35 protein-coding genes (2 of these 35 cut by a window edge) are annotated in these 57,671 nt (G+C 59.7%); 13 read left to right on the forward strand and 22 right to left on the reverse strand.

The annotated features are described in order from the left end of the window. The 3 genes in view from HMPREF9720_RS08235 to HMPREF9720_RS08245 are tightly spaced (at most 6 nt apart) and all read right to left on the reverse strand, a layout consistent with a single transcriptional unit that may run on beyond the window. Nucleotides 1–736, reverse strand: the 5' portion of a protein-coding gene (locus HMPREF9720_RS08235) for an ABC transporter permease (RefSeq protein WP_009597828.1). It extends 524 nt beyond the left edge of the window; 736 of the gene's 1,260 nt are visible here — the first part of the coding sequence; it begins with the start codon at nt 734–736; its stop codon lies off the left edge, out of view. Nucleotides 737–742: 6 nt separating this feature from the next. Continuing rightward, the gene (locus HMPREF9720_RS08240) at nt 743–1,999 is read right to left on the reverse strand and encodes an ABC transporter permease (protein WP_009597886.1); all 1,257 of its coding nucleotides are present in this window, start codon (nt 1,997–1,999) and stop codon (nt 743–745) included. Further along, on the reverse strand, nt 1,996–2,685 hold the full coding sequence (locus HMPREF9720_RS08245; protein ID WP_009597793.1) for an ABC transporter ATP-binding protein: 690 nt from the start codon (nt 2,683–2,685) through the stop codon (nt 1,996–1,998). The genes HMPREF9720_RS08240 and HMPREF9720_RS08245 overlap by 4 nt, the downstream gene beginning before the upstream one ends. A gap of 440 nt (nt 2,686–3,125) precedes the next feature. Between HMPREF9720_RS08245 and HMPREF9720_RS08250 the strand changes: the two genes are divergently transcribed. The 6 genes from HMPREF9720_RS08250 to HMPREF9720_RS08275 are packed head-to-tail and all read left to right on the forward strand — an operon-like array spanning nt 3,126 to nt 14,532. Beyond that, nucleotides 3,126–5,954, forward strand: coding sequence for a TonB-dependent receptor (locus HMPREF9720_RS08250; RefSeq protein WP_009597766.1), 2,829 nt, complete (start codon nt 3,126–3,128; stop codon nt 5,952–5,954). 5 nt (nt 5,955–5,959) lie between these two features. Continuing rightward, on the forward strand, nt 5,960–7,189 hold the full coding sequence (locus tag HMPREF9720_RS08255; RefSeq protein WP_009597840.1) for a DUF4876 domain-containing protein: 1,230 nt from the start codon (nt 5,960–5,962) through the stop codon (nt 7,187–7,189). A gap of 3 nt (nt 7,190–7,192) precedes the next feature. Next, nucleotides 7,193–8,692, forward strand: a complete 1,500-nt coding sequence (locus HMPREF9720_RS08260; RefSeq protein WP_009597890.1) for a DUF6850 family outer membrane beta-barrel protein — start codon at nt 7,193–7,195, stop codon at nt 8,690–8,692. A gap of 17 nt (nt 8,693–8,709) precedes the next feature. Continuing rightward, entirely contained in the window at nt 8,710–10,308 is a 1,599-nt protein-coding gene (locus HMPREF9720_RS08265) for a fimbrillin family protein (protein ID WP_254654375.1), read from the forward strand. A 43-nt stretch (nt 10,309–10,351) separates the two neighbouring features. Further along, the gene (locus tag HMPREF9720_RS08270) at nt 10,352–12,304 is read left to right on the forward strand and encodes a 4Fe-4S binding protein (RefSeq protein ID WP_009597763.1); all 1,953 of its coding nucleotides are present in this window, start codon (nt 10,352–10,354) and stop codon (nt 12,302–12,304) included. Between the two features lie 56 nt (nt 12,305–12,360). Beyond that, entirely contained in the window at nt 12,361–14,532 is a 2,172-nt protein-coding gene (locus tag HMPREF9720_RS08275) for a S46 family peptidase (RefSeq protein WP_039940257.1), read from the forward strand. A 230-nt stretch (nt 14,533–14,762) separates the two neighbouring features. On the opposite strand, the gene HMPREF9720_RS08280 is transcribed toward HMPREF9720_RS08275, so the two are convergent. From HMPREF9720_RS08280 to HMPREF9720_RS08365, 18 genes are all read right to left on the reverse strand, one after another. Beyond that, nucleotides 14,763–15,410 carry an HAD hydrolase-like protein gene (locus tag HMPREF9720_RS08280; protein WP_009597796.1) on the reverse strand — a complete coding sequence of 216 codons (648 nt, stop codon included), beginning with the start codon at nt 15,408–15,410 and terminating at the stop codon, nt 14,763–14,765. Nucleotides 15,411–15,566: 156 nt separating this feature from the next. Further along, the gene (locus HMPREF9720_RS08285) at nt 15,567–16,859 is read right to left on the reverse strand and encodes an acetyl-CoA hydrolase/transferase family protein (RefSeq protein WP_009597877.1); all 1,293 of its coding nucleotides are present in this window, start codon (nt 16,857–16,859) and stop codon (nt 15,567–15,569) included. Between the two features lie 4 nt (nt 16,860–16,863). Beyond that, nucleotides 16,864–18,177, reverse strand: a complete 1,314-nt coding sequence (locus tag HMPREF9720_RS08290) for an aminotransferase class I/II-fold pyridoxal phosphate-dependent enzyme (RefSeq protein WP_009597865.1) — start codon at nt 18,175–18,177, stop codon at nt 16,864–16,866. Next, nucleotides 18,177–18,761 carry an indolepyruvate oxidoreductase subunit beta gene (locus HMPREF9720_RS08295; protein ID WP_009597810.1) on the reverse strand — a complete coding sequence of 195 codons (585 nt, stop codon included), beginning with the start codon at nt 18,759–18,761 and terminating at the stop codon, nt 18,177–18,179. The genes HMPREF9720_RS08290 and HMPREF9720_RS08295 overlap by 1 nt, the downstream gene beginning before the upstream one ends. 81 nt (nt 18,762–18,842) lie before the next feature. Continuing rightward, a complete protein-coding gene (locus HMPREF9720_RS08300; RefSeq protein ID WP_009597753.1) occupies nt 18,843–20,444 on the reverse strand; it encodes a thiamine pyrophosphate-dependent enzyme in 1,602 nt (533 codons plus the stop codon). A gap of 205 nt (nt 20,445–20,649) precedes the next feature. Further along, nucleotides 20,650–21,657, reverse strand: a complete 1,008-nt coding sequence (locus tag HMPREF9720_RS08305; protein WP_009597761.1) for a nucleoside hydrolase — start codon at nt 21,655–21,657, stop codon at nt 20,650–20,652. Between the two features lie 12 nt (nt 21,658–21,669). After that, nucleotides 21,670–23,094, reverse strand: coding sequence for a sialate O-acetylesterase (locus HMPREF9720_RS08310; protein ID WP_009597881.1), 1,425 nt, complete (start codon nt 23,092–23,094; stop codon nt 21,670–21,672). Continuing rightward, entirely contained in the window at nt 23,091–24,284 is a 1,194-nt protein-coding gene (locus HMPREF9720_RS08315) for an exo-alpha-sialidase (RefSeq protein WP_009597756.1), read from the reverse strand. The genes HMPREF9720_RS08310 and HMPREF9720_RS08315 overlap by 4 nt, the downstream gene beginning before the upstream one ends. Continuing rightward, the gene (locus HMPREF9720_RS14810) at nt 24,281–25,432 is read right to left on the reverse strand and encodes an exo-alpha-sialidase (RefSeq protein WP_009597770.1); all 1,152 of its coding nucleotides are present in this window, start codon (nt 25,430–25,432) and stop codon (nt 24,281–24,283) included. The genes HMPREF9720_RS08315 and HMPREF9720_RS14810 overlap by 4 nt, the downstream gene beginning before the upstream one ends. 12 nt (nt 25,433–25,444) lie before the next feature. After that, nucleotides 25,445–27,418, reverse strand: coding sequence for an SUMF1/EgtB/PvdO family nonheme iron enzyme (locus HMPREF9720_RS08325; RefSeq protein WP_009597836.1), 1,974 nt, complete (start codon nt 27,416–27,418; stop codon nt 25,445–25,447). 12 nt (nt 27,419–27,430) lie between these two features. After that, the gene (locus HMPREF9720_RS08330; protein ID WP_009597769.1) at nt 27,431–27,871 is read right to left on the reverse strand and encodes a DUF5017 domain-containing protein; all 441 of its coding nucleotides are present in this window, start codon (nt 27,869–27,871) and stop codon (nt 27,431–27,433) included. Further along, entirely contained in the window at nt 27,865–29,427 is a 1,563-nt protein-coding gene (locus HMPREF9720_RS08335) for a RagB/SusD family nutrient uptake outer membrane protein (RefSeq protein ID WP_009597815.1), read from the reverse strand. The genes HMPREF9720_RS08330 and HMPREF9720_RS08335 overlap by 7 nt, the downstream gene beginning before the upstream one ends. An 11-nt stretch (nt 29,428–29,438) precedes the next feature. Then, nucleotides 29,439–32,576 carry a SusC/RagA family TonB-linked outer membrane protein gene (locus tag HMPREF9720_RS08340; RefSeq protein ID WP_039940237.1) on the reverse strand — a complete coding sequence of 1,046 codons (3,138 nt, stop codon included), beginning with the start codon at nt 32,574–32,576 and terminating at the stop codon, nt 29,439–29,441. An 82-nt stretch (nt 32,577–32,658) separates the two neighbouring features. Continuing rightward, nucleotides 32,659–34,653, reverse strand: a complete 1,995-nt coding sequence (locus tag HMPREF9720_RS14815; protein ID WP_009597801.1) for a conserved domain protein — start codon at nt 34,651–34,653, stop codon at nt 32,659–32,661. Nucleotides 34,654–34,680: 27 nt separating this feature from the next. Further along, a complete protein-coding gene (locus HMPREF9720_RS08350) occupies nt 34,681–36,456 on the reverse strand; it encodes an L-fucose isomerase (protein ID WP_009597776.1) in 1,776 nt (591 codons plus the stop codon). Between the two features lie 34 nt (nt 36,457–36,490). Further along, nucleotides 36,491–37,975 carry a sodium:solute symporter gene (locus HMPREF9720_RS08355; protein WP_009597873.1) on the reverse strand — a complete coding sequence of 495 codons (1,485 nt, stop codon included), beginning with the start codon at nt 37,973–37,975 and terminating at the stop codon, nt 36,491–36,493. Nucleotides 37,976–37,994: 19 nt separating this feature from the next. Next, nucleotides 37,995–38,912 (reverse strand): dihydrodipicolinate synthase family protein, encoded by a 918-nt coding sequence (locus HMPREF9720_RS08360; RefSeq protein WP_009597781.1) that lies wholly within the window; start codon nt 38,910–38,912, stop codon nt 37,995–37,997. 78 nt (nt 38,913–38,990) lie between these two features. Then, complete coding sequence (locus HMPREF9720_RS08365; RefSeq protein ID WP_039940238.1) at nt 38,991–40,046, reverse strand: LacI family DNA-binding transcriptional regulator; 1,056 nt, start codon at nt 40,044–40,046, stop codon at nt 38,991–38,993. A 94-nt stretch (nt 40,047–40,140) separates the two neighbouring features. Here HMPREF9720_RS08365 and HMPREF9720_RS08370 point away from each other — a divergent pair, with 94 nt between their 5' ends. The 4 genes from HMPREF9720_RS08370 (at nt 40,141) to HMPREF9720_RS08385 (ending at nt 47,335) form a co-directional block, all read left to right on the forward strand. Then, entirely contained in the window at nt 40,141–41,781 is a 1,641-nt protein-coding gene (locus HMPREF9720_RS08370) for a ribulokinase (protein ID WP_009597872.1), read from the forward strand. After that, nucleotides 41,782–44,628: an outer membrane beta-barrel protein gene (locus HMPREF9720_RS08375; protein WP_009597797.1), complete on the forward strand. Its 2,847-nt coding sequence runs from the start codon at nt 41,782–41,784 to the stop codon at nt 44,626–44,628. It begins immediately after the preceding gene. Between the two features lie 102 nt (nt 44,629–44,730). Continuing rightward, nucleotides 44,731–46,332 carry a sulfatase family protein gene (locus HMPREF9720_RS08380; RefSeq protein WP_009597888.1) on the forward strand — a complete coding sequence of 534 codons (1,602 nt, stop codon included), beginning with the start codon at nt 44,731–44,733 and terminating at the stop codon, nt 46,330–46,332. A gap of 271 nt (nt 46,333–46,603) precedes the next feature. After that, nucleotides 46,604–47,335 (forward strand): GntR family transcriptional regulator, encoded by a 732-nt coding sequence (locus HMPREF9720_RS08385; RefSeq protein WP_009597830.1) that lies wholly within the window; start codon nt 46,604–46,606, stop codon nt 47,333–47,335. 442 nt (nt 47,336–47,777) lie between these two features. Here HMPREF9720_RS08385 and HMPREF9720_RS08390 read toward each other — a convergent pair whose 3' ends face one another. Continuing rightward, nucleotides 47,778–50,867: a GH92 family glycosyl hydrolase gene (locus HMPREF9720_RS08390; protein WP_244989942.1), complete on the reverse strand. Its 3,090-nt coding sequence runs from the start codon at nt 50,865–50,867 to the stop codon at nt 47,778–47,780. Between the two features lie 717 nt (nt 50,868–51,584). On the opposite strand from HMPREF9720_RS08390, the gene HMPREF9720_RS08395 reads away from it, so the two are divergent. The 3 genes from HMPREF9720_RS08395 to HMPREF9720_RS08405 form a co-directional block, all read left to right on the forward strand. Further along, nucleotides 51,585–55,079, forward strand: coding sequence for a glycoside hydrolase family 38 C-terminal domain-containing protein (locus tag HMPREF9720_RS08395; RefSeq protein ID WP_009597779.1), 3,495 nt, complete (start codon nt 51,585–51,587; stop codon nt 55,077–55,079). Between the two features lie 12 nt (nt 55,080–55,091). Beyond that, nucleotides 55,092–57,434: a GH92 family glycosyl hydrolase gene (locus HMPREF9720_RS08400; protein WP_009597863.1), complete on the forward strand. Its 2,343-nt coding sequence runs from the start codon at nt 55,092–55,094 to the stop codon at nt 57,432–57,434. Between the two features lie 123 nt (nt 57,435–57,557). Beyond that, a protein-coding gene (locus HMPREF9720_RS08405; protein ID WP_009597733.1) for a SusC/RagA family TonB-linked outer membrane protein crosses the window boundary here: on the forward strand, nt 57,558–57,671 show its beginning. 3,129 nt of this gene lie beyond the right edge of the window; 114 of the gene's 3,243 nt are visible here — the first part of the coding sequence; the start codon lies at nt 57,558–57,560; its stop codon lies off the right edge, out of view.

Raw genomic sequence — 57,671 nt, forward strand, 5'->3', positions numbered from 1 at the left:
GGGCCGCTTTCTCGACCTGTTTGCTCGGAACGTCCTTGTAGCCGGCCAGCGCCAGCAGGTGTATCGTGCGGCCGTAGCCGAACATCTGCTGCGCCAGCGAGATCGGGACGACAACCGTGCGTTCGACGTCGCTGAACGACATGGCCGACGATTCGCGGCGCATGACGCCGATGATGGTGAAGTAGCTTCCTCCGACCTTGATGACTTTGCCCGTCGGGTCGGGTTCGCCCGGAAAGAGGTCTTTCTGCACCTGCGTGCCGATGACGCAGACCTTGCGCTTGTGCACCATGTCTACCTCGTTGATGTAACGGCCTGCGATGATCTTCTGCGGGTTGATCTTCTGGTAGTCGGGCGTGTATCCCATCATCTGATAGTCGCCCTTGCGCTCTTTGTAGCTGCAGTGGAGTTCGTTGCCCCAGATGACGCCTGAGGTGTACTCCACCTCTTCGAGTTTGCTGACGGCTTCCAGATCGTCGTTGTCCATTCTCCACCAGCGTCCCGTGGGCATGCCCTTGTAGGGGACCGAGGTGCGGCTGCTTTGCAGCAGCACCGTGTTGGTGGACATGCCGCCCAGCTGGGCGCGGAAAAGGCGTCCCAGCCCCATGCCGGCTCCCAGCAGTACGATGAGCATGAAGATACCCCAGAATACGCCCAGCGCCGTCATGATGCTGCGCTTGCGGTTCCGGCTGATTGTCTGCCAGATTTCGTTCCAGCGGTCCGTATCGAAAAATCTCATGGCTCCTTATTTATTATAACGCAGGGCGTCGATCGTTTTCAGTTGTGCGGCCCGGTAGGCGGGGACGTATCCTGCGATCAGGCCCGCAATGACCAGTACGACCGTGGCGCTGACGGCCACGCCCAGATCGAGCGTCGGATTGAGGAAGATGCTGCCGCCGAAGTTTCCGGTCTGGGCCGGCGTCTGGTTGATGACATAGTTGACCGCCTCCATGACGGCAACGCCCAGCACCATGCCGATATAGCCGAACATGGCCGTTATCATCACCGATTCGGTCAGGATCAGGCGGATGATCGACACGGGTTTGGCGCCCAGCGCCTTGCGGATGCCGAATTCGGAGGTGCGCTCCGTGACGGTCACCAGCATGATGTTGCTCACGCCGACGATGCCCGCCAGCAGGGTGCCCAGACCGATGATCCATACGAAGAGGTTGATGCCGCCGAAGACGATCATCATGCTCTTGTACTGCTCCATCGTGTTGCGTATCCACAGGGCGCTCTGGTCTTCGGGATCGTAGTGGTGTTCGGCGGCCAGCCGTTTGCGGATGCGCTGTTCGAACGCCTCCATCTGCGCGTCGGTGTCGAGTCCGTGTACGGTGATGATCGCGTTGTCCACGACCGGATCGTTGGCCTTGAAGATCAGCTGGCCGGTCGTCAGCGGGATGTAGCCCATCGAATTGCGCTGCTGGGCGTCGCCTCTGTAGACGCCGGCCACGCGGTAGATGTTGTTGTGGATTTTGACCGGCTTGCCCAGCGGGTCGTCGCCGCGGAAGAGTATTCTTTCGAGCGCCTCGTCGATGACGATCACCTTGCGGTAGTTGTGGATGTCGGCCTGATTGATGAAACGTCCCTTGACGATCTCGACGCCTTCGATCTGCTGGATCTTGGGCAGCGAGCCGCGCAGGCTGATGTCGGCGAAGCGGTCGAGGTAGGTGGCCGTGGAGCCGCGGTACCACGCTTTGGCGGCGACGTCGTCCACTTCGGGGAATTCATTGACCAGAATTTCGAGGTCCCGGTTTTTCAGGTCGATGCTGCGCCATTTGTTGTAGCCGGCGTAGGCCTTCGAGGTCCAGCCGCCGGAGATGGTGATCGAGTTGGTGGCGTAGTTGCCGAAATTCGACAGCACGCCGTTCTTGAGTCCGTTGCCCGATCCCAGCAGGATGACGAGCATGAAGATGCCCCACGCGACTGAAAATCCCGTGAGGAACGTGCGCAGTTTGTTGCGGCGCACCGAAGTCCATATCTCCAGCAGCAGCTCTCTCATCGCGTTGCCAGTCCGGTTTCGGTGATACTGCTGATGACGCCGTCCGTCAGGCGGATGATTTTGTCCGTTTGGTCGGCGATCGACTGTTCGTGGGTGACGCAGATGATGGTCATGCCCATGTCGACGTTCACGCTGCGCAGCAGGTTCATCACCTCCTGCGAGGTGACGCTGTCCAGTGCGCCCGTGGGTTCGTCGGCGAGGATGATCTGCGGTTTGTTGATCAGCGCCCGCGCGATGGCCACGCGCTGTTTCTGACCGCCCGACATCTCGTTGGGCATGTGTTCGGCCCACTCCTTCAGGCCCAGCATGTCGAGGTATTCGAGGGCGAGGGCGTTGCGCTTGCGGCGGGAGACGCCCTGATAGTAGAGCGGCAGGGCGACGTTTTCGACGGCGTTCTTGTAGTTGATCAGGTTGAAGGACTGGAAAATATAGCCGATCATGTTGTTGCGGGCCGCGGCGGCCTGCGTCTCGCTGAGATCCTTGATCAGGCGGCCGGCCAGATAGTAGCTGCCGCTGTCATAGTCGTCGAGGATGCCGAGGATGTTGAGCAGCGTCGATTTGCCCGATCCGGATGCGCCCATGATGGAGACCAGTTCGCCCTTTTCCACCGTGAGGTCGATACCCTTGAGCACATGCAGGGGTGACCCGTTGTCGTAGGTCTTGTTGATGTTTTCCAGCTTTATCATATTCTGTCTGCCGTTGTAAAGCGGTTTTGTAAGGTTGCGTAGTTACGATCTGTAAGCCGAGGGAAACGGCGTCGGGAACAAAGGTATTAAAATATTCTTGAAAAACAATTTATTTTTATCGAAAATCAATAAAAAATTACTAAACACCAATAAGCCGTCGGTTGATAAGCGCAAATATAGGTAAAATATTTATACTTTGTGCGACATAGTACTGTAAAAATAAAATTAATCTTTGGGACCTATGTTTATAAGCCGTCCGTTTTCGCTGTAATGCAGGTATTTCCGTGCGGAACGCATGGGGGATTTGGCGAAACGGTCTTTGCCGAGCCGGACGGAATCGAATCTCCTGCCCGTAAAAATTGTTGAAATGGTTAAAAAAACGCTTGAAAATGCACAAAAAATATTCATTTTAGTTATATTTGTTGCGTTAGGTCAATCATATGAGGAAACTTCTGCTACTGTTATTCACGCTAATTCCGGCCGTAGTTTGGGCGCAGCGTTACGATCTATCGGGGCGGGTGCTGGTCAAGGGCACCGACAAACCGATCGCTCAGGCTGTCGTCGAGCTGCCGCAGGCCGGACTGTGGGCCGTGGCCGACGGCGACGGCAATTTTACCGTGAAGGGCGTGCCCAAAGGCGCGACCCGTTTCGTGGTGTCGTGTCTGGGATATGCGACCACGGAAACCGAACTCGACGTCCGCGCCGGCATGGGGCGTATCTTGCTCTATGCGCCTGAGGACAATCTGAAACTGGAAAGCGTCGTCGTCACGGCCAAGGAGGCGCCCAATGCCATGGCCACCTCGCGGACGATCGGCGGCAACGCCATCGACCACCTGCAAATGGTGAACGCTTCGGATATTTCGTCGCTGCTGCCGGGCGGCAAGACGATAAATCCCGATCTGACCAAAGACAATGTCTTTTCGCTGCGCAGCGGCGGTTCCGCGGCCGGAAACGCCTCGTTCGGCACGGCCGTCGAGGTGGACGGCGTGCGCATCTCGACCAACGCTTCGCTGGGCGAAATGTCGGGCGCGAGCACCCGCAACATCGCTTCGACGAATATCGAGTCGGTCGAGGTGGTGACGGGCGTGCCTTCGGCCGAGTACGGCGATATCTCGTCGGGCGTGGTGAAGATTTCGACCCGCAAGGGCAAGACGCCCTATACGCTGGTGCTCTCGACCAATCCCCGCACCAAACAAATCTCCGCCTCGAAGGGTTTCGATCTGGGTACCGACCGCGGCGTGCTGAACAGCAGCGTGGAGTACACGCGGGCCATGAAGAACCCCACGTCGCCCTACAGTTCCTATTCGCGCACGGGCATTGCGCTCAATTACCAGAACACCTTCGCCAAGGTTCTGCGTTTCAATTTCGGCGTGACGGCCAACATCGGCGGCATGAATACCGAAGACGACCCCGACGCGCAGGTGGGCGAGTGGGAGAAGGTGCGCGACAACGCCCTGCGGGCCAATACGTCGCTCAAATGGCTGCTCAACAAACCGTGGATCACGTGCGTCGATTTCGATGCTTCGCTCAGCTATGCCGACAAGCTCGCACGCAGGCACACCTACCAGTCGTCGGCCACGGAGACCCCGGCCGTCCATGCCGAAAGCGAGGGCTATTATATCGCCGAAATGCTTCCGGCGACTTTCTATACGACGCGCAATATCGACTCCAAGCAGCTCGACTATGCGGCGAATCTGAAGGCCACTTGGGTCCGCAGCTGGGGCGACGTGCATAGCAATGCCAAGATCGGCGCGTCGTGGCGCGCCAACGGCAACGTCGGGGAGGGAGAGTATTATGCGGCCCCCCCCCTTGCACCCGACGGGTACCGCCCCCGCCCCTATACCGATATTCCCTACATGCACAACCTCGCGGCCTACCTCGAAGAGACGCTGACCGTGCCGCTGGGAACGACCTCGCTGCAGCTGATGGCGGGTGTGCGCGCCGAAAAGACCTTTATCAAGAATACGCAGTATGAAAATACGTCGAGTCTTTCGCCGCGCCTGAACCTGAAGTTCCGCATCAACGACCATGTGACCGTCCGCGGCGGCTGGGGTATCACCGAGAAACTGCCGTCCTTCAACGTCCTCTATCCGCTGCCCGAATACCGCGATACGCGGGTGTTCAGCAACACCTACAGCCCGAACCGGAGCGTGTACGTCTATCACACGCAGCCTTACCAGATACTCTACAACGACAACCTCCGCTGGCAGCGCAACCGCAACGCCGAGGTCGGCGTCGATCTGCGTATCGGCGGCACTTCGGTTTCGCTGGTCGGCTATTTCAACCGTACCAAATACCCCTATGAACTGAGCGCCGCCTACGAGCCGTTCTCCTACAAGGTGATGGGGCTGCCCTCGAAGATGCCCGACGGCTCCTCGTTCCAGATGCCGTCGAATCCGCTCTTCAGGGTGGACAGCCAGACGGGTGAGATCTTCGTCCGCGACAAGGACGACCCCTCGGCCGGATGGATCGCCATGGAGACGACTTCCACCAAGCGCACCTTCGTCAAGAATACCTACCAAGACAATGGCTCGCCCGTGGACCGCATGGGTCTGGAGTTCGTCGTTGATTTCCCGCAGATCAATCCTATCCGCACGCAGCTGCGGCTGGACGGCGCCTACGGCTATACCAAATACGTCAATAAAGGCGAGGCGTCCTATTATCCTTCGACCACGACGGGCGGCGAATTCTTCCCCTACGTGGGAATTTACGCCGACAACGGGGGCAGCTCCGTCGTGACCTACAACGGCCGCAAGACCCATGCGCTGGATGCGAACCTCACGGCCACGACCCATGTGCCCGCGATCCGCATGATCGTCACCCTCCGGCTCGAAGCTTCGCTGGTGAAGCGTTCGCAGAACCTTTCGGAGTACGACGGCCGCGAATACGCCTTCAACGTGGACGAGGACCGCAATCCCACGGGCGGCAGCATATACGACGGCAACAGCTATACGGCGATCTGGCCTGTGGCCTACCTCGACCTCGACGGCAACCGCCATCCCTTCACCGACGCCCAGAAAAACGATCCGGCCTTCTCCTCCCTGCTGCTTCGTTCGGGCAATGCCTACTCGTTCAACGGCGACGGGTACGATCCCTATTTTTCGGCCAACCTGAGCATCACCAAGGAGATCGGGGATCATGTATCCATCTCGTTTTATGCCAATAACTTCACCAATTCCCGGCCTTTCGTCGCGTCGTACGCTTCGGGAGTCAAGGTCGTCTTTACGCCCGATTTCTATTACGGCCTGACGGTGCGTCTTAAATTCTGAAAACGATGAAAAAGCTATTTTGCATATTATCCTGTCTGCTGGCCGCCGGCTGCACGTCGTTCGAAGGCAATCCCTACGGCGATACGCTGCGGTCGCTCAGCGTGCAGGTCGTCTACCCCGAAGAGTACGCCTCCTTCCTGCGGGAGGGCGTTCCGGTGAAACTCACCGACCGCAATTCGAGCAACGTCTACACCGCGCTGACCGATGCGCGCGGCGTGGCGGCCTTCGACGTGGCCGCCGGGCATTACCGGCTTTCGGTGCTCGACCGCCCCGATGCGTCGTCGGTCTTCAACGGCGCCGTCGAACAGGTGGACCTCGCCGGCGCGGACCGGAATGTGAGCGTAGAGTTGAAATACGCCAAGCCGGGCACGATCCTCATCAAGGAGATCTATTCGGGCGGCTGTCCGCAGGACCCGCCTGCGACCGGTTCGTATGCCGACGACAAGTATATTGTCCTGCACAACAACAGTTTCGACACCTACTACCTCGACGGCCTTTGTCTGGGTATGGTCGCGCCCTACAACTCGAACGCCAACAATCCGTGGACGAGTACGGACCCTTCGGGCAACATCGTTTTTCGCGACTACGCCGCCATGCCGGACTGTATCTGGATGTTCCCCGGCACGGGCACGGATTTCCCGTTGGAGCCGGGCGAAGAGGCCGTCGTGGCCTATTACGGCGTGGATCACACGCAGACCTACTCCCAGTCGGTGAATCTCAACCGGAAAGGCTACTTCGTGCTTTACGACATGGTGCATTATCCCGGCAACCGGCTGCACCCCACGCCTACTCCGGGCGATCAGATCGACGAGTCGCACTATATGAAAGTGCTGAAAAAAACCGGAACGAATACGGCCGTGGTCTATGTGATATCGCAGAATTCGCCTGCCGTGATCCTTTTCCGGGCGCCCGGCGATTTCGATCTGGACGCCTATCTGGCCAACGATCTCGAATCGGCGATCGCCAGCGGCAGCGTCGTCTATTCGAAAATTCCGTGGGAGTGGATCGTAGACGGCGTCGAGGTCTGCAACCTGTCGGAAGCGACCAGAAACAAGCGTCTGCATACCGATGTGGACGCCGGATACGTCGGATTCTCGGCCAAGGCGCAGGGACACAGCCTCTACCGCAGGCTGGACGAAGAGGCCACTGCGAGCGCCGGATTCGACCGATATGTGGATACCAACAATTCGTCGAACGATTTTTACGAGCGTGAGACACAATCTTTGCGTGAATAGCCTATGAGACGGATTTTAACACTGCTGATGATAATTGCCGTCTCAGGCGCCGCGGCACAGGAGCGTTTCGATTATGTTTTTCGCCGCAATCCGTGGAACGGCGGCCCGAACGCCGCGGGCATCCGGCAGGACAGCCTGAGCCGCTCCTATGCCGAAATCTATTTCACCAAGGAGACCGGCGGGATGACCGGCCATTCGTCGTCGGACGACAGCTGGAACGCCGGCGCGCGGACCGAGTCGGTGCGCCATCTGAAAAAGGTCTCTTTCGCGGGCGGCTTCGGATACGACTATTTCGACGGCCGCAACATGTGCGGTTCGATGTTCTCCCAACCGGGCTATTATCCCGTGGATATTCTCGAATTTACGCCGGGCCGCAAAATCCGCGAGGACTACTCCTTCATGGGCGGCGTTTCGGCCGTGCTGGGGAGACGCTGGACGGGCGGCCTGCGCGTGGAGTTCGAAGCGCAGAACTATGCCAAGCGCAAGGACCTGCGTCACAAGAACACGCGGCTTGACTTCGAATTCTCGCCCGGCGTGATGTACCATGCGGGCCGTTTCGCCGCGGGCGCGGTCTATATCGTGGGCACGAACAGCGAAAAACTCGAAGCCGAGGAGATCGGCTCCACGCCCGAATCGTATCAGGCTTTCTTCGATCGCGGTCTGGGTTACGGCTCGCTGCAGCTCTGGGAGAGCAGCGACATGCACCTCACGACCAGCGGCGTCACGGGATTTCCCGTCCGGGAGAATACGCAGGGCGCGGGCGTGCAGCTGCAATACGGACCGGTCTATGCCGCTGCCGCATATCGCAACCGGCAGGGCGAGACGGGCGAGCGCGGCATGATCTGGCATGAGTTCGGGACGCATCAGGTGACGGCGAACGCCGCCCTTTCGCTCGGAAACCTGCAGCGCAGGCACTTCGTGCGGCTGCACCTCGACTGGAGGTCGCTCCAGACCGACGAGAACATCATCACGACGGAGACCGTCAACGGTGTGACGAAGCCCTACATTCACGGCTCGACGCCCATCTTCGGGCGCAAGGGGCTCGATCTGGGGGGCGAGTACGAATTTGCGAACCGTCATACGGACCTGCGCGCCGGCGTGGCCTATTCGCAGCTCAACCGCGAATCGACGCTGATGTATCCCTATGTCAAGGGGCAGAAGCTGCACTTCACGAAAGTCTATGCCGAGCTGATCCGCGCCTTCGGGTTCTGGGAAGTGACCCTCGCCGCCGACTACCGTCAGGGCGGCTTCGAGGAGTGCGAAAAACAGTTCGAGACCTCCGGCGAGCAGCCGGGCGAGTATCCCGGACAACTGACCGGATATTACAATTATGAAACCGAATACCTGACGGCCAAACGGCTGGGGGCCGGACTGGGCGTGCGGCGCAACATCGAGCGGTTCTACGTCGAACTGTACGCGCGCTACGAACACGGGTTCGATCTGCAATACGTCGCGCAGCCCAACCGGGTGCGGGCGACGGTGAGTGTGGGATATAATTTTTAACTTAAACGGATAGAGCTATGAAAAAGATTTTGATGATTGCGGCAGCCGCGGCAGTGTGCTTTGCCGCCTGCTCGAAGAACGAAGGCGGGGTTCCGGGCGACCGGACGCTGCGTATCACTCCGACGATCGGCAATCCTTCGCTGACGCCGGCAGCCATGACCGCCTCTACGCGCGCCACGGATACCGATTTCGAACTGGGCGACAAGGTCGGCCTGAAGGTTACGATGACCGCCGACGGCAAGGATTTCGTGTCGAACAAGCCGATGACTTTCGACGGCACCGATTTCAAGACCGAGGGATTCCTTTGGTATGAGGACATCAATGCGACCTCGACGCTCTTCGCCTATTATCCTTGGCAGGAGGGCGGGGATATTCCCGCGGAATTCTCGGTCAAGGCCGATCAGAGCGGCGACAACTACACGGCTTCGGACCTGATCGTGGCCGTGAAGGCGGGCGTCAAGCCGACGCTGTCGTCCACGCAGATGACTTTCAAGCACAAGATGTCGCGCATCGTTATCGACGTGACGAACGAATCGGGTTTCGATATTACGAATATCGTCATCAAGGGCGCCGTGGGTACGGGCGTACTCGATCCAGCGACGGGCAACTTTACGGCCAAAGCGGACGCGGAGGCTTCCGACCTGATCGCCAATACGGCGACTGCGAACAAAGTCTACTATGCGCTTCTGGTGCCGCAGAACGGTGTCAAACTGATGGTTACCGTCACCACGGCCGACGGCAAGAAACGCACGCAGACGCTCGGTACGGCCGACTTCAAGTCGGGTGAGAACCGCCGCATGGAGTGCAACGTGCAGCCGGCCGACATCGAGGTGAAGTTCAGCGGTCCGATTACGGGCTGGGTGGACGGCGACGACCTGCTGCCGGACGGCGAAGGCGAGGTCGAGACCCCGACCGTCGAATGGGGCGGCGTGAAGTACGAGATCGTGACCCTGAAGGACGGCCGTACGTGGATGGCCGAAAACCTGCGGTATGTGCCTGCCGGCAAAACCATATCGAGCGACCCGAAGGACGGCAGCGGCGTATGGTATCCGTGCAATCTGTCTAAAGCGGCCGATCCGTCGCTCGTCGAAAGCAACGGTCTGCTGTACAGCTATCCGGTGATGCTGGGGATGACCGGCGACATGACGGGTGACAATTTCGACCAGTATGAAGGGGCACGGGGTATTTGCCCCGAAGGATGGCATATCCCGACGATGGCCGAATGGCTGAAACTGGCGGGTGTCGGCAGCGGCAACCTCACCGATCCGACGTCGCCCTATTTCGAGCAGACGCAGAGCGGCGGTTCGATCGTTAAGCTCAATAAAGACGGGTTTAATATCGCAGGCTGCGGTTATGTCAATGCGGCGAATGTCACGGCGACTCCGGCCTATATGGCGACAGCCTCGGCTGCCGACGCCTCGGCGTTCGGCATGGGGTATTTCCCCAGTTCGACCGGCTATAAGGTTACCTACAATACGGCCGACGACCCGGCCAGCGGCATTAAGAACATTCAGTATTATGCCGGCATGATCACCTACAACAAGAGGTTCAACCGTATAACGGTCGCATACCAAGGCGGTTACTGCGCCGCTCCCGTCCGTTGTATCAAGGACTAGTAATAACCCGCTCCGCACACACAAACACAATACTTAACGATACATGAAACGCAAACCCAATTACCTGAAGCACATCCTGCAGTGGGGCGTACTGGCCGCCATTGCAGGCACGGTGCTCTGGGCCAACTTCAGCGAAAAACCCGTCGATGTCGAGGCTTACTGTCCCTTCGGCGGTCTGCAGGCTTTCGGAACCTATCTGGTGAACAACTCGCTGGCCTGCTCGATGTCTATGCTCCAGATCATGATGGGCCTCGTGCTCGCCGTGGGAGTGATCCTGTTCAGCAAACTTTTCTGCGGCTACCTCTGTCCGCTGGGCACCGTCGGCGAATGGATGGGCCGCGCCGGAAAGAAACTGCATCTGCAGGTCGAGGTTCCGTCGGGCAGCATCGTAGACAAACTGCTGCGCGTGGTGAAATACGTGCTGCTCTTCACGATCCTCTATTTTACGCTTTCGTCGAGCGAGCTGTTCTGCAAGAAACTCGATCCGTTCTATGCCGTGGCTACGGGATTCAAGGGCGAGATCGTGCTCTGGATGTCGCTCACGAGCCTTACGCTGTTGCTGCTGGGCGGCTTCGTGGTGAAGATGTTCTGGTGCAAGTATATCTGCCCGCTGGGGGCGGCCAGCAACATTTTCAAATTCACGCTGCTGTTCGTCATCGCGGCCCTCGGCGGCTGGATTCTCGGCATGCTGGGCGTTGCGAACGCATGGGTCTGGACCATCGGCGGCGCATGTCTGGCCGCATATGTCGTCGAGATCGTCAAGATGCGCAGCTGCGTCTTCCCGCTGATGTACATCGAGCGTGACATCCGCACCTGCAACAACTGCGGTCTCTGCGAGAAAAAGTGCCCCTATCAGCTGCCGATCCACGACTACGTGAAGGTGAAGCACGTCGATTGCACGCTTTGCGGCAACTGTATCGGCTCCTGTACGAAGGACGCCCTGCAGGTCAACGGCCGCCGTTCGCTGCGCTGGGTGCCGGGACTGCTGGCCGTCGTGCTTTTCTTCATCGCCGTGTGGATGGGTTCCACGACGGAGCTGCCCACGATCGACGAGAAATGGGGCGATTACGAGCAGGTCGAGAATCTGCAGACCTTCGAGATGGAGGGATTGCAGACGATCAAGTGCTTCGGCTCTTCGAAGGCCTTCTCGGCCAAGATGCAGACCGTGCCGGGCGTTTACGGCGTGAAGACGTTCGTCCGCCGTCACGGCGTCGAGGTGCTGTTCGACCCCGCCAAGACCGACACGCTGAAGATTCAGGCCGCGATTTTCGCTCCGACGCTGCGTAAATACGCCATGCCGGGCGAGAACGTGCCGATGCTCGACGTGGTGAAACTCGGCGTCGAGGGACTCCACGACCGGATGGATATGATCTACTTCGGCATGGTGCTGCAGAAGATCGAGGGCGTATACGGCTTCACCTCCGAATTCGCCTGCCCCGTGGATGTGACGGTCTACGCCGATCCCGCCGCCGGCATTACCGAAAAGATGTTCGAGGAGGCGATTGACGCCGAAGAGCTGGTGATTCCGGCCAAGGAGGGCGAAAAGGTGATTCCGATGCACACCGTACTCAAGAGCTATGCGGTCGCCGGACAGGTTTCGCGCGAGGAGTTCGCCCAGATCATGTTCCGCGACGTGGAGAAGCAGGCGGGCAGGTTCATTGCCAACATCGAGAAGTGGGGCGACGACGAACAGTTCCCGAAGGCTGTCTACGAGATGGCGTTCCCCGGTATCGAGAAGATGCCGATCCGCAATGCGTTCCCCTATTTCAAGAGCTTCCTTTCGTGCTCCGAGGGCATTGTCTCCGTAGATTTCGTGCTGCGCGACCTGACGCCCGTCATGCGTATTCACTATGTGAAGTCGATGTGGAACGACGAGAAGCTCTGGAAGGAGATTTTCCAAGCCGAGAAGTGGATGCTCCGCATGGCCGACGGGACCTTCAAGGAGGCGGATCCGCGGCTGAAGTTCACCAATCCGGGCAAGACCGTAACCGAATAAAATGACCGGGAGGGGATCGGCTGACGGTTTCCTCCCGTTTTATGAAGATGAAAGATATGAGAAGATGGATAGCCTGTCTGGCCGTCGTGCTGCTCTGCATGCAGACCGCCGTGGCCGACGAAGGCATGTGGCTGATCAACCGGCTGGGGGAGATTTACCCTCAGATGAAGTCCAAGGGGTTGAAGATAAAGGACAAGGAGATTTACAACGAGCAGACTTCGGCGCTCGCCGACGCCGTAGTCGCCGTGGACGGCGGTATGGGAACGGGAAGCATGATTTCCGACGAAGGGCTGATGATAACCAACCACCACGTCGCGTTCAGCGACATCTGCGCCCTTTCGACGCCCGAACACAACTACCTCGAAACGGGTTTCTGGGCCCGTACGCGCGGAGAAGAGATTCCCGTGGCCGGCAAGACCGTGTGGTTCCTGCGCAAGGTGGTCGATGTGACCGAGGAGGTCGAGGCGATCCGCAACGGCATGATGGCCGAAGGAAAATGGGGCATAATGGGCATGCGCCGCGTGTACAAGGAGATCGAGGACCGTTATGCCGCGCAGACTGAACACGAAGTGTCGTGTTACTCGATGTGGGGCGGCAAAATGTACCTGTTGTTCTATTACGACGTCTATAAGGACGTGCGGCTGGTCGGAACTCCGCCCATTACGCTGGGCGCTTTCGGCGGCGATCACGACAACTGGGGCTGGCCCCAGCACAAGGGCGACTTTACGCTCTACCGGGTGTATGCCGACGCGGAGGGACGTCCTGCGGAGTATTCCGCCGGCAATGTGCCGCTCAAGCCCCGCCGCGTGCTGCGTATTGCGACGGGCGGCGTGCACGACGGCGACTTTGCGATGGTGATCGGTTTTCCGGGCCATACGAACCGTTACGCTTCGTCGTTCGCCGTGGCCGAGAAACAGCGTGTCAAGAATCCCGTCGTCGTGGCCAACCGCCACGATCGGATGGATATTCTCAAGCGCCATATGGAGCGCGATCCGAAGGTGCGCATGAAGTATTCCGACTCCTATTTCGGGCTGAGCAACTATGCCGATTACGCCAAGTGGGAAAACAAGTGCCTGCGCCGTTTCGACGTGGTGTCGATCCGTAAGGCCGAAGAGGAGCGTCTGCAACGCTGGATCGAAGCCGATTCGGCGCGCAGGGCCGAGGACGGCGGGCTGCTTGCCGACCTTGAACGCGGCTACGGGGGCCGCCGGGGCGCCGAACGCAGTCTCAACTATTTCCGTGAGGCGTGGCTCGGTCCGAGCGAGGCGCTGCTGGTGGCCAACCGCGTGTCGTCGTACCTCGGCAAGCTGGACCGCCTGAAGCTGGATTCGCTGAAGATCGACTCGAAGGATGCGCAGAGCGTGGTTGCCGGAAGCGGCCGCCTGCGCCGCAACTACGATGTCGAGACCGACCGCGACCTGTTGGCGAAGATGATCGTGAACTTCACGAAGCATGTGCCGCGCGAGATGTGGGGCGAACAGTTGACCGAGATGTACGATGCGGCGGGCGGCGATGCCGACCGGATGGCGCGCGAAGCGTTCGATGCGTCGTTCTGCAGCGATCCCGACCGTTATGACGCCTATTTCGAACGGAACCGCTCGGTCGCCGAGATGCGCCGCGATCCGCTGGTCAGACTCACCGAATCGGTGCGGGTGCAGCGGTTTACGGGCGGGGTGGACAAGGCCGAGAGACGGGTTCGCGCGCAGGTGGGCAAGGCCGAAAGCCGTTATGCCGGCCTGCTTTACGACTTCCGCGCTTCGGAAGGGATTGCGCAGTATCCCAACGCCAATTCGACCATGCGCCTGACTTACGGCAGTGTCGTGCCCCTGAATCCGTCGGACGGCGTGCATTACGATTCGCGCTCGACGATTGCGGGTTATATGGAGAAATACAACCCCGACGAGTATGAATTCCGGGTCGATGACCGCATGAAACGGCTGATTGCCGCTGAGGATTGGGGCCGCTGGGGCGAAAAGGGTACGCTCTACGTCAATTTCCTGACCGACAACGATATTACGGGCGGTAATTCGGGCAGCCCCGTGCTTGACGGCCGCGGACGGCTGATCGGACTGGCCTTCGACGGCAACCGCGAGTCGATGGCCGGCGACGTGTGGTTCCATCCCGATCTGGCCCGTACAGTCTGCGTCGATATCCGCTACGTGATGTGGATTATCGACAAATATGCCGAGGCGGACTGGCTGCTGGACGAAATGAAATTTGAAAAATAGTTCGGAATCGGATCGGCCCCGGCTCTGCCGGGGACTCCGGGTTTTCGGATAGATGAAGACGCCTGCGGTTGTCGCGGGCGTCTTTTGGTGTTGTAATGGCGGCAGGTGGGCGAAGGCGGCGTCGGACGTGTCTGCCGCGACGGGGGCGGTTACGGTGTTTGCGCGACGGGGAGTTTCCCCGGTTAGGGGGGCGCGGCATATGGCCGCGCAGGGAATACGGGGACGGTGCGCTATGCAAGCAGACGCCGCAGTTCCGGGATGTCGGCTGCGAGGTAACCGGGACTGGCCTTTTCCAGCTCTTCGCGGCTGCCGTATCCCCACAATACGCCGATCGACTCTACGCCTGCGGCCGCGGCTCCCTCGATGTCGAAGCGGCGGTCGCCGATCATGACGGCCTGCGACGGATCGTCGATGCGCAGTTGTGCGAGGGTCTCGCGGATTACGCCCGCTTTGGTCGAGCAGGGACCGTAGGCCGTTCCGCCGCAGATGAGCGTGAAACGGTCGCGGAACCCGAAATGCCGGGCGATCCGTTCGGCCAGAAAGTCGGGTTTGGAGGTGGCGATGGCCAGCGTCGCACCCTGCGCCTGCAGGGCGGACAGCAGTTCGGGAATTCCCGCGTAGAGCTTGTTTTCGAAGATTCCCTGACGGCTGAAGTATTCGCCGTATTTTTCGGACGCCTCGTCGGCTTGGGCGGAGGTCATGCCGTAAAATTCGCGGAACGAATCCCGCAGCGGCGGTCCGATAAAGGGACAGAGCGTCGTCAGGTCCTCGACTTCGATCCCGAAGTGCCGCAGGGCGTACTGCACCGAGCGGGTGATGCCCTGCATCGGGTCGGTCAGCGTGCCGTCGAGGTCGAAAAGGAGGTATTTCCAGTGCATAGATTTTCAGGTTTTTTGTGTGGTAACGGGCAAAGTTCGCCTTTTATTTTGTTTTCGCCCGGTTTTCGGGCCGGAAACTGCACGACAGGAGACCGCTGAACACAATACGGGCCGCAGCTGTAAAGTGCGGCCCGTACTGTTGCTGTCTCCGTGCATTTACTTAATCCGCAGGAACGTGTAACCGAAGCGTTCGCAGGCGGCTTTTTCCAGCTCTTCGCGCACCGAGGGGTGGGCGACGGAGATCAGCGCACGGGCGCGCTCGGCGAGGTTGCGGCCTCTCAGGTGCGCTACGCCGTATTCGGTGACCACGTGCTGGACCATGTGGCGGGTCGTGACGACGCCCGCGCCGGGCGTCAGCAGCGCTTTGATCTTCGATTCGCCCTTCGGGGTGGTCGAGGGGATGGCGATGAAGGTTTTGCCGCCCTCCGAGAGCGCACCGCCGTACATGAAGTCGTGCTGACCGCCCACGCCTGAGATAATGCGTTCTCCGACCGAGTCGGCGCACACCTGTCCCGTGAGATCCACCTCGACGGCCGAATTGATCGCCATGACGCGGGGATTTTCGCGGATGCGGAACGGATCGTTGGTCCACGCCACGTCTTTCATCAAGAGGTCTTTGCGGTAATCCATATAATCGTACAGACGGCGCGAGCCGAGGGCCAGCGACGCGACGGTCGTGCCGGGCATGACCTTTTTCAGCGAATTGTCGATTACGCCGCTTTCCAAGAGCGGCAGGACCCCGTCGGTCATCGCTTCGGTGTGCAGGCCGAGGTGCTTGTGGCCCGTGAGAGCCGCCAGTACGGCGTTGGGAATGCCGCCCACGCCGATCTGAAGCGTGGCGCCGTCGGGGATCAGTTCGGCGATGTAGCCGCCGATCCTGCTTTCGATTTCGGAGGGTGTCGCTGAGGGGACCTCGACCAGCGGATCGTCGACCTCGACGGCCGCCGCCACGCGCGAAAGATGAATCACGGCGTCGCCGTAAGAGAACGGCATGGCCGTATTGACCTGTGCGATGACCGTCTTAGCGCACTCCACGGCCGAAACGGCCAGATCGGCCGATACGCCGAACGAGCAGTAACCCTCCTCGTTGGGGCGCGAAAGGTTGAGGATCGCCACGTCGACAGGCAGCGTGCCGTCGCGGAAAAGCCCCGGAATCTCACCCAGAAAAGCCGGGATCGACTGGCCGTAACCTGCGGCCAGCCAGCGGCGGATGTTGTTGGCGACGAAAAGGCTGTTTACGAGGAACGTGTCTTTGTATTCGGGCCTGCAATAGGGGGCATCGGCCCGTCCGACGGCGAATCCGGAGTAGATCTTTACGTCGGTGAGTTCATCGGCACGGTCGGTCATGGCTTGGACCAGCACTTCGGGAATCGAGGTGCTGCCCTGAATGTAGACGCTGCTGTGCGATCGGATGAGCTTTGCGGCTTCGGCGGCTGTCGTGAATTGCATAGGCTTATCGGTGGTTTTGCCCGAAGGCGGTTAGTCTGGCTTCCAAGAGGTCGAACTGTTCGGGGCGGTTGAGCTGCGAGACGCAGACGCGGATGCCCGGCTGGCGGCTGCCGGTCGTGGTGAGCGAAATGGCGCAGATGCCGTAGAGCAGCAGTTCGCTCAGCAGCTCCGAGCTGGTCAGATCGCCGTAGCCGACCGTGTAGAAGAATCCGTCGCTTACCGCCTCGTCCTGATCCTTGTCGTAGACGATGCGGAAACCGTGGCGCAGGAACAGCTCCTTGGTCAGCCGTGCGCGGCGTGCGTATTCCGACGTTTCGGCCACGAAATCCAGCCGGCCGTCGGCCGCGGCGCGGAACATGGCCGCGAGGGCGTACTGGGCTGAATGGCTCGTGCCCGACGATGCCGCATAGAGTATCGTCAGCACATAGGCGTCGCCCAGACGGGCCATGCCGTAACGCTCCCGGAGCGCGGGATACTGGCGGGTGTAGAGCGTGTCGGAGATCGCCGCGACGGCGATGCGCTGTCCGGCGTAGCTGAATATCTTCGACCCGGAGATCATCAGGATATAATTCTGCGTATAACGGGCGACGCTGGACTGATAGGGCGCTTCGAAAGGCCGTCCCAGCGGTTTGCGGAAGTCCATGCAGAGGTAGGCCAGATCCTCGATGACGATGGCGTCGTACCTGCTCGCCAGTTCGCCGACGGTGCGCAGCTCCTCTTCCGTGAGACATATCCATGCCGGATTGTTGGGGTTGGAGTAGACGATGGCCGCCACGTCGCCCTGCGCGAGGTAGCTTTCCAACTTGGGGCCCAGCTTTTCGGCGCGGTACTCGTAGATGTCGAACGAAGCGTGCGGGATATTGAGGATATGCACCTGATTGCGCTGTACGGGGAATCCGGGGTCGATGAAGAGGATTTTGTTCTTTTTCGGGTCCAGTTGCGAGCAGAGCAGGAACAGTGTGAAACTGCCCTGCATCGAGCCGACGGTCGGAATGCAGCCTTGCGGTGCGATGCCGATGTCGAGGAACGCGCGGATGAAACGCGAAGCCTGCTCCTTCAGTTCCGGGATGCCGGACATGCTGGGGTACTGCGACGCCACGCCCTGCCGGAGGGCTTTGCATTCGGCTTCGACGCCGACCTGTTCGGGCGGGAGTCCCGGAACGCCCATTTCGAGGTGCAGGAATTCCGTTCCCGTTTCGTTTTCCAGTATGCGGGCGATGTCGCCCGACTGGCGGATGGTCGCCTGCGCGATGTCGGCGATGTCCATGCGCTCCAGCGCGGAGTCGAGCACGGAGCGGTCGAGTGGAAGCCGTTCCATTATTCGGTCTGTTTTTGTGCGTATTGGTATCCTGCGCGGAACGCCGCGAGGTTCATCTCTACGATCTCTTGACCTTTGCGGGCGAAGATGGCGCGGATGCCGGCTTCGAGCTTCTCGGCGTCGATGCCCAGAAACGGCGCCGCTGCGCCCAGCAGTACGATGTTGGCGGCGCGGGGCGATGCCGCGCTCTTGGCAATGGCGTCCACGTCGAGCGCCACGACGTGCGGCAGTGCGTCGAGCTCGCGCCGGAGGGCTTCCGTATCGGGATAGTTCGGGATATTGATCAGCGGCGCGGTGTTGGTGATTACCCACCCCTCCTTCGAAAGCCACGGCAGGTAGCGCAGGGCCTCCATCGGTTCGAGCGAAATGATGATGTCGGCGACGCCCCGCGCAATGAGGTCCGAAGCGATTTCGCCCGACGCGATGCGCAGGTTCGACTGTACGTCGCCGCCGCGCTGGCTCATGCCGTGGACTTCGGCCTGCTTGATGCTGAGGCCCGCGTCGAGGGCCGCTTTGCCGATGACGGTGGCGATCGAGAGGATGCCCTGTCCTCCCACGCCCGAAAGTATGATGTCCTTTTTCATAAGTGTTCCGTTGTTTGCTGGTTGGTGTTCGTTGCCGCGTTTTTTCCTGTTGCGTGTTTGCCGCCGTCGGTACCGTCGGCCCTATTGTTTCTGTTTGGCGGCGTTGTGGCGTTTGGCGGTCTGGATGCACTCGCGGCGGGGGATGACGACCGAAACCCCGTCGTAGGCGATCTCCTCGCGGAGTATGGCTTTCATCTCTTCCCGGTTTTTGGGAAGGGGCACCACGACGCGGATATGGGCCGGATCGACGCCGATGCCGGCGCATATCTGCTCCAGACGGCCCGTGCCGGCCGAATCCTGTCCGCCGGTCATGCCCGTTGTCAGGTTGTCTGAGATGATGACCGTGATGTTGCTGCGCTCGTTTACGGCGTCCAGCAGTCCCGTCATGCCCGAATGGGTGAAGGTCGAGTCGCCGATGACGGCGATCGACGGATATACGCCCGCGTCGGCGGCTCCTTTGGCCATCGTGATCGAAGCACCCATATCGACGCAGGTGTCGATGGCGTGGAACGGGGCCAGCCAGCCCAGCGTATAACAGCCTATGTCGCTGAATACCTTGGCGTTTTCGTATTCGTCCGCAATCTCCTTCAAAGCCGTGTAGACGTCCCGGTGGCCGCAGCCCTGACAAAGGGCCGGCGGACGCGGCACGACGATTTGGCTGGCCGCGTGCGTGGCGTGCGGCGCGAGTCCCAGTGCGGCGCGCACGCTGTCGGGCGTAAGTTCTCCGGTGCGGGGCAGCTGGCCCGTCATGCGGCCGCGAATATCGAGCGGTGCGGGCAGGATACCGCGCACGGCCTGCTCGACGACGGGTTGTCCCTCTTCGATGATGAGCAGCGAACCACACTCCGACGCCATGCGGCGTACGAGTGAGGCCGGAAGCGGATACTGCGAAATTTTCAGCACGGGATGCGGACAGCCGTCGGGATAATTCTCCGTGAGGTAGTTGTGGGCGATGCCGCAGGCGATGATGCCGACCGATTTGTCGGGGGCGTCCGTATAGCGGTTGAACCGGCTCTCTGCGGCTTCGGTCTCGAACCGGGCGTAGTCGTCGAGCAGCGTGTTGTACCTTACGCGCGAATTGCCCGGCATCAGCACCCACTGGCGCGTTTGGGCGGGGTAGGAGCATTCGTTCTCGGCGCGGACGCCGGCGACTTCGACCACGGCCCGCGAATGGGCCATGCGGGTCGTCAGACGCATCAGTACGGGAATACGGTACTTCTCCGAGAAGTCGAAGGCCGCCTGCACCATGTCGTAGGCCTCTTGCTGGTTCGAAGGTTCGAAGGTCGGCACGAGGGCGAACTGGCCGTAAAAGCGCGAGTCCTGCTCGTTCTGCGACGAGTGCATCGAAGGGTCGTCGGCCGCGACCACGACCAGCCCGCCGTTGGCGCCGGTCATCGCCGAATTGACGAATGCGTCGGCGGCGACGTTCATGCCCACGTGCTTCATGCAGACCAGCGCCCGTTTTCCGGCGAACGACATGCCGAGGGCCTCCTCCATGGCGGTCTTTTCATTGGCCGACCAAGTGCAGTGCACGCCGCGCTCGGCGGTGAGCGGATGACCCTGAATGAATTCGGTTATTTCGGTCGAGGGCGTGCCCGGATAGGCATAGACGCCCGACAGTCCGGCGTGGAGCGCGCCCAGTGCGAGGGCTTCGTCTCCGAGTAGTAGTTCCCGTTGTGCCATAAGATCGTGGTGTTATCCAATTTCTACAAATCTAAGAAAATTTTAATTAAAATACCAGAATTAATAACGAAAAGTTATTTAATCGGCGTTAATTATGTGAAAATATTAGTAAAAACCGACGGTTCCGCCTGCGCCGTAGGCAAACGCACAGCGGCGGCAGAAATTTCTGCCGCCGCTGTCGCCTGAGGTATATCCCGCCGGAAGGTTATTTCCGGTTCGTGTATTTTTCAGGAGTCTGCCCGACGAGTTTCATGATATATTTCTCGGCTTTTTTTCTTTGTCCGGGAGTCGTCTGCAAGATCCGGATGCGTCCGTTGGGCGCGGGGGTGAATTTCGTGCGTCCCTCTTCGTCCACTTCGACTTCTCCGCGGGATGAAAGCCCGAACCATTTCGCCGGCTCTTCGACGCCTGCCATGACGGCGGTCTGGTCCCAACATTCGCGGTCGTAGGGCATGGGAAGATAGCTGGCATAGGCCATTTTGAGCGGATGTTGTGCGGCATAGCCGATCTTGTCGAGCGCCGCGCAGCGATAGAAAATCTGCCCGCCCACTTCCCACGGGCTGACCAGTATGTCGGTCGGCCAACGGCCGAAGACGGCACGGGCTGCGGGAATGTCTATGCGGATGTTGAATTCCCTGCGCCGCTGGCCGTCGAAGCTGCCGCCCATCATGGTCAGCAGCCGGACTTTGCGGGCGACGAGTTCCCGGCCCGGCAGTTCGCTGTATCTGTCCGGGGCCGAATCCAGCAGCCGTTTGAGGTTGGACAGGAGTCCGACGGAGACGATCACGACGCTGCGGTCGGGTTGTGCCGCGAGGACCTGCCGGTATTTTTCCACGGAATCGAATGTCTCCGCCGAAGATGCAGGAAAGACGCCTGAGGCGGCGACGGCTTCGACGTAGCTGGGCTGTTTCTCCTTTTGCCGCGGAAGCAGTTCGGCGGGAGAGCTGGCTACGGGAATTCCGGACCAGCCGTAAAAGTCGTTCATCAGGTGGATGAACGGTGCCGAATAGGCGTTGCCTTTGTTGTTGGAGATCAGAAGAAGCTGGATTTTGCCCGCATCCTGATATTTGTAGAGCATGTCCAGAGCGAGCACGTCGTCCACGTCGTTGCCCATGTCTGTTTCGAAGATGATGCGGACGGGTTCTGCGGCAGCGACGCTTCCGGTGAAGAGCATGGCCGACGCGATCAGGCTGAGAATGGTTTTTGAGAACATATGCTGTGTGTTTTATTCGTTCCAGTCGTCTGTGCGGAACGGGGGTGCGACGATGCCGTAATTATTATAAAGATTTCCGTATGCATAGTTTTTATAGCAGTAGCGTACTGCGATGGGCGCTTTGACCTCGCCGCTGTGTACGATGACCGTGGAGCGGCCTTTAAGCCAAGCTTCGGCTGGGTGGAAAATCCGGTCTTCGCCGGCGATCTCGAATCCTGCGAGCGGCTCTCCGTAGGAGCTGACGCCGTAAGGCGCATGGTCGAACGAGAGGGCGATGTTTTCGCCCTGAATCTCCATCGACTTGTATACGGGGCCGGAACATTCGAAGCCCTTGTAGCCGTAACAACGGGCATAGGCGAGGTAAAGCAAACGCTTGGCGACCGTTTTCTTGTCGGGCGGATGGATGGTGTGGACGGCTCCGATATCGGTCGTGGCTACCATGCCGCTGCGGGGAATGTCTGACATGCACTGCTGCTGCACTTCGCGGAAACGCGCCGCTTGCGTCTGGTCGGGGGACCAGCCCATATTGGTATAGCCGTAGGGGGCGAGCTGGACGTAGAAGAACGGGAACTCCTCACCCCAGCGTGCGCGCCACTCGGCGACCATGGCCGGGAACCGCGTGCGGTAGGCCGCCGGGTCGGTGATGTTGGCTTCGCCCTGATAGAAGATGCACCCTTTGATCGTGTAGCCGCTTATGGGCAGCAGCATGGCGTTGTACAGGGCGGTCGGGGTGACGTTGGCGGTCCGCAGGTCTGCGGATTCGCGGAACCGGACTCCGGCGAATCGCATCAGGTTTTCGCGGCTCATCCATGCTTCGACTTCGGAGCCGCCCCATGCGCATACGATCATGCCGACGGGCACCTTCTCCCGCTGGTGGAGCATGCGGCCGAAGAGGAAGCCGATGGCGCTGAACGTTTCGGCCGATTCGGGCGACGAGACTGTCCAGCTTCCCCGGCAGTCGTGTCGGGGCTGTAGGCTGAAGTCGCGCTTCACACGGAACAGGCGCAGGTCGGGATAAGCCGAATCCAGAATTTCGTCGGCGGCATCGGCGACGGGCTGATTGGCGAGTCCCCGGAAACTGACGTCCATGTTCGACTGTCCGCCGCAGAGCCAGACTTCGCCCAGCAGGACGTTTTTCAGCGTTTTCGTGTCGTTCCCGGCTGTGATGGCAATTTCGTAGGGGCCGCCCGCCGCGATTGTCGGCAGCGTGATTTTCCAGTTGCCGTCGTCGTCGGTCCGGGTCGTGTAGACGCTTTGGCTCCATGATGGTTCGAGCGTGATGTTGCAGCGGGGCGAGGCTTCGCCCCACAACAGGACGTCGGCCTGCTGCTGGAGTACCATGTTGTCCCCGATAACGGCAGGCAGCCGGATTCCGGCCGTCAGCGGAAGCGGGAGGAGGGCAAGCAGCAGTAGCGCTAATAAGTGTTTGGTTTTCATCTTAGATCGGAGATTTTACATTTCAGGGCGTCCATCCGCTCCTTCTGTCGGGAAACTATGACGTAAATCCAGCCTTCGCGGATGTAGGCGAACGGATAGCCGTAATCGCCGCTTTTCCAGCGTCCTTCGTATTGCCGGGTGTAGCGGTCGTCGGAGAGGATGTAGCATTTGTCGTAATTGAACCCGTCTTCGGAGAGGGCCAGCACCAGCGGATAACGGGTGCCCTGACGGGTGTTGTCGGGCGTGCCGATGTAGAGATAGCGTCCGTCGGGAAGGGCGCAGAAAAACGACTTGGTGTTGTTGTCTGAAAAATCGCTGCGTACGGGCATGGTCCAGTTGCGCCCGCCGTCGTAGCTCTGTGCCTGCCAGAGGTAGCCGTCGTAGGGCGTGGACGAATTCCGGAAAAGGCAGTACAGCGTGCCGTCGGCATGCTCGAACAGCTCGCCTTCGCACAATGACGGCCGGATCTGTTCGAAGGTGACATGCCCGGTCTGGTCCTGCGCCGCCGTGCCGCATTTATGCCAACCGCGCAGCCCCGTCGGATCGTCGGAGTAATAGAACGCCCGGTTGCAGGTCATCGCCAGCCGTCCGGTCGAGAGCCGCAGCGGGGCGTGGCTGGGAAATATGGCCAGTCCGAGCGATACCGGCCGTGTCCATGTCCTGCCGTCGGGCGATGTCACGGCGTAGAGCTGCGGATTCAGCCGGGCGTTGCTCGTGCCGTCGTTGTCGTTTTCCGTATAATAGACAGTCAGCCTGCCGTCGCAGACCCGGATGCCGCCCGGAGTGAGGATTTTCTTGGTGCCGTAGTCGCCGTCGGACGGTTCCGCTAGGAGCTGCGGAGCGCTCCAGCGGATGAAGTCCCGGCTGGAGGCGATCATCACCCGCTGCCCCGGCTCGTCTTCGCCTCGCATGCCGTTTGAATAGACGGCATAAAAGGCGCCTTGAAAATAGGTGACCGAGGGGTGGTGGGAATAGCTCCAATCGCCGGCCGGCATGTAAATTACGGCGCGTTCCGGTTCGATGCGCGGCAGGTCAGCGGCGGGATCGTACGCATTTCTGAAAATGGAGATACGGTCTGTTCCCTTTGGTTCGGCTCCCGGTGCGGGCGGAGGGTTTTCGTTCCCGTCTCCGCCGCAGGCCGGCAGAAGCAGGCCGAATAGTCCGGCTATGGCGATAACGGCGTTTCTCATTGCAGGGCGTCGATTTCGATACGGATTATTTCGATGCGTTCCTTGCGGCGCGAGACGATGACGTAGATATGGCCGTCGTGAACCATGGCGTACGGATAGCCGTAATCGCCGCCTTTCCAGCGGCCTTTATACTGCTGGGTATATCTGTCATCGGAGAGGATGAAGGTCTTGCCGAAATTGTAGCCGTCTTCGGATAGTGCCAGCACCAGCGGGTAACGTTCTCCCGGACGGGAAGTGTCCGGGGTTCCGACGTAGAAATAGCGTCCGTCGGGCAGATTGCCGAAAAACGATTTGGTGTTGTTGTCCGTAAAGCGGCTTTTTACGGGCGACGTCCACGAAATTCCGCCGTCGGTACTCTGCATTTGCCACAGGTAGCCGTCATAGGTTTTGCCCGTACTGCGGAGCAGACAGAAAACCTGACCGTCGTTGTGTTCGAATAGTGCGCCTTCGCAGAGCGAAGGGTGTACCTGCTCGAAGGTTACGGCCCCGTCCTGATATTTGGGAACCTCCATCCGGCAGCGGTTCCATTTGCCGGTGCCGGAGGGATCGTCGGTGTAATAGACCAGCGTGTTGCCCGTGAGGATGATCCGGCCGTTGGAGAGCGTCAGCGGCCGGTGGCACGGGAATACGCGGATCGAGAGATTGACCGGCTCGGACCATGTCCGGCCGTCTTCGCTCGTGATGGCGAACAGCGTCGCCTTTATCCGTTTGTTCGAAACGCCGTCGTTGTCGTTTTCCGTGTAGTAGAGCGTCAGCTTGCCGCCGATTACGGTGATGCCGCCCGGCGTGAGTATCTTGGTCTGTCCGAACTCGCCCTCGCCCGGAGAGAGTATGACCCGTGGTTCGCTCCAGTCGGTGAAGTCTTCCGAGGTGGCGAGCATGATCCGCTGGCCGCACTCGTCCTCGCCTTCGGGACCGTTCGAGAAGACGGCGTAAAAGGTGCCTTTGAAAAAGGCGACGGAAGGGTGGTGCGAGTAGGTCCATGTACGGACCGGGTCGTAGATTACGCTCTTCTCCGCATCCAGCTTCGGGATTTCGGCCTTCGGGTCGTAATTGTTGGTGAATAACGTGGGCTGTTGGCCGAATCCTGCCGTGCAGCTCAGCGTCACGGCCGTCAGCAGCAGGCCGCATCGGATCGTCTTATTCATCGTGCAGGTCTTTTAATCGTTTTGTTCCAGCCATTTGAGGTTGAAACGGTAGTGGTTTTTACTGCTCAGCAGGTGTATTATTCCGTCGGGCGACTGCGTCATCGTCAGGTATCCCCGTGGTTCGGCCCGGTCGGCGTCCGTTTCGAAAAAGCCGGTCCACGCCCCGCCGTCCATAAACCGGTATTGTCCGTCGGTGATGAGTTTGCGGACGGGCCACGTCTTGCCTTCGTCATAGGACACGGCGGCGAACATGCCGCTTTTGATCTTCCCGCCCAAACGCATCCGGTCTTCGTCCTTGGGCGGACGCAGGGGGTGGTGGGTGAAGGATACCAACACGATCGGACCCTCCTTCAGCCGGATCATCGTGCAGCGCTGGCCGCCTGAAATCGGCGGGAACGGAGAGGCTTCGTAACGCCATGTTTTGCCCATGTCGCCGGAGATGCTCCGGGTCATTCGGCGGCGTCCCTTTGCATCGGCGACGTCGTTGCCGCGGCCGAACGCCATCAGCGAGCCGTCCCTGAGCTGGACGACGCAGGCGTGGATGCCCGCGATCATGCCGCCGGTGCGTCCCGCTTCGAACTCTTCGGGTTTTTCCCCGCAGGGAGATGTCCAGCTCCGGCCGTCGTCGCGGCTGATCTGAATCACCGAACCTTCGTTGTTGTCCGGGCCTCCGTCGCAGGCATTGATGAGCCAGCCTTCGCTGCTGCGGATCATGCCGGCGATGACCTGATGTCCCGGAGTATGTTCCGGGGAGACGATCTGCGGGCGGCTCCATGTCGCGCCGTTGTCGTCCGAGGTCTGCGCCATGAGCGCCAGATTGCGCCACCAGCCGCCGGCTTCGACGCCGTTGAGCAGATAGATGCGGCCGCTGTCGGGATCGCACCGGAGTGACGAGCCGGTCATGTTGCGGTCGGGAACCTTGCACAAAAGGCTCGCTTCGTCCCACGAGTCGGCTCCGCAGCGCAGGCGGCTGTGCCAGATAGCCATTTCCCGGCCGAATTCGCTGATCGTCGAGAACCAGACGGCGAGCAGGTCGCCGTTACGGCACCACGTGACTGCCGGACAATGGTTGTGGGGATACATCGGTGCTGCGGAGATATGCGGCGGTATGACGTATTCGATGGGGGTGTAATAACGCGGTTGGTCGTTCATATCTACCCAATGTGCGACGTGTTGCGCTACAGGTTCGGCGGCGGTGGAAGCGGGAACCGGCTTCGTGGCCGGATAGGGCGCTTCGATAATGCGGAATCCGGTCAGGAAATGCTTGTCTTCCGGGATCATGGCCATGCGGTTGGCCGAGCGGAGGTATTCGACGGGGGTCGAATGGCTGCCGCCGCGCGTCACCTTGTAAAAGCCGTCGGCATATCCCACCGGATCGGTCTGGTCGCCTCTGAAATAGGGGCCGTACCAGTCGTAACACCACTCTTCGACGTTGCCGTGCATGTCGTACAGTCCGAAGGCATTGGGCGCGCTCTGCGCCACGGTCAGATCGACGGGGATGAACGAGTGATGCTCTTCCTGATTCTTCAGCGCCGCTTTGGGAAGCCGGTCGCCGAAGGAGTAGTGCATGCAGGAGCCGGCCCGGCACGCGTATTCCCATTCGGCTTCGGTCGGAAGCCTGTAGGTGCGGCCCTCCTTTTCGGAGAGCCAGCGGCAAAACGCATCGGCCTGATGCCAGTCCACGAAAATCACGGCTTCGTCGTCCCCGCTCGAAAACCCCTGTTTGCCGCGCAGGGCGCGGTGCGAGGGATCGAACGCTTCGTACTGGGCGTTGGTGATCTCGGTGACGGACATCCGGAACGGTCGGGAGATGACCACTTTGTGGATCGGCGCCTCGTCGTAGTCTGCGCCCGGTCCGCCGGAACCCATGTAGAACCAGCCGGCCGGGATTTCCGCGAACCGGATCGCCGGGCCGGGCTCCCCGGCCGAACAAACGTTTCGGCCGAGGAGGAGCAGCAGGGCGGTAAAAAGTGTTTTTCTGTTCACCGCAGAAGTGTTTTATTCGTTGTCCGCAGGTTCGGCGATCGTTATTTTCAATCGTGCGACGACTTTGCTTTCGCCTTCGAACGTGGCGTTCCGGGCGACGAATACGGCGTCGTATTCCCCTGCGGTTTCGTAAATATATGAATAATTGTCGGCTCTGGCATTCATGGCTTTGACCGGAATGCCGTAATTGGCGGTTCCTTCGCCGTCGATTTTCCCGGCGTATTCGTATTTGTGTCCTGCTTCGCCCGAATAGAAGGTGATGTAGTCGGGGTTGCCGCTGAAGTTGAAGTATACCTCTTTGCCGGCTTCATAGACATTGCCGCTGTCGGGAGTCACCCCGAACGAAACGTCTTCCAGCACCTCCCCGCAGGAGATCAGGCACAACAGAAGGGCCGTAATAAACGTGATGATCAGATTCTTTTTCATCGTATCGGTGATTAAGTCCTTTACCATAAGGGATTTTGTTTGATCGAGAAGTTGGTAGCCAGTTCCTTGCTCGGTATCGGATACCAGTTGTGGCGGTACTCGGTGTAGTCGGCGATTCCGTCCGCATAGCTTTTGTTCGCGTGCCAGCGGGGATCGGCTACCTGCGCCCGGCGCTCTGTGGTCATGGCTTCGACGTAGAGTCCCCAGCGGATCAGGTCCAGACGGCGCAGTCCTTCGAAGCAGAGTTCGCGGCCCCGTTCGTCGATGACGAGCCGGCGGAAATCCTCCTGACCGAGACCTGCGACAGCCGGATAGTCGGAATTGGCCCGTCGGCGCACCTCGTTGATACATTCGTACGCCAGAGTTGTCGGACCGCCGTAGGCTTCGTTTTCGGCTTCCGCCAGCATCAGCAGTACGTCCGAATAGCGCAGCACGGGAAAATTGATCGGCGTGTAGTCCTTGTCCTTCGTGTCGGAAAGTTCGTATTCGCGGCGGAATTTGCCTGCGTTGCAGTAAACGTACTGTTTGTTGTTGAGGTTGCGCCACAGTTTCTCTCCGTTGCGGTAGTAGTATTCGCAGATATTCCACTCCCGGCGCACGTCGTTCGGATCGTCGAACAGGTCGAACAGTTTGAGCGTCACCGATACGTACCCGTAGCCGAATCCGTAGGCGTCGTTCTGGTTGTTGTAAACGCCGTTGTAGCTTCCGACGCAGCCGCCCGTGGTGTGGCCGTCCTGATTGTTGCCCTTGAATTCGATTTCCCAGATGCTTTCGCGGTAGGTGAGATCATAGATATCCTTGCTGAGGTTGGTGAACACCTCTTTGTAGTCGGGGTTCAGCGTGTGGAGTCGGCTGCTGCGGACTTTGCGCGCCCAGTATGCGGCCTTTTCGAAAGCCTCCTTGCCTTTGTAGAGGGGGAAGCCGCCCATTTTCAGATAGACGCGGGCGAGGATGCCTTGGACGGTCGATTTCGAGATGCGGCCCGGACCGTTGAGCTGGTCGGCCGCCCTGACCTGTCCTACGACGTCCTCCATTTCGGTTACGATGAAGTCGAAAACCTCTGCGGCCGGGGTCGAGGGCATCTGAAGCGCCTCCATGTCGGTGTCGCGGGTCGATTTGAGGCGTAAGGGTACGTCGCCCCAAAGGCTCGAAAGCGTGAAGAAATAGTAGGCGCGCAGGAATCGTACTTCACCCATGTACTGGGCGATGAGCGTTTCGTCGATCGGCGAGCCCTGTATATATTCGAGGAACGAGTTGGCGCGGTCGATACCCGTGTAGAGATTCGCCCAGAGGTTGTTCAGCGTCGCGTTCGTATAGGTGTAATTGTTCAGAAACAGTTCCTGTTTGGTATAGTTGCGGTCGTAGTAACTCAGGTCGTCCTGCAGGTTGAAGGCGTAGAACCAGTCCCGGCCGTAGAACGACAGGTCGGACAGCGGTGCGTAAACGCCGACCAGTGCTTTCTGAACGCTCTCCTCGTCCTTGTAGGAGGTTTCCGGCGATACGAAACCCGCAGTCTCGACGTCGAAGAAATTGCAGGAACCCAGCGTTATGCCTGCGATGAATATAAAAAGTAGTTTTTTCATGATCGTTGTTTTTAGAATACGACGTTGATTCCGAAGTTGTAGACGCGTGAGCGCGGGTAGGCCGACCAGTCGTATCCGGGAGTGAGCGCCGTATTTTTGGTCGAAACTTCGGGGTCGTAACCCGAATAGTTGCTCCATGTCACCAGATTCTGCGCCGAGAAGTAGACCCGCAGCTTCTGGACGAAGAATTTCTTGGTGATCTTGGAGGGCAGGGTATAGCCTAACGAGAGGTTTTTCAGGCGCAGGAACGAGCCGTCCTCCACCTCGAAGGTCGAATACTGGGAGGAACCCCAGCCGCCCACGCGCGGAATGTCGCTCATCGGATTTTCGGGAGTCCAGCGTCCGCAGTACTCCTTCCAGCGGTTGTAGCCGACCTCCGATTTGCCGCGTACGAACTGCGTGCGCGCGGCGTTGAGGATGTCATTGCCGTAATTCCATTGGAAAAAGACGTTCAGGTCGAAGCCGAAGAATTCGAAGGTGTTGTTGAAACCTCCCGTGTGCAACGGCTGTCCGCGTCCGATGATCGTACAGTCGTCGGCATTGACCGTGCCGTCGCCGTTGATGTCGCGGAAGCGCGCGTCGCCCGGCTGCACGCCCGAACGGCCGGTGCCGTTGTCGGGAATGTCGGCTTTGAGGACCCATTTGCCGTCGACGTTGTCGAAGTCGTCGTATTTGTAAGTCCCTTCGTAGATATAGCCGTAAAGCATGCCCATCGGCTTGCCGATTTTGGTGATATAGGCGTTGTTGTAGGAGATGACATTGACGATGCTCTCCTGATTGTGCGACAGCGCCAGCACCTTGTTGCGGTTGAAGGCGATGTTGAAATCGGTCGTCCAGCGGAAGTTTTTCGTGTTGAAATTCTCGGTCTGGAGCGTGAATTCCCAGCCCTGATTCCGGACTTTTCCGATATTCATGGTGTTGGTGGAGAAGCCCGACGAAGGCGGAATGTCGGCGGACAGCAGCAGGTCGGAGGTAATCTTGCGGTACCAGTCCACGGCGATCGTAAGCCGGTTGCGGAACAGTCCCAGATCGACTCCCGCATCCCACTGCGTGGTGGTTTCCCATTTGAGATTCCGGTTGCCCAGATTGACGATGATGTTGCCCGTGGTGTTGCTGTTGTCGAACGGGTACTCCGACCCCTCCGTGGCGTACATCTGCGTCCGGTATGCGTATTCCGAAACGCGGTTGTTGCCCGTCTGTCCCCAGCTGGCCCTGAGTTTCAGGTTGGAGACGACCTTGTTCTGACTGAGGAACTTCTCGTTGGAGATGTTCCATGCGGCCGAGGCCGAGGGGAAGTAACCCCAGCGGTTGTTCTTGGCGAACTTCGAAGAGCCGTCGGCACGGAACGTCGCCGTGAAGTAATACCGGTTGTCGTAGTTGTAGTTGATGCGCGACAGGAACGACATCAGGGTCCATTCCGCCGAATTGTAGGTCGAAACCACCGGGGAGCCTTCGCCGAATCCGTTGATGCCCAGATGCTCGTTGGGAATATGCGTGGCCTTCATGTAGGTATTTTTGTAGCGGCTGCCCTGCATGGTCTGTCCCAAGAGAATGTCGAATTTGTGCTTTTCGTCCTTGTCGAAGGCGGTCTTGTAGGTCAGGGTGTTTTCGTTGACCCACTGTTGGGTCGATTTGTTCTGCACCGATGCGTTGACTCCGTCCGAACGGTATTTGTTACCCGTGCGCGAACGCGAACCGTTGAATTGCTCATTCGAATAATCGTCCGTCAGGAATCCGCCCATGACTTTGAGCTTCAAGTCTTTGATGATTTCGTATTCGACATAGGCATTGGCCCTGAAATAGTTGTTGATGCGTTTGCGGTATTCGTCCGAAACGATGTAGATCGGGTTTACCCGGAAATCCTGCGACGGGTTGATCGAGGGATCGACCCACTCGTTGATCAGGTCGTCGTCGCCGACCGACACGAACGGACGGTAGCTCCATACGTTGGGCAGCAGGTTGGCGCTGCCCGTGTAGTTGGTCTGCGAAGGAGAGTCGCCGGTCTGCAGGATACGCGAATAGTTTGCCGTCGCCTGTACGTGCCATTTCTTGGCGAAGCGGTGGTCGATCGTGGCGCGGCCCTGATAGCGGCTGTAATTCGAATTTTTGATGATGCCGTCCTGATCGAGCATGGAAAGCGTCGTGCTGAACCGCGTGGAGCGGTTGCCGCCCGACAGATTGACCGAGTACTTCTGTACGGGAGCCGTCCGGAAGATTTGATCCTGCCAGTCGATGCTCTTTACGTTGCGGTAATCCTCGATCGTGCCCCCTTCGCCCAGATAGGTTTTGTTGAAGTCGGCTTCGGTCATGATCTCCTGCTGGAGCGTAACGAACTCATAGGCGTTCATCAGGTCGATTTTCTTGGATATCTGAGCGAATCCCCAGCTTGCGTCGAAAGTCACCTTCGTCGTTCCGGGAGTGCCCAGTTTGGTGGTGATGATCACCACGCCGTTGGCCGCGCGGGCTCCGTATATCGCGGTTGCTGAAGCGTCTTTGAGAATGCTGATCGAAGCGATGTCCGAGGGGTTGAGGGCACCCATCGAGGTATCTTCCAGCGGGAAACCGTCGATGACGTAGAGCGGCGAGTTGGACTGCGTGATGGAGTTGCTGCCGCGGATGACGATATTCATCTCCTCGCCGGGCATGCCTTCGTTCGAAGTTACCTGCACGCCGGCTACGCGGCCCGCGAAGGCTTCGCCGATGTTGCCGGCGTCGGTTTTGAGCATGTCGCCGACGTTGGCGCGTCCCACGCTGCCCGTCAGGTCCTTGTATTTCACTTCGCTGTAGCCGACGACCACGACTTCGTCGAGACGGGCGTCGGTGGCGGTCAGCACGACGTTTATCTCGGTTTTCTGACCTACGGGAACTTCCTGCGACACCATGCCCAGAAAAGAGAACACGAGACTTGCGGTCGGCGGTACGTTCGAAAGGACGTAACGTCCTTTCGAATCGGATACGGCGCCCCGGTTCACCTCTTTAATGATGACGGTGGCTCCTTGCAGCGGCAGGCTGTCGGGACCCATTACGGTGCCGACGACCTTATGTCCTTTGGTCTGCGCCCCGGCAGGTCCCGCCATCCCCGCGAAGAGTACGGGGAGAATCAGCCAGAGCCGTAAGTTGCGGCGCAGTGCATTATATATACGAATCATCTTGTTTGGTTTTTTAGGTTTTTGCTTTGCCGGTTCGTTCCCTGCGCAGATATCCTGTCTGCGCAGGGAATGCTTCCGGTCGTTATTCCTTGACGCAGCGGATTGTTTGGGCATTTCCGCGCTGGAAGGTGTAGAGCGGATCGACCTCTTTCCAGTCGTTCTTGAATGCCAGACAGCAGCTCTTCGTTCCGGCGGAGGGAGCCGAGGTCCAGTAATAGTAGAACGAACCGCGGTTCAGTGCGCCGGAGCTGTAGTAGCGGCACCCGTTGTAGGGGAACCATGCCTGCTCGCCCGAACCCGTGGCTGCGTAGTAGAGATACCATCCGCGTTTGGTCGGACTTGTGTTTACGACGTTGTGTTGAGCTGGGTCGGTGGTGTTTTCTCCCGTTTTCGTGAAGATCGAGAAGGCATCCTTGCCCGGAATCCTGTAGCCGGGGGGACACGGGTCGTAGATCGACTTTTGATGAGTCGCGGTCAGCCCCTCCTCGCCCTGCGGATTGCCCCAGAGGTAGTTGTTGCGTCCGGCGAAAAGCCAGTCCGCCGCCTTGAGGAAGGTTACGGGATTCTGGATCGCATTGGCGATCGTTCCGGTGGATGCGTCGGAAGCGGCGACGCTCACCTTGGTTACAGATCCGTAGAGGGTCGGTTCGGTCATGTCGTAGAATTTCGACGAGCCGGGGATCGGGTCCTTGCGTCCCCATTGGTAGGACATGCCCAGCGAACCGGTGTCGTCCAGCGCCGATGTGGCGCCCAGACTGCGGTCCATGAAGGTATAGCTGTTGCCGTATTTATTGGCCATGTAAACCTGATCGGCGGGGAGGTCCGTACACCAGATATGCCAGCTCCACATGATGCGGCCCTGCTGGTCCTTGACCGCGATGAGGGCGTTGCCCTTGCCGGCCGAGGTGTTGAACGAGACGATGCCGTCGCTGAGTACCAGTTCCGAGATCAGTCCGTCGGTCGTCTCCCACAGCAGTTCGGCCGAGACGGGGGCGATTGTCGCCGGTGCCGTGAGCGGATTGCCGAGGTAGTCGGTGAAGCTGCCGCCGGGGATAATGCCTTCGCCGCCGTTGCCCATTACGGTCGCATCGAAACTGCACCGCGCCTCCTTGTCGACGATGTAACAGTTGGCCGTTCCCTGTGCGCTGAGGTTGAGCGCCGGGAGTTCGTGGGTGATCTTGACTTCTCCTTCCGCGGGAGTCTCGCTGTCGGTCGCCGTGAACTGATCGAGCGGAAGCGAAACGGAGATGGCGCTTCCTTCCGGACTGGACTGGGCGGGCCGTTTGTTGAAAAGAAACGTGTAGCGGTCCGTGCTGACGAGATAATACATGTTGGCGGCCTGCGTCAGGTCGCAGGGAGCGAGGCCGATGGTAAATTCGATTTTATCGGCCAGCGACGGGGCTTCGTTGAACGTGTAGGTGATGCTGTTGGACGATCCCCGGAGCTGAGCGTCGGGATCGGTCAGGTCGAAGTCGCATGCACCCGCGAAATTTACGCCTTCGGCCGTAATCTTGATGGAATTGACCTTTTCGGAAGCGTATTTTCCTTCGGAGGTGAAGTCGAACGAGAGCTGCGCCGTGGCGGCCTTTTTGCGGAAAACGAACTGCGATTCGCTGGCCGCTTTGACCTCTTCGCACCGGGCGGTCATGATGTTGTTGGCGCCTGCCGTCCGGGCGTTCTGCATGGTGCTGATGACGATCGGAGCAATAAATCCGTTCATGGCACTTACGGCAGGATAGACGGCGTAAAGGGGCGTTTGTTCGAAATCGAGCGAACCATTGAATTTTCCGGTTGCGGTGCCGATGCCGGTTGCGACGTCGAATGTGCCGGCGTGCAGGCCGTCGGTGACGGTAATGGCATCGTCGATGAGCCAGACGGTCGCTCCGGTTTCAGCGACGCCGGTTCGCGTCGTCGAACTTTTATCCGTGACGCCTGCCTCCGGAATGATCGCCGTAAGCCCCGAAAGCCGGTTGCCGAATCCTGTCGTCGGGGGAACCTGCTGCGTTTGCTCCGGGTCGTCCGAACAGCCGAGGAGTGCCGTGCAGACGGTGAGCGTTAGAAGTTTTCTGATGGTCATGGTTGCGGTTTTTAGGTGTGTCGGTCGTTATTTGTAGATCGGTCCGTAGGTCGCGCAGGCGCGATAGTCAGAACCTTCCGGGTCGGAGCCGAAGGCGCCCCATGCCGAGGGGCGGAAGAGCCGGTCGGCGTCGAGGTTGTGCATGGCTACCGGAATGCGGAGCATCGCGGCCAGCGTGGCGAGGTCGGCGCCGACGTGTCCGAAACTGATGGCGCCGTGGTTGGCTCCCCAGTTGTTCATCACCGAATAGACGTCGCGGAAAGCGCCGTGGCCTGTCAGGCGGGGGGCGAACCATGTCGTCGGCCACGTGCGGTCGGTGCGCTTGTTGATGATCTCGAAAGTCTCGTTATCGACGTTGACGGCCCAGCCTTCGGCGATCTGCAATACGGGGCCGAGTCCTTTCACGAGATTCAGACGGCACATGGTCATCGGCATTTCGCCGCGGGTGAGGAAGTGCGACGAGAATCCGCCGCCGCGCATGTATTCGCGTCCTGCCGGGTACCATGTCGTGGCTTGGAGACATGCTTCCGCCTCTTTGTCGGATATCTCCCAGAATGGCTTCATTGCGGGATTGCCCGCCGCATCGGACTGCTGTCCTGTCGCGTCGAGCGTGCAGGAACCCGAATTGATGAGGTGGATGATGCCTCCTGCGGCGCGGCCCGTGAGCCGGCGGCCCGTGACGCGCTCGACGGCTTCGGGGGACCAGAACGTGCGTACGTCGGCGAAGAGCTGCGCCCGGTTGGTCAGCAGGTGCAGCAGGAGCATCGAAGCGCCGTTGAGCGTGTCGTTTTCCGTAGCGAAGGTGATGGCTTCGCGGATGCCGTTCCAGTCGAACGACGAGTTGAGGATCGCTTCCGGGAAGTCGCCGTCGGGTCGGAAGTCGGTCCACTGGCGCTGCCCTTGGAATCCGCCTGCAATGGCGTTGTGTCCCATGGCCTCCTCTTCGAATCCCATTTCGGCCAGCTTCGGATTGCCGTGCATCAGGTCACGGAAGATGAGTGTCATCTTTACGACATATTCCCAGACGACGTCTTTCTGTTCGCGCGAATAGACCAGATGTGCGGGGTTGCAGTCGCTGCCTTCGTTGGGCTTGCAGTATTTCTCGACCCACTCCATGGCGCGGGCGAATTCCTCCTTGTCGTAGATGCCCAGTTCGATGCGGCGTTCGATCTCCGAGCAGTCTACCGCTTCATTGCGCATGCCGAGGTACTCCTGAAAGAAATCGGGGTCGGGCATAGAACCTGCGATACCCATCGACACCGAGCCGATCGAGAGATAGGATTTGCCCCGCATCTGCATGACCGCGACGGCGGCGCGGCCGAAACGCAAGAGTTTTTCGCGTACGTCGGCGGGAATCGTATCGTCGTCCATATCCTGTACGTCGCGGCCGTAGATGCCGAAGGCGGGCAATCCCTTTTGGTTGTGCCCGGCCAGTGCCGAAGCCAGATAAACGGCGCCCGGACGCTCCGTGCCGTTGAAACCCCAGATGGCTTTGGGGGTGAGCGGGTCCATGTCGATGGTTTCGGCGCCGTAGCACCAGCAAGGGGTGACCGAAAGGACGGCGCCTACATTGCTGTCGCGGAATTTGTCGGTGCAGGCCGCGGCTTCGGCGACCCCGCCGATCGTGGTGTCGGCGATGACGCATTCGACGGGCGAACCGTCCGAATAACGGAGTTCTTCGCTGTAGAGACGCGCTACGCGCTGTGCCATGCCCATGGTCATTGCTTCGAGCGATTCGCGGATTCCGCCGCGGCGGCCGTCGATGATCGGACGGATGCCGATTTTAGGGTGTGAAGTGGTCATATTCTGTGTTTTTCAGATTGTTTGTTCGTGTCGGCTATTCGGCTTCTCGGCGGCGGTTCAGGGTCGTGAGCAGGAAGCCGGTGAGGAAGATGACCGTCGTGCCGAAGACGATCGTCAGGTAGGTGTGCAGCGGACTGTGGAAACGGTAGAAGGGCGAACCTTCGTTGATCAGCGGCGAGAGACTCATCCACGCGATGGTCAGCAGTCCGAGGATCACGGCGACGACCGCGTGGACCCGGCGCACGGTCTTGCAGACCACGCCCAGCAGGAACAGTCCGAGCATGCCGCCGCTGAAGATCGACGCCAGCTTCCACCATGCGTCCAGCACGCCGTCGATGCGCATCATCAGCAGCCCGACGACGATGCCGAGCGTGCCGACGACGAACGAGGTGGCGTAGAGCGTACCCATATTCTGCTTTTCGGTAAGCTCCTTTTTCGAGAGCCGTTTGGCGAAGTCGGTCAGTACGATGGTCGCCGAGGAGTTGATGCTCGTGGCGACGGTAGACATGCCGGCCGAGAAGAGCGATGCGACGACCAGTCCGGTCAGTCCGGTGGGCAGTCCGTGGACGATGAACCACGGGAAGACCTGATCGGACGGCGTGCCGGCGGGAAGCAGTTCGGGCCGGGCCGTATAGTAGGAAAAGAGCGCCGTGCCGATGTAGACGAAGACGAGCGAGACGGGGATGTAGAGCAGACCGCCGAAGAGTGTCGATTTCACGGCTTCGGCCGTCGATTTGGTGGTCATATAGCGCTGTACGTAGTTCTGGTCGATGCCGTAGTTCTGCATATTGACGAAAAGGCCGTAGATCAGCACTACCCAGAAGGTCGGTTCGGTCAGCGACAGCGAGAAACTGCCGAGGCTGAATTTGCCGTGTGCTGCGGCGATTTCGAACAGCTGTCCGGGGCCTTCGGGCATGGTGAAGGTAAGGATCGCGGCGCAGGCGAGGGCACCCACGATCAGGATGATGCCCTGTATGGCGTCGGTCCAGACCACGGCGGCGATACCGCCCAGCAGCGTGTAGATCAGGGTGGCGATTCCCGTGCAGATGATGATGGTCTGGATGTCCCAGCCGAACATCGTGTTGAGGGGCAGGGCCAGCAGCAGCAGGATCGAGCCGATGCGCGCCAGCTGCGTCAGCAGGTAGCAGACCGCCACGTAGCAGCGCGCCCAGTAGCCGAAACGCATTTCGAGGTAGTGGTAGGCCGAGACGCTGTTTACGCTGCGGTAGAGGGGAATGAATACCTTGGCGGCCAGCCATGTGGCGATAGGAATCGAGAGACTGAATACAAAGGGATTCCAGTTGCCTTTGTAGGCGTCGCCGGGCAGGCCGAGAAAACTGATGCTGCTGACGAACGTGGCGAAAATCGACATGCCCACGACCCATGTCGGCAGCGATCCTTCGGCGGCGGTGAATGCGGCCGCGCCTTTGCGGCTGCGGAAGTAGAAGCTGCAGCCGAAGAGGGCGACGCCGCCGACGAAGATGAAAAATACGAGGTAATCGAGTAAGGTTATCTCCATGAGGGTTGGTTGTTATGGGTTATACGTTGCAGTTGGCGCCCAGCGCTTCGAGTGCCTGACGAATCCGGGCGCGCTCCTCGGTGCGGAATTTCCGGTAGGGGTACGAGAGGTAGTCGTCGCAGACGCCCAGCAGCGAAAGTGCGCATTTGACGCCTTTCAGGTAACTCGATCCGTATTTTCCGACGGTATAGACCGATGTGCTGATCTGCATGATGCGGCGCTGGATTTCGCGGACGCGGGCGATGTCGTGGGCGCATGCGGCGTCGTACATGGCAACGTAGAGTTCGGGAAAGATGTTTGCGCCGCCGTTCACGCCGCCGTCGGCGCCGAGCAGGACGCATTCGCCCGTCAGTTCTTCGGGCCCGACATAAAGTGAAAAGTCGGGATTGTCCCCCAAGTGGTAGAGGAGTGTCTGGAAGTAGGTCATGTTGGCCGAGCTGTCTTTCAGTCCGACAATGTTCGGATGGTTGGCCAGCGTCTTGACGGTCGCCGGTTCGAGGAAGACCTTGACGTGCGACGGCATGTTGTAGAGGTAGAGCGGTAGAGGCAGGGCGTCGGCAAGCGCCGTGTAGTATTCGATCAGCTCCTGCTGCGAGGGGGCGAAATAGTAGGGCGGGGCGGCCACGACGCCGACGGCGCCGCATTTGGCGGCATGTTCCGCGAGCCGGATGCTTTCGATGAAGGCGGTGTCGGTGACGCCGACCAGCACGGGTACGCGTCCTGCGACCTGACGGCATACCAGTTCGACGAATTCATAACGCAGCCGGTAGGTCAGGCTCTGGGCTTCGCCCGTCGTGCCGAGCAGGAAAATGGCGTGGGCTCCGCCGGCGACGAGGTGTTCTGTAAGGCGTACGGCGCCTTCGCGGTCGAGTTCGTCGTCGCCCTTGAGCGGGGTAATCATCGGGGGAATGATGCCCTGAAGTTTGGTAGGGTGCATGGTGAAGGGGTTTAGCGATTTTTAGTTGATTCGTATATTTTATTGTAAATCGTTTTAGCCAATCGGCAAAAAGAGGGGTCATTCCTCGATAAGTTGCGAAATTTCCGTTTCCCGGCCGGGTATGCCGCTCTCGACGATTTCGGGCGTCAGTACGATGCGGATGCTGTTGATCGGCTGGTCTTTCTGTTCGATATTCTTGATCAGCAGGTCGAGGGCTTCCGTGCCGAACTGTTCGATCGGCTGCCGCACGTAGGCGACGGCCGTTTTGTAGATGTCGAAGGCTTCGTTGCTGTCGAAACAGGCCATGGCGAAGTCCTGCGGAACGCGCCAGCCGTTGCGGAAAATGGCTGTCAGTCCGTTGGCGGCCAATGTGTTGGTGGCGAATACGAACGCTTCGACATTGCGCATCTTCGCATCGCGGACGATCTCGTCGATTTTGCCGAGTTTGTCGTGACGCAGGTGATGGATGTTGATCCGGTCGCTCAGGCCGGCTTCCGTCATGCAGAAGCGGTAGCCCTCTTCGCGCTCCCTGATGTTGGACAGGTTCATCGAATAGGAGATCATTTCGATCCGCGTGAAACCCTGACGGATCAGCGCCTGAGTGGTTTCGACGCCGGCGCGCCGGTTGTTGAGTACGACGCTGCTCAGTTCGGTGTCCGGCACTTCGCGGTCGAGCAGTACGACGGGGATATTCTGCAGGGCGACATTGCGGATAATTTCATCGGCACCTTCGCAGGGGACGATGATCAGTCCGTCGATGCCCTTGTTGCGGAAAACCTCGATCAGGTTTTCGAGTTTCTGCGGATTTTCGTCCGTACTGCCGAACAATACGGTATACTTATGTTTATATGCGCGGTCTTCGATGCAGCGGGCGATGTCGGCGAAAAACTTGTTGGAGATGTCCGATACGATTACCCCGATGGTGTTCGTCTTGCCGCTGCGAAGCGTGCGTGCCGCATTGTTGGGCTGGTAGTTAAGCTTTTCGGCGACCTCCAGAATCCGTTGCGCCGTCTCTTTGTTGACGCGGTAGGTGCCCTTGCCGTCGGCTTTGTTGTTCATGACGAATGACACCAGTGCGATCGAAACGCCCGCTTCGGTGGCTATGTCCTTTATGGTTACTTTGCGTGTCCGCATATTTTTTGCGATTTTTTGTGATATCCCGGAAATTCTCTTACCTTTGCAAAGGTAATTAAAACGTTTTAACAAACAAATTTTTTGCGATTTTTTTATGCTGCGACGTGATATGCAAACTCAGACCAAGTATGTAATAGGAGTCGATTTCGGCAGCGATTCGGTGCGCTGCCTGATTGTCGGCACGGCCGACGGGGCGGAAATCGCATCGGCGGTGGCGGCGTATCCCCGCTGGAAAGAGCGGCTTTACTGCGATCCCTCCCTGAATCGCTACCGTCAGCATCCGCTGGACTATATCGAATCTTTGGAGCAGTGCGTGCGCAGTGCGTTGGAAAAGTGCGGCAAAGAGGTGGCGGACAATATCTGCGGCATCTCTTTCGACACGACCGCTTCGACGCCGGCGCTGACCGACGAGCGGGGCGTTCCGCTGGCCCTGCTGCCCGAATACGCCGAAAATCCCGATGCGATGTTCGTGCTTTGGAAAGACCATACGGCATTGGCCGAAGCGGATGAGATAAACGATCTGGCGAAACGCTGGGAGGTCGATTATACCCGTTACAGCGGTGGCGCCTACTCCTGCGAATGGGTGTGGGCGAAGATGCTGCACTGCCTGCGCAGCGATCCCGCATTGCGTGCGAAAACCTGTTCGTGGGTCGAGCACTGCGATTGGATATGTGCACTGCTGACGGGCGACACGAAGCCCGAAACCATTGCCCGAAGCCGTTGTGCGGCAGGGCACAAGGCGATGTGGCATGAGTCGTGGGGCGGTCTCCCGTCGCCCGAATTCCTCTCGGCGGTCGATCCGCTGCTGGATATTTTCCGCGGGCATCTCTATACCCGGACCGTTACCGGTGACGAATGTATCGGCGGGTTATGCCCCGAATGGGCCGCACGGTTGGGACTGCGGCCGGGGATTGCAGTCGGCGTGGGAGCTATCGACTGTCATGTGGGCGCTGTCGGGGCGGGAATCGTTCCCGGAACCTTGGTAAAGGTGATGGGGACTTCGACTTGCGACATCGTGGTCGGTACCTACGGCGAAGTCGGGGACCGTGTCGTACGGGGCATCTGCGGTCAGGTCGACGGCTCGGTACTGCCCGGATATGTCGGATTCGAAGCCGGACAGGCTGCTTTCGGCGACATCTATGCTTGGTTTCGGCGGATCATGGCGTGGCCCTTGAGCCGGATCGCGCAGGGGGACGAAACTCTTGAGGAGCGGATACTCGGCGAGCTGACGGCCGAGGCCGAATCGCTGCCGCTGACGACCGGAGATCCGGTCGCGCTCGACTGGCACAACGGACGCCGGACACCGGATGCGGACCCCCGCGTGCACGGAGCGATCGACGGCCTGACGCTGGCGACCTCCGCTCCGGCTGTCTTCAAGGCGTTGGTCGAAGCGACGGCTTTCGGTTCCCGCGCCATCAACGAGCGGATGCTCGAAGAGGGGGTGCCGATCGACAACATCATCGCTATCGGAGGCATCGCGCGCAAATCTTCTTTCGTGATGCGCACGATGGCCGACGTGATGGGCATGCCGATCCGGGTGCTGGACAGCGATCAGGCCTGTGCGCTGGGGGCTGCGATGTTCGCGGCCGTTGCGGCGGGCATTCATGGGTCGGTTGCCGAAGCGCAGCAGGCTATGCGCCCCGGTTTTTCGGCCGAATATCGTCCCGATATGGAACGGCATGCAATTTATGATTATCTTTATGCGCGTTATCTGAAACTCGGAGCAGCGCGTTAAATGACGAAGCGGTTTTTCCTGCTGGCGGCCCTCGCGGGCGTGTGGAGCGTGTCGGCGCAGAACGGCACGCTGCACCTGCGTCTGGTCGATCGCGTTACGCGGGAACCGGTCGTCGGGGCCGTGGCCGAACTGCGCTCGCAGGCCGATACCGCCCGGACTCCGTTTTATGCGGCTTCCGACATTGACGGGGCGGCGCTGTTGCAGCGTGTGCCGGCCGGGGCGTGGCGGCTGCGCGTGACTTCGCTCGGATACGAGGCTTTGGAGCGCGAGCTGCGGACTTCGGGCGGGAAAACCGATCTCGGAACGCTGGAGATGTCGCCCGGCGCCGAAGCGATCGAGAGCGTGGTGCTGGAGGTGCCGGCACTGAGGTCGTCGATTCGCGGCGATACGCTGAGCTACCGGGCCTCGGCCTACAAAGTCACGTTCGGAGCCGACGCCGGGGCGCTGATCGGCAAGATGCCGGGGCTGGAGGTGGCCGACGGCGTTATCGAAGCGCAGGGCCGGACCGTGCAGCGGGTGTTCGTGGACGGGCGCGAATTTTTCGGCAACGACGTGATGTCGGCAGTCCGCAACATTCCGGCCGATATGGTCGAAAGCATCGACGTCTACAATTCGCAGGGCGACCAGTCGGAATTTACGGGCGTGGACATCGGCGACGGCTATACGGCCATCAATATCGTGACGCAGCCCGACAAGCGGCGCGGCGCTTTCGGCCGCCTGTTCGCCGGGTACGGAATCCCCGACAAATATATCGGCGGCGGCAATATCAATATCTTCGACCGGGCGCGGCGGCTGTCGGTCATCGCGCTGGTGAACAATGTCAATATGCAGAATTTCTCGTCCGAGGATATTCTGGGGACGACGGAGCAGGGGCAGGCCAACGCCCGCAGCGGCAGCGGCAACTTCATGGTGCGGCCGCTCGACGGCGTCTCGACGGTGCAGGCCGTGGGGGCGAACTACAGCGACGAGTGGGGCGAAAAGGCCAAGATTACGGCCAGCTATTTCTTCAACCGGGCCGACAACCGCAACGAAAGCCTGACCGACCGGCAGACCTTCACCTCTTCGGAAAAGCTGGTGCTGTACGACGGCGCGACCGATGCGCGGATCGAAAATGTCAACCACCGCTTCAATTCGCGTTTCGACTACAAATTCAACAACCGCCATTCGCTGATGATGCGCACGGCGTTCAGCGTGCAGGATTACCTGCTCGACAACGAGACCTTTAGCCGTACCGACAACAAATTCGCGGACGACGACATCCGCTTCGTGAACCGCCGCCGCAACTTCGCGCACAACGACAATTTCGGGTACAACGTCTCCAACAACCTGATTTACCGTTACCGGCTGCCGGGCAGCAAGCTGCGCAGCCTGACTTTCGGCGTCGGCGGCCGATACAGCGGCGGGGAGCAGTTCAGCCTGCCGCGGCAGTATACCTTCCGCGATCCGGACGACATCGAAGCCGATACGACCGATTACGACGCCCGCAATATTTCGCGTACGAACCGGGAACAGCCCGGCTATTACGTCAGCGGAAACGCGGCCTACACCCATGCGTTCGGCCGGCGTTCGCGCATGAGCGCCGATTACCGCGTGACTTACGCCGCCAACCGGGTGAACCGCCGGACGGTGCTTTTCGACAATAAAACCGGGATGTTCGGCCCGGAACCCGATCCGCGCCAGTCTACGGATTACGATTACGACTACCTGACCCAGCGTGCGGGGCTTTCCTACCAGTATCTTTTTAAGAAGACCAAGGTCGCGGCGTCGGTCTATTACCAGCATGTCGATTTCGGGGGCGACTACACGCTGCCCGTGCCGGACAGGACTTCGGCGTCGTTCGACAACATAACCTACAACGTGGTGGGCAACATCCACTTCGATCGCAGCAACCTGCTCAAGATCGATGCGTCGTCGCGCACGCGGAATCCCCGTGCCGCCGATCTCCAGAGCATCGTCAATACCACCAACCGGCAGCATGTCTTTGCCGGAAATCCGGGGTTGAAGCCCGTCTATACGCATGATCTTTCGGCGCAGTATATCCGTTCGAACGCCGCCAAGGGCCGCACCTTCACGTTTGCCGTGCGGTTTTCGGCCAGCCCCAATACAATTGCCGATTCGCTGGTGATCGACTCGCCGCATTTCGTCATCGTCATCGACGGCGACGGCACGGAGCTGGGGGAGGGCAACCAGTTCGTGCGGCCGGTCAATCTGCCGGGATACTGGAACCTGCGCACGACGCTCAGCTACGGTTTCCCGGTGCGGTGGCTGCGCAGCAACCTCAACGTCAGGGCCGGAGTTACGACCGGGCGTATTCCGAGCGTCATCAACGGAACGCGCAACCGCCTGAACGGGGATTCGTACGACGCCGGGCTGACGCTGGGGAGCAACATCTCGGAGAGCGTCGATTTCAAAATCGGCTATACGGGCTATTACAACGTGAGCCGCAACAGTTCGCAGATACGGACCGTGGACAACGTCTATGTCAGCCAATACCTCACGGCCGACCTGAACTTCGTGGTGCGGCAGCGGATCGTGCTGCGCGGCAGCGCCGACTACAACTATTACAAGGGAATCACCGACACGTTCCGCGAGGAGCGGCTGATCTGCAACCTGCAGGTCGGATGCAAACTCTTCCGCAGGCGGCTGGGCGAGGTGACCGTCGGCGTCAATGATCTCTTCGACCAGAACGACACGACTTTCCGCCGCACGGTGACGGGCACCTACATCCGCAACGTCTCGAACCTCGGTCTGGGCCGCTATTTCCTCGCCCAGTTCTCGTACAACCTGCGCCTGTTCCCGCGTCAGGGAGCCGCCGTGACCCGCATCTTGCAGCAGGGGGTGGAATAAACACGCCGATCAGAGTTTTTCGACCGAAAAACCGGATGCCGGAGTCGTATTTCCGGATTTTATCGCTATATTTGTTCATACATTTAAATAAAGTAAGAATAAATGAGGCAGAATCATCTCTCTCCGGCCCTCCTCTGCGGAGTTGCGGCCGCCGTTCCCGCGGCATGCGCCGCGCAGCAGGGGGCGGGCGGCAGGGAATCCGGGCGGCCCAATATCGTCTATATCATGACCGACGACCATGCTTATCAGACCGTCGGCGCCTACGGGCATCCGATTTCGCGGCTGGCTCCGACGCCCAATATCGACCGGCTGGCGCGCGAAGGGATGCTTTTCCGCGAGGCGTTCGTCGAAAACTCGATCTCGGCGCCTTCGCGGGCGACCCTGCTGACCGGCGTGTACAGCCATCGTCACGGGCAGACCACGCTCAGCTACGGCATTATGGATACGACGCTGGTGCATTTCCCCGAACTGCTCCGGGCCGAGGGCTACCTGACGGCGATCTTCGGCAAATGGCACCTGAGCGTCGAACCCAAGGGCTTCGATCATTACGACCTGCTGTGGGATCAGGGGGAGTATTACAATCCGGTGATGCGCACGCCCGAAACCGGCGGCAGGTACGTCCGTCAGGAGGGATACGCCACCGACATCATTACCGACCACGCTTTGGCGTGGCTCGACGCGCGCCGGGACGACGACGCGCCTTTCTGCCTGATGATCCACCACAAGGCCCCGCACCGGAACTGGATGGCCGACCTGAAGTACCTCGATCTGTACGAGGATGTCGAGTTCCCGGAGCCGGAAACCCTTTTCGACGATTACGCCACGCGCGGCGACCAGATGCGCCAGCAGCAGCTGACGATCGACCGCCACATGGGATATGCCTTCGATTTCAAGGTGGAGGAGCTGAAGGACGAGCCGACTCTGCAATACATTCACGACAGCTGGGATATCGCCATGAGCACGCTGACGCCCGAACAGCGCCGCGTGTGGGACGACTCCTACGGTCGTAAGAACCGGGACTTTCTGGCCGACCGTCCCGAAGGGAAGGAGCTGCTGCGCTGGAAGTACCAGCGTTACATACACGATTACTGCCGCACGATCCGTTCGGTGGACGACCAGATCGGCCGGGTGCTCGACTATCTGGAGGAAAACGGCCTGATGGACAACACGCTGATCGTCTACACCTCCGATCAGGGATTCCTGCTGGGCGAACACGGTCTCTACGACAAGCGTTTCATGTACGAGGAGTCGTTCCGCACGCCGCTGATCATGGCGTGGCGCGGGCATATCCGTCCCGGTACGGTCTGCCGGGAGCTGGTGCAGAATATCGACTATGCCCCGACGCTGCTCGACGCCGCCGGCGTCGGGGTCCCGGACGGAATGGACGGCGTTTCGCTGCAACCCCTGTTCCGCAGCGGAAAGGCGCGCGGCTGGCGGACGTCGCTCTATTACCAGTATTACGATTACCCAGCCGTCGGCAGCGTACGGGCGCATTACGGCATCCGGACCGATCGTTACAAGCTGATCCATTGGTTCGGTCCGGGGGCGGACGGCGATCCCGATATCGACTTCTGGGAGCTGTACGACCTGCGGAAAGACCCCTGCGAGGTGCATAATGTTTACGAGGAGCGCGGATACCTCCCTATCCGCCGGGAGCTGGCGCGGCTGTTGGCCGAAAAACGCGGCGAGTTGGGAATCAGATAGTTGGTTTGCATGTCGGTTGATAAGGACATCCGGAAAATCCTTTCCGGATGTCCTTGCTTCATGTCCGGTCGTAAAATACGTTTCCATGTATATGTTGTCTGTCGTTCCGGTCGCTGTATTTATGTGAGTACATTGAAACGCTCCTATTTTGCTATCGGTCCCCGATTTGCGGTCGTATTGCGGAATGGACGCTGCCGGAAAATATCGCATGTGCATACTATGTATAATCAAATAAATGTCGTATATTTGTATTACGATAATAAATAGCGCAATGAAACTTCGACTCGACCCGAACTCTACCCAGCCGCTGCATCAGCAGGCGGAGGAGCTGCTGCGCACAATGATTCAGCAGGAGGAGTATAAAAAAGGCAAGCTGATGCCCAATGAGGTGGAACTCTCCAAAGAACTGAACATATCCCGCAATACGCTTCGGCAGGCCATCAACCGGCTGGTTTTCGAAGGGTTGCTTATCCGCAAGAAGGGTTACGGCACGACTGTTGCGCCGCAGAACGTGATGAGCAACGCCCGCAACTGGATGAGTTTTTCGCAGGAGATGCACGCGCAGGGAATGGTGGTGCAGAATTTCGAACTGCATATCAGCCGCAAACACCCTTCGCAGGAGGCGGCTGCGTTTCTGAACGCTCCCGAAGGAACGAAACTGCTCTGTCTGGAGCGTTTGCGCGGACGTCCGGGACTGCCGTTCGTCTATTTCATCTCCTATTTCAATCCGGCGATTCCGATGACGGGCGAGGAGGATATGGCCATGCCGCTGTATGAGAACCTGCAGAAGAATTACGGCATCGTCGTCAAGACTTCGCGCGAGCAGATCTATGCCCGTGCGGCGAGTCCCGATCTGGCCGACAAGCTCGACATCAGCGAAGGCGCGCCGATTCTCGTGCGCAAGCGCTTCGTGCTCGACGTAAACGACAAACCCGTCGAATACAACATCGGCTATTACCGGGCCGACAGCTTTACCTATTCGATCGAGTTCACCAACGATTGACGGCGCGGCGGCTGAACCCGGCGGTGCGCAACTGAGACGGCAGGATGCAGGTCTGCGGTGCGCGGCTGAAATGGCGGCGCGGCCGAGACAGCGGGATCGGTGTCGGATGCGGCCGAAACGGCAGTGTGGCTGCAACGGCGGGGCGGTGTCCGGTATGGCTGAATCCGGCGGTGCAGAGACAGACCGGGCGCAGGGTTGGTCTGTAAGACGGTCCGGAGTGTCGGACTCGGTCTTTGCGGCGGGGCGTTCCGTAGGGAGGTTATGGACTGCGGAGCAGGCCGGTAGACAATACGAATAAAGGCGGAACATAGTTCCGCCTTTATTCTTGTCCGTATCTCCGGGGTTATTTCAGACCCCAGCTCTTGTTGGGTTCGGGTCCCATTTCGAGAACCAGCTCCCCGCCCTGCAGCAGCTCCGAAGCCGGGAAGTGGAACGTGTCGAGCTATCTGCCGTTCAGGCGGGCGCTCTGCACGTAGATGTTTTTGCGCGAAGCGTTGTGGGCCTTGACGGTAAACTTTTTGCCGCGGCCGTAACGTTCGCCGAGGTCGATCGTCACTTCTTCGAAAATCGGGCTGGCGATTTCGTAAACCGGATCCACGCGGCATCCGCCGTCGGTCTGGAACAGACCGATCGAGGTCATGATCGCCCATGCGCTCATCTGTCCCTGATCCTCGTCGCCGAGGTAGGCGTTGGCGATGCCGTAACCGTAGTAGCGGTCGAGGATCGAGCGGCTCCAGCGCTGGGTGTTCCACGGCGTGTCGGCGTAGTTGAACAGGAATGCGAAGTGCATCGACTGCTGGTTGCCCTGCACGACGGGGTGGTCCCAATACTGGTCGTTCGGGGCGTTGTAACGCCACGCCTCGTCCTGATTGAAGCCCCAGAGCAGGCGGTCGGTGAAGCGCTGCTTGCCGATCTTCTCGACCAGCGCCGGGACGTCCTGCGGCACGAAGAAGGTGAGCTGCCATGCGTTGCCTTCGACGTAGTGCTGGTTGGCGCCGCTGCGGAAGGGATCGAAGTTTTCGAGCCATTGGCCCTTGCTGTCGCGCATGTGGCAGTATCCCTCGTCGCTGATGACGTTGCGCCACCAGTAGCCGCGGTCGTTGAACGTGCGGTAGGTCTCTTCGTCGCCGAGCGCCTTGGCCAGCTGGCCTACGGTCCAGTCGTCGTAGGAGTATTCCATCGTATTCGAGAAGCGGCCCTTGTCGTAGGGGACGTAGTGGTGTTCCATGTAGGCGGTCAGGTCGCGGTTGCCGGCGAAGCCCTTGAATACCTTCTGCGCCGGGGTGGTCTGCATCTTGACCGAGGCTTCGAGCGCTTTCTTGGCGTCGAAGTCGCGGATGCCCATCTGCCATGCGCTGACGATCAGCGGAATTTCGTGTTCGCCGACCATGACGGGAATGTAGTTCATGCCTGCGGGGCCTTTGGCCAGCCAGCCGTTGGCGTCGTACATCGCCAGCTGCGAATTGACCCAGCGGTTGCTCCATTCGGGCGTCACGAGGTTCCAGAACTGGTTGAGGTTCCAGAACGTGTTCCAGAATGCGTCGCAGCCCAGCATGACGTCTTCCGAGGGATCGGCCACGGTGTGCACTTTGCCGTCGGTCGAAACCCACTGGCCGTTTACGTCGCTCCACGTATTGCGGCTGCAGATCGCACGGTACATGTTGTTGTAGAAACGGACCTTTTCGAGCCGGTCGTTGGTCTTCACAGTCAGGCGGCTGAACAGGTCGTTCCATGTGTCCACCTGATTCCGGCGTACGGCTTCGAAATCCCAGCCGAACGGTTCGGTGACTTCGGCGGCGAGGTTCTGCGCGGCGTTTTCGACGCTGACGAGCGAGATGCCCGAACGAACCTGCACGACGGGATTCCGCACGGGATCGAACTCCACGAACAGGCCTGCGTATTTGCAGGGGCCGCTGCTGAGCTCCCGGATGTCGTTGGCGACGACGTCGTCCTTCCAGCTGCCCACGCGGAGGATCGGACGGTCGAATTCGACGACGAAGTGCAGTACGTAGTCCTGATCGGCGTCGTGGCTCCATACGCCCGGCGAGAACTGGTGGCACGAACCCTCGATGCGGCGCTCTCCGACCCGCTTCACCGAGACGTTTTTGAGCTGGATGCCGTACTCGGTTTCGGGATGCAGCTCGATCAGGATACGGCCCGTGCCGCGGTCTGCGGGGAAGGTGAAACGCTCGAAGCCGCAGCGCGTCGTGGCCGTCACTTCGGCCTTGATGCCGTAGTCGGTCAGGTCGGCGCTGTAGTAGCCGATATCGGCCCGCTCGGTGCGTTTGTCGATGCGCGAGCGGTAGCCTTCGTCGGGCTTCTGTTCGTCGCCGACGCGGGTTTTCAGCTCGCCGTTTGCGGCCATGATGCCCAGTCCTCCGAGCGTCCACTCGTGGATATGGCTGAAACAGCCGATATTCTCGAACGAGGGCTGGTAGCCGGCCTGCCATCCCGTATTCTGGTTGTCGGGGCTCATCTTGACCATGCTGAACGGCATCCACGGTCCCGGCGCGATCATCCAGCGCGAGTGGGCCGTGCCGATGCGCGTATCCACGTAATCGGCCGGCGTCTGGAGCGTTTGCGGCGTGCGTACGACGCTGCCCCGTGCTATTTCACGGCCGTCGCAAAGAATCCGGTAAGCGCTCTTTTTGGCTTTCTTCACCTGCGGCATCGGGGCTTCGAGCTGGTAACGGCCCGTTTCGATGCGTTGGTTCAGTATCTCTTTGTCGTCGAGTTCGACGCTGAGCGCGGGTGCGCCTTCGAGCCATTCGAGATCGACCAGCAGGGGCTGGACGCGTCGTTTGCCGTCGGCCAGTTCATAGGGAGCGGCCTCGATGTTGCGGATGAAGAGCTGCTGCGGCTGTTCCACGTTCGTGCCGGCAGGGCCTTCGAGGCTCACACGGTCGAAAAGTATCCACGAGCCTTCCAGCACGGTGATCGTCACCTCGTTGCCGCCGGCCTTGAGTACGCCGGGACGGATCGGGATTTCGAGCCGGCGGGGCGTCGCTTTGGCGAGGTTGCCCGTGATCGACAGCGTATCGACGATCTTCTCCATCTGGTTGGGCTTGCGCTGGTCGGCGACGCTGAGTCCCGGAGCGTCGAGCTGGAACTTGGCGTCCTGCGTATTGACCGAAACCTTGACCAGCGGTAGGAAGTTTTTGGCGTAATCGAGCAGATCGACGACGAGCGTGCAGGTTCCGTCGGAGGGAATCTCTTTCAGTCCGAAGAGGATATTGATCTGATGTGTGCGCCAGCCCGACGTGGGCCATGTGCCGCCCCACGTGTCGGCAGGTCCGGGCAGGACGTAGGGGAAATCGGCGGCGGGAACGGAGTGCCCGACGAGGAAATATTTGTCTTCATAGCCGAAATCGTTGGCGAGGAAGTCGCGGAAGCGGTCCGGAGCCAGTGCGAATTCGGACGCCGACCGGTCGGCCTGTCCCACCGTCCATATAACCGAAGGAGATTGCTCCGCAGCCGTTGCCGCCGTGGCGAGAAGGCATGCTGCAATTCCCGAAAACAATGTTTTTCTCATGGTTTGGGTTTGTTGGTTGATTAAATGTTCATACAATTTTGGCGTAAAATAAACAAAATTTTCGTGCAAATGCAAATTTCAGCTCTTTTTTGCCCGAAAAAGTTGAATTTGCCGCTGCTTTATGGTTTTTATTGTAGGTACATATGCGCTTTCCCTGCCGTCTGAAACAGTCGCCTGCCCGGTGTTTACCTATTATTATATACGGAAAAGGCGGTTGTTGTCCGGGCTTCGCTCTCGGAATGCGAATATTTTGTCCCTGTCGGACAGGCTGCCGCACGGCTGTTTTGCGCGTGACGGCGGTCGGCGTTGTGGTTTCCGACATCGGACATGCCCGATTGTCCGTCGGTGCAAAACCCGGTCGTGTCCAAGGCGTTAAGCCTCCCGCCGGAATCTTTGGCCGCAGAGGGTGCGGTATGTTTCCGGTATGTATTTTATTGTTTGCACAATAATATATCTGGCATGTCCGGTCTTTCGGAGCAGAGCGTACTTGATACGTTTATTTGTATTTAATATATTGAAATGTAGTGCTTTGCGTCTCTTGTTTGGTTGCGTGGTATGGAGTGTATGAAAAAATATTTGAAATTTTTTCGCTTGAAACAGACAGAATACGGAAAATATTTTTACATTTGCGATGTGGTAATGTATGGACATATGTGAAAACAACCTGACATATGTCTTTCCGGCCCGCCGGATACGTATAACGACTAACCTGTAGAAATGAAGAAGTTACTCCTTTTATGGCTCCTGACGCTGGCGACGACCGTCGCCGTGCATGCGCAGCGTGTCGAAATCTATCGTCAGTTACCCTCCGATCAAATTACGGCATCGGCCAGTTCGACGCTCAGGGGCTCGTCCGCCACGGCTGCGGTCGACGGCGCCGGCATGCGGGGCGACCTGCACGAAGCCAACAATCTGGGGCATGGCATGTGGGTGTCGCAGGCTTCGGCCGAAACGGTGCGTTACAGCCCCTCGACGCGCGAAGGGGTAGTGTGGTTCCTCTGTCAGGTGGGCGATAAGAATTCCCCCCCCCGTCAAATCGACCAGATCCGCATATGGAATCATAACCAGAACGAACACACCCGCCGCGGGCTGAACAAAGTATATATCGAGTATTCGGCCGACGGCCAAACGTGGCAGTTGCTGCCCGACGGACGGCTCGACTACCATGTCATTCCGGAGTCGGTGGGGCGCAATCCCGAACCGGCCGACCTTATCCTGAACACACCGGGCCTGAAAGCCCGCTATATCTGTTTTACGGCAGCTGCCGGCGGCGAGGGCAACCACTACGACCGCAACGATCCGGTCGTCATGCGCGAAGCGGCCGACATGCACCAGAATCCCGATTATTACGGGCTGGCCGAAATCCGTTTCTATACGAAGGAGCGCGCCGACGTACGCACGCTGGCTCCCGTTTCGGAGCTGTCATTCGCGGCTTCGCAGGGCTATCTGAAAACGCCCGAAGGGCCGTCGCGCGAATTCACCCTGCGCTTCGACAATCCGATATATGCCGGGGCCGACCTCGCGTTCGAATGCGGCGGCCGTACGTGGAGCGCCGAAATCGCACCTTCGGGCGTCGGCGTCGTGCGTTACGACGGCCTTTTCCCGGCGGGATACATGGAGGAGACGGCGAAGCTCGTCGTGCGTCTGACGAGCCGTCAGGGAACCGTCGAAAAGCGTTTCGAAGTGCCTGCCGCCCGTAAATGGACCGTCAATTTCCTCTCCCATTCGCATCAGGACATCGGCTACACGCACCGTCAGATGGACGTGATGAAGTTCCAGTGGCGCAATCTGGAGCGTGCGATGGACCTCGCCGAGCGGACGAAGGATTATCCCGAAGGCGCCCGTTACCGCTGGAATACCGAAGCGACGTGGGCGATCGCCGGGTATCTCGAAGCCTATGCCGGAACCGACAAGGCCGCACGGCTGATTCAGGCCGTACGCGACGGCGTAATCAACATCGACGCCCCGCTGGGCAGTATCCTGACGGGCATCTGCCGGCAGGAGGAGCTGATGCACATGTTCGACGACGCGCACCGGCTTGCCCGTGAAATCGGCGTGGAGGTGAATACGGCGATGATGAGCGACGTTCCCGGACAGGTCTGGGGACTTGCCACCGCCATGTCCAAAAACGGCGTGAAGTACTACTCGCCGGGTCCCAATTACGTGCCTTTCTACGGAAAGATCGGCAACGACCGTGCCGCGGCCCTGCACGTCGAATGGGGCGACCGGCCCTTCTACTGGCTGTCGCAGTCGGGAACCGACAAGGTGCTGGTGTGGCAGGCCGGACGCGGCTATTCGTGGTTCCACGGCTGGCTGGCCGGACGCCTTTCGGTGTGCGGGGTGGAGCCGATCTGGAACTACCTGCAGGAGCTGGAGACCGACGAATTTCCCTATAACACCTGTTACCTGCGCTACACGGTCCACGGCGACAACGGACCTCCCGACGAGCTGATGCCCGACGTGATCCGCGCGTGGAACGAGCGTTACGATTCGCCGCAGTTCCGCATCACGACGACCAAGGAATTCTTTACGGCATTCGAAGAGCAGTACGGCGAATACCTGCCCACCTACGGGGGCGACATGACCCCGACGTGGGAGGACGGCGCCTCCTCGACGGCCCGCGAAACGGCGATGAACCGCGAGAGCGCCGCCCGTCTGACCCGTACCGGAATTCTCTGGAGCATGCTTTCTCCCGAAAGCGACTATCCTGCCCGTGAACTCGCCGAGGCATGGAAGAACGTGCTGCTCTTTTCCGAACATACGTGGGGCGCGTCGGCCAGCGGTCCCGATCCCTACTCGCAGTTTACGAAAGACTTGTGGGCCGGCAAGAAGATGTACGCTGACAGTGCCGACGTGCAGTCGCGCCGTCTCTGCGACGAGGCGATGGCCGGCATAACGGCCGGCGAGGGATATGTTCAGGTGCTCAATACGAACCTCTGGCCCCGTACGGACGTTGTGACCGTGGCGGCCGACCTCACAGGCAAACGGCTGCTCGCTCCTTCGGGAGAGCCGGTCGCCGTTCAGCGCCTGCACGACGGCGGCTGGATCTTCCTTGCCGAAGAGGAGCCCGCGCTTTCGTCGTCCGTTTACCGGATCGTTCCGGCCAAAACTTCCGCGAAGGCGAAGAAGAGCCTTGAAGCTCCGGTTTCGATGATCGGCGGCAACGTGCTCGACAACGGGCTGGTGCGTGTCGCGGTCGATCCGGCGAAGGGTACGATCCGCTCGCTGAAGGCTGCGGGCGCCGATTACGAATATGCCGCAGGCGAAGGACTCAACGATTATATCTATTCGGGCCGCATTGCCGCCGATCCGCGGGGCATCGACCGGGTGACGCGCGTCGAAGTGCTCGACGACGGCCCCGTCGCTGCGACCCTGCGCATCGTCTCCGACGCTCCGGGCTGCAATGCCCTCTGGCGCGACGTGACGGTTTACAGGGGACTCGGCCGCGTCGATATCCGCAATACGGTCGACAAGCAGGATATTTTGGAGCACGAAAGCGTGCGTTTCGTCTTCCCGTTCAACTTCGCGCATCCCGAAATCACGATGGACCTCGCCATGAGCGAGATGCACCCCGAACGCGAACAGCTCGCGGGCGTCAACAAGCACTACTATTCGCTGCTGAACGGCATGGCCGTCGGCGATCTGGAACACGCCGTATGCCTGACTACCCTCGACGCGCCGTTCGTCGAGCTGGGCACGCCTTCGGGCGAAGATTACCGGCTCAATCCCCGCCACGGCTACGGCTGGTGGCCCTCGGCGCAGATTTCGCCCGTGGTCTATTCGTGGGTGATGAACAATACATGGCGGACGAACTACAAGGCGTCGCAGGGCGGCGTGGCCAGCTTCCGCTATTCGTTGCAGATCAGCGATCCGTTCGATCTGAAACTCAAACAGCGCGGCGCCGAACGCGAACAGCCCCTGATCGCCGTCGAGAGCGGCAGGCCCGAACCTGTCGGCCGGCTGTTCCGGCTCGAAGGCCGCAACCGGATCGCCGTGTCGGGCATCGCGCCTTCGGCGGACGGGACGGGCTATATCGTGCGTCTGCAGAACATGGGCGATCAAAGCGTGCATTCCGCATTCGTCTGGGGCCGGATGAAGGCCCGCCGGGTGAGCGTCTGCGACTACCGCGAACAGCCTCTCGCACCGTTCGACGACCGCTCGTTCTGGATGAAGCCCTTCGAGTACCTGATGCTCAAAGTCGAAACCGAATAACTCAAACTACCTATGAATAGACTCTTTTTATCCCTGATTTCCTTGGCGGCCTGCATGAGCTCCTGCACGTCGCCCGAACCGCTGACCGACTATGTCGATCCCCGTATCGGAACGGCCCATTCGCGCTGGTTCTTCTTCACGCCCGCGGCGGTGCCGTTCGGCATGGCGAAACTGGCGCCGACCACCGACGGCCACCTCGGAAATCCCGGCGGCTGGCAGGCCGTGGGCTACGATGCCCGCCATACTTCGATCGAAGGTTTCGCCAATTTCCACGAATTTCAGGTGGGCGGCGTGGTGATCGCCCCGACCGTCGGCGCGCTGCAGACCGTTCCCGGTCCCCTCGACGATCCGGAGGCGGGTTACCGTTCGCGCTTCGACAAGAAAGACGAGGTGGCCCGGCCGGGCTATTACTCCGTACTGCTGAAAGACTACGGCGTGAAAGCCGAACTGACGGCTACCGAGCGCGTCGGTTTCCACCGCTATACCTTCCCCGCTTCGGAGGAGGCCAACCTGATCTTCAACATCGGCACGAAGATGGGCGAAAGCGGTCCTGCGCGCGACGCTTCGGTGACCTTTACCGAGGACGGCCGTATCGAGGGCTGGGTGGTGACCGAACCCGTCTATGTGGACATCTATCAGAAGGGCGCCGTCGTGAAGATGTATTTCAGCGCCGTCGTGGATGCCGAACCTGCGTCGTGGGGCGCCTTCTGCGGCGAGGAGGTTTTTGCCGGTGAGCGGAGCCGTACGGGCGTGGGCGCCGGCGTGTACCTGCGTTTCGATACCCGTGCGCGTCGGGACGTCGGCGTGAAGATCGGCCTGTCGTATACTTCGGTCGAGAACGCCCGCCTGAACATGCAGGCCGAAGCCGCCGATCTGGATTTCGACGGGGCGCTCTTGGCCGCAAACGAAGCATGGGAAGAGGCGCTCGGACGCATCCGCGTCGAGGGCGGCAAACGGGAGGACCGGGTCAAATTCTATACGGGGCTGTTCCATGCCGTGCTGGGACGCGGTCTGGCCAGCGACGTGAACGGGGCCTATCCCGCGAACGACGGAACCGTCGGGCAGATTCCGCTCGACCCCGCCGGCAACCCGTTGCATAACCACTATAATACCGATGCCATTTGGGGCGGATTCTGGAACCTGACCCAGTTGTGGAGCATCGCCTATCCCGAATATTACGCCGACTGGATTTCGAGCCAGCTGCTGGTTTACAAGGACGCCGGCTGGCTGGGCGACGGCATCGCATGCAGCAAGTATGTTTCGGGCGTGGGCACCAACTTTACGGGCCTCGCCATCGCGGCGGCCTACAACTGCGGCATCCGCAATTTCGACGTGGCGCTCGGCTACGAAGCCGCTCGCAAGAACGAGCTGGGCAGCGAAGGCCGTCCCGCGGGAGCCGGCAAGCTGGATGTGGGGCAGTTCGTCGAGCGCGGCTATTCGCCCTATTCGACGGAGCTGCACATGCAGACCACGCCCCGCGGTTCGGGTTTCTCGGCTTCGCATACGCTCGAATATTCGTTCAGCGCCTATGCCGTGGCCCAGATGGCCCGCCAGCTGGGACATGAAGCCGATTACGAACGGCTTTCGAAGCTCTCCGAAGGGTGGAAACTGCTCTTCGACCCCGAAACCAAACTGATGCGTCCGCGCGACGAGCAGGGCCGGTTTATCGCCGACTTCGATCCTTATGCGCCGTGGGTGGGCTTTCAGGAGGGCAACGCCGTACAGTACACCTATTATGTTCCCCACGATATCGACCGTCTGGTGGAGATGGTCGGCCGCGAGGAGTTCAACAACCGGCTTGACAGCACGTTCCTTATTTCGCGCGAAAATATCTTCGGCGGCGGCAAGACCATCGACGCCTTCGCGGGACTGCATACCTACTACAACCACGGCAACCAGCCGAACCTCCATATTTCGGGCCTGTTCAACTTTTCGGGCAAGCCGTGGCTCTCGCAGAAGTGGATGCGCACGATCTGCAACGAATTCTACGGTACGGAGGAGATTCACGGCTACGGCTACGGACAGGACGAGGATCAGGGACAGCTGGGCGCATGGTACGTCATGGCTTCGATGGGACTCTTCGACGTGAAGGGCCTGACGGCTCCCGATCCGTCGTTCCAGCTCTGCAGCCCGCTGTTCGACAAGATTACGATCAGCCTGAATCCCGATTATTACGAAGGCCGCGAATTCGTGATCGAGACCGCGGGCAACGCTCCGGAGAACTACTATATCGGTTCTGCGCAGCTCGACGGCAAACCCCTGACGGGCGTACAGCTGCCTTTCGCGGACGTGGTGCGCGGCGGCCGTCTGAAAATCACGCTCGCTCCGGAGCCTAACACGTCGCTTACGGAATAGCAACGCCAATTAGACCTAATTATAAACCGCTTATGTTGAAAAAGGAAATCTGAATTCCCGGCTCCGGCCGGACCCCGTGTCGGGCTGGAGTTTTTTGAAACCAACTACTTAAAAACAAAACGTATGAAAATTTGTACTAACTTCTTGAACCTGCTGAAGGTTTGTATGTGCGTGGCGTTGGCTTTCGCGGCCCTCGAAACCCGCGCGCAAGGGGAGGCCTTTACGGTATCGGGTACC

The sequence above is a fragment of the Alistipes sp. HGB5 genome, from assembly GCF_000183485.2.
Taxonomy (GTDB): Bacteria; Bacteroidota; Bacteroidia; order Bacteroidales; family Rikenellaceae; genus Alistipes; species Alistipes finegoldii.

Excerpts from the sequence above, each read along its gene's own strand:
- HMPREF9720_RS08280 (WP_009597796.1), bottom strand. The coding sequence starts at position 15,410 with ATGCACTGGAAATACCTCCTTTTCGACCTCGACGGCACGCTGACCGAC.
- HMPREF9720_RS08395 (WP_009597779.1), top strand. The coding sequence starts at position 51,585 with ATGAAGAAGTTACTCCTTTTATGGCTCCTGACGCTGGCGACGACCGTC.
- HMPREF9720_RS08265 (WP_254654375.1), top strand. The coding sequence starts at position 8,710 with ATGAAAAAGATTTTGATGATTGCGGCAGCCGCGGCAGTGTGCTTTGCC.
- HMPREF9720_RS14815 (WP_009597801.1), bottom strand. The coding sequence starts at position 34,653 with ATGACCATCAGAAAACTTCTAACGCTCACCGTCTGCACGGCACTCCTC.
- HMPREF9720_RS08385 (WP_009597830.1), top strand. The coding sequence starts at position 46,604 with ATGAAACTTCGACTCGACCCGAACTCTACCCAGCCGCTGCATCAGCAG.
- HMPREF9720_RS08285 (WP_009597877.1), bottom strand. The coding sequence starts at position 16,859 with ATGCAATTCACGACAGCCGCCGAAGCCGCAAAGCTCATCCGATCGCAC.
- HMPREF9720_RS08360 (WP_009597781.1), bottom strand. The coding sequence starts at position 38,912 with ATGCACCCTACCAAACTTCAGGGCATCATTCCCCCGATGATTACCCCG.
- HMPREF9720_RS08315 (WP_009597756.1), bottom strand. The coding sequence starts at position 24,284 with ATGAGAAACGCCGTTATCGCCATAGCCGGACTATTCGGCCTGCTTCTG.
- HMPREF9720_RS08275 (WP_039940257.1), top strand. The coding sequence starts at position 12,361 with ATGAGAAGATGGATAGCCTGTCTGGCCGTCGTGCTGCTCTGCATGCAG.
- HMPREF9720_RS08250 (WP_009597766.1), top strand. The coding sequence starts at position 3,126 with ATGAGGAAACTTCTGCTACTGTTATTCACGCTAATTCCGGCCGTAGTT.
- HMPREF9720_RS08305 (WP_009597761.1), bottom strand. The coding sequence starts at position 21,657 with ATGTTCTCAAAAACCATTCTCAGCCTGATCGCGTCGGCCATGCTCTTC.
- HMPREF9720_RS08295 (WP_009597810.1), bottom strand. The coding sequence starts at position 18,761 with ATGAAAAAGGACATCATACTTTCGGGCGTGGGAGGACAGGGCATCCTC.
- HMPREF9720_RS08350 (WP_009597776.1), bottom strand. The coding sequence starts at position 36,456 with ATGACCACTTCACACCCTAAAATCGGCATCCGTCCGATCATCGACGGC.
- HMPREF9720_RS14810 (WP_009597770.1), bottom strand. The coding sequence starts at position 25,432 with ATGAATAAGACGATCCGATGCGGCCTGCTGCTGACGGCCGTGACGCTG.
- HMPREF9720_RS08310 (WP_009597881.1), bottom strand. The coding sequence starts at position 23,094 with ATGAAAACCAAACACTTATTAGCGCTACTGCTGCTTGCCCTCCTCCCG.
- HMPREF9720_RS08255 (WP_009597840.1), top strand. The coding sequence starts at position 5,960 with ATGAAAAAGCTATTTTGCATATTATCCTGTCTGCTGGCCGCCGGCTGC.
- HMPREF9720_RS08260 (WP_009597890.1), top strand. The coding sequence starts at position 7,193 with ATGAGACGGATTTTAACACTGCTGATGATAATTGCCGTCTCAGGCGCC.
- HMPREF9720_RS08400 (WP_009597863.1), top strand. The coding sequence starts at position 55,092 with ATGAATAGACTCTTTTTATCCCTGATTTCCTTGGCGGCCTGCATGAGC.
- HMPREF9720_RS08330 (WP_009597769.1), bottom strand. The coding sequence starts at position 27,871 with ATGGTAAAGGACTTAATCACCGATACGATGAAAAAGAATCTGATCATC.
- HMPREF9720_RS08370 (WP_009597872.1), top strand. The coding sequence starts at position 40,141 with ATGCTGCGACGTGATATGCAAACTCAGACCAAGTATGTAATAGGAGTC.
- HMPREF9720_RS08380 (WP_009597888.1), top strand. The coding sequence starts at position 44,731 with ATGAGGCAGAATCATCTCTCTCCGGCCCTCCTCTGCGGAGTTGCGGCC.
- HMPREF9720_RS08390 (WP_244989942.1), bottom strand. The coding sequence starts at position 50,867 with ATGAGAAAAACATTGTTTTCGGGAATTGCAGCATGCCTTCTCGCCACG.
- HMPREF9720_RS08340 (WP_039940237.1), bottom strand. The coding sequence starts at position 32,576 with ATGATTCGTATATATAATGCACTGCGCCGCAACTTACGGCTCTGGCTG.
- HMPREF9720_RS08245 (WP_009597793.1), bottom strand. The coding sequence starts at position 2,685 with ATGATAAAGCTGGAAAACATCAACAAGACCTACGACAACGGGTCACCC.
- HMPREF9720_RS08290 (WP_009597865.1), bottom strand. The coding sequence starts at position 18,177 with ATGGAACGGCTTCCACTCGACCGCTCCGTGCTCGACTCCGCGCTGGAG.
- HMPREF9720_RS08355 (WP_009597873.1), bottom strand. The coding sequence starts at position 37,975 with ATGGAGATAACCTTACTCGATTACCTCGTATTTTTCATCTTCGTCGGC.
- HMPREF9720_RS08335 (WP_009597815.1), bottom strand. The coding sequence starts at position 29,427 with ATGAAAAAACTACTTTTTATATTCATCGCAGGCATAACGCTGGGTTCC.
- HMPREF9720_RS08365 (WP_039940238.1), bottom strand. The coding sequence starts at position 40,046 with ATGCGGACACGCAAAGTAACCATAAAGGACATAGCCACCGAAGCGGGC.
- HMPREF9720_RS08270 (WP_009597763.1), top strand. The coding sequence starts at position 10,352 with ATGAAACGCAAACCCAATTACCTGAAGCACATCCTGCAGTGGGGCGTA.
- HMPREF9720_RS08240 (WP_009597886.1), bottom strand. The coding sequence starts at position 1,999 with ATGAGAGAGCTGCTGCTGGAGATATGGACTTCGGTGCGCCGCAACAAA.
- HMPREF9720_RS08300 (WP_009597753.1), bottom strand. The coding sequence starts at position 20,444 with ATGGCACAACGGGAACTACTACTCGGAGACGAAGCCCTCGCACTGGGC.
- HMPREF9720_RS08375 (WP_009597797.1), top strand. The coding sequence starts at position 41,782 with ATGACGAAGCGGTTTTTCCTGCTGGCGGCCCTCGCGGGCGTGTGGAGC.